41 protein-coding genes and 1 other RNA gene (1 of these 42 running past the window's edge) are annotated in these 57671 nt (G+C 72.5%); 22 read left to right on the top strand and 20 right to left on the bottom strand.

What is annotated here, in order from left to right; genetic code table 11:
* From ACWCV9_RS34480 to ACWCV9_RS34470, 3 genes are all read left to right on the top strand, one after another.
* On the top strand, positions 1-2446 hold the end of the coding sequence (locus tag ACWCV9_RS34480; RefSeq protein WP_450792543.1) for an NAD-glutamate dehydrogenase. Its footprint begins 2513 nt before the window's first position; the window shows 2446 of its 4959 coding nt (coding positions 2514-4959); the start codon falls outside the window, past its left edge; its stop codon occupies positions 2444-2446.
* Positions 2447-2613: 167 nt separating this feature from the next.
* Positions 2614-3090 carry a GtrA family protein gene (locus ACWCV9_RS34475; protein WP_385847336.1) on the top strand — a complete coding sequence of 159 codons (477 nt, stop codon included), beginning with the start codon at positions 2614-2616 and terminating at the stop codon, positions 3088-3090.
* 97 nt (positions 3091-3187) lie between these two features.
* Positions 3188-4591, top strand: a complete 1404-nt coding sequence (locus tag ACWCV9_RS34470) for a hypothetical protein (RefSeq protein WP_450792577.1) — start codon at positions 3188-3190, stop codon at positions 4589-4591.
* A gap of 107 nt (positions 4592-4698) precedes the next feature.
* On the opposite strand, the gene ACWCV9_RS34465 is transcribed toward ACWCV9_RS34470, so the two are convergent.
* From ACWCV9_RS34465 to ACWCV9_RS34450, 4 genes are all read right to left on the bottom strand, one after another.
* Positions 4699-6360, bottom strand: coding sequence for a glycosyltransferase family 2 protein (locus ACWCV9_RS34465; protein ID WP_450792541.1), 1662 nt, complete (start codon positions 6358-6360; stop codon positions 4699-4701).
* Positions 6357-8552 carry a CDP-glycerol glycerophosphotransferase family protein gene (locus ACWCV9_RS34460; protein ID WP_450792575.1) on the bottom strand — a complete coding sequence of 732 codons (2196 nt, stop codon included), beginning with the start codon at positions 8550-8552 and terminating at the stop codon, positions 6357-6359. Before ACWCV9_RS34460 ends, ACWCV9_RS34465 begins: the two co-directional genes overlap by 4 nt.
* A 220-nt stretch (positions 8553-8772) precedes the next feature.
* Entirely contained in the window at positions 8773-9570 is a 798-nt protein-coding gene (locus ACWCV9_RS34455) for an ABC transporter ATP-binding protein (RefSeq protein WP_450792539.1), read from the bottom strand.
* A complete protein-coding gene (locus tag ACWCV9_RS34450; RefSeq protein WP_450792537.1) occupies positions 9563-10477 on the bottom strand; it encodes an ABC transporter permease in 915 nt (304 codons plus the stop codon). The genes ACWCV9_RS34455 and ACWCV9_RS34450 overlap by 8 nt, the downstream gene beginning before the upstream one ends.
* Before the next feature lie 202 nt (positions 10478-10679).
* Between ACWCV9_RS34450 and ACWCV9_RS34445 the strand changes: the two genes are divergently transcribed.
* On the top strand, positions 10680-11318 hold the full coding sequence (locus ACWCV9_RS34445; protein ID WP_385847340.1) for a TetR/AcrR family transcriptional regulator: 639 nt from the start codon (positions 10680-10682) through the stop codon (positions 11316-11318).
* 104 nt (positions 11319-11422) lie between these two features.
* Here ACWCV9_RS34445 and galE read toward each other — a convergent pair whose 3' ends face one another.
* The 3 genes from galE to ACWCV9_RS34430 are packed head-to-tail and all read right to left on the bottom strand — an operon-like array spanning position 11423 to position 15396.
* Positions 11423-12403, bottom strand: a complete 981-nt coding sequence (gene galE, locus ACWCV9_RS34440; protein WP_450792535.1) for a UDP-glucose 4-epimerase GalE — start codon at positions 12401-12403, stop codon at positions 11423-11425.
* A 55-nt stretch (positions 12404-12458) separates the two neighbouring features.
* The gene (locus ACWCV9_RS34435; protein ID WP_450792574.1) at positions 12459-14081 is read right to left on the bottom strand and encodes a glycosyltransferase family 2 protein; all 1623 of its coding nucleotides are present in this window, start codon (positions 14079-14081) and stop codon (positions 12459-12461) included.
* A 43-nt stretch (positions 14082-14124) separates the two neighbouring features.
* The gene (locus tag ACWCV9_RS34430) at positions 14125-15396 is read right to left on the bottom strand and encodes a glycosyltransferase 87 family protein (RefSeq protein ID WP_450792533.1); all 1272 of its coding nucleotides are present in this window, start codon (positions 15394-15396) and stop codon (positions 14125-14127) included.
* Positions 15397-15567: 171 nt separating this feature from the next.
* Here ACWCV9_RS34430 and ACWCV9_RS34425 point away from each other — a divergent pair, with 171 nt between their 5' ends.
* Positions 15568-17100: a glycosyltransferase family 39 protein gene (locus ACWCV9_RS34425; protein ID WP_450792531.1), complete on the top strand. Its 1533-nt coding sequence runs from the start codon at positions 15568-15570 to the stop codon at positions 17098-17100.
* 26 nt (positions 17101-17126) lie between these two features.
* Here the strand turns inward: ACWCV9_RS34425 and ACWCV9_RS34420 are convergent, their stop codons facing one another.
* The gene (locus tag ACWCV9_RS34420) at positions 17127-17597 is read right to left on the bottom strand and encodes a MarR family winged helix-turn-helix transcriptional regulator (protein ID WP_450792529.1); all 471 of its coding nucleotides are present in this window, start codon (positions 17595-17597) and stop codon (positions 17127-17129) included.
* 110 nt (positions 17598-17707) lie between these two features.
* Between ACWCV9_RS34420 and ACWCV9_RS34415 the strand changes: the two genes are divergently transcribed.
* Positions 17708-18121, top strand: coding sequence for an organic hydroperoxide resistance protein (locus tag ACWCV9_RS34415; protein WP_450792527.1), 414 nt, complete (start codon positions 17708-17710; stop codon positions 18119-18121).
* Positions 18122-18209: 88 nt separating this feature from the next.
* On the opposite strand, the gene ACWCV9_RS34410 is transcribed toward ACWCV9_RS34415, so the two are convergent.
* From ACWCV9_RS34410 to ACWCV9_RS34380, 7 genes are all read right to left on the bottom strand, one after another.
* Complete coding sequence (locus ACWCV9_RS34410; protein WP_450792525.1) at positions 18210-20417, bottom strand: bifunctional glycosyltransferase/CDP-glycerol:glycerophosphate glycerophosphotransferase; 2208 nt, start codon at positions 20415-20417, stop codon at positions 18210-18212.
* Between the two features lie 6 nt (positions 20418-20423).
* Positions 20424-22622, bottom strand: a complete 2199-nt coding sequence (locus ACWCV9_RS34405; RefSeq protein WP_450792523.1) for a bifunctional glycosyltransferase/CDP-glycerol:glycerophosphate glycerophosphotransferase — start codon at positions 22620-22622, stop codon at positions 20424-20426.
* Between the two features lie 125 nt (positions 22623-22747).
* Complete coding sequence (locus ACWCV9_RS34400) at positions 22748-24925, bottom strand: bifunctional glycosyltransferase/CDP-glycerol:glycerophosphate glycerophosphotransferase (protein WP_450792521.1); 2178 nt, start codon at positions 24923-24925, stop codon at positions 22748-22750.
* 129 nt (positions 24926-25054) lie between these two features.
* Entirely contained in the window at positions 25055-25897 is an 843-nt protein-coding gene (locus tag ACWCV9_RS34395) for a carbohydrate ABC transporter permease (RefSeq protein WP_450792519.1), read from the bottom strand.
* Entirely contained in the window at positions 25894-27174 is a 1281-nt protein-coding gene (locus ACWCV9_RS34390; protein ID WP_450792517.1) for a carbohydrate ABC transporter permease, read from the bottom strand. The genes ACWCV9_RS34395 and ACWCV9_RS34390 overlap by 4 nt, the downstream gene beginning before the upstream one ends.
* Before the next feature lie 70 nt (positions 27175-27244).
* The gene (locus tag ACWCV9_RS34385; protein ID WP_450792515.1) at positions 27245-28630 is read right to left on the bottom strand and encodes an ABC transporter substrate-binding protein; all 1386 of its coding nucleotides are present in this window, start codon (positions 28628-28630) and stop codon (positions 27245-27247) included.
* 180 nt (positions 28631-28810) lie between these two features.
* Positions 28811-32854, bottom strand: coding sequence for an FtsK/SpoIIIE domain-containing protein (locus ACWCV9_RS34380; protein ID WP_450792513.1), 4044 nt, complete (start codon positions 32852-32854; stop codon positions 28811-28813).
* A 379-nt stretch (positions 32855-33233) separates the two neighbouring features.
* Between ACWCV9_RS34380 and ACWCV9_RS34375 the strand changes: the two genes are divergently transcribed.
* The 4 genes from ACWCV9_RS34375 to ACWCV9_RS34360 all read left to right on the top strand — a co-directional run bounded on the left by ACWCV9_RS34375 (position 33234) and on the right by ACWCV9_RS34360 (position 38814).
* Positions 33234-34934, top strand: coding sequence for a protein kinase domain-containing protein (locus tag ACWCV9_RS34375; RefSeq protein ID WP_450792511.1), 1701 nt, complete (start codon positions 33234-33236; stop codon positions 34932-34934).
* A 124-nt stretch (positions 34935-35058) separates the two neighbouring features.
* A complete protein-coding gene (locus tag ACWCV9_RS34370) occupies positions 35059-36285 on the top strand; it encodes a serine/threonine-protein kinase (RefSeq protein WP_450792509.1) in 1227 nt (408 codons plus the stop codon).
* 100 nt (positions 36286-36385) lie between these two features.
* Entirely contained in the window at positions 36386-37492 is a 1107-nt protein-coding gene (prfB, locus tag ACWCV9_RS34365) for a peptide chain release factor 2 (RefSeq protein ID WP_450792507.1), read from the top strand.
* A 305-nt stretch (positions 37493-37797) separates the two neighbouring features.
* The gene (locus tag ACWCV9_RS34360; RefSeq protein ID WP_450792506.1) at positions 37798-38814 is read left to right on the top strand and encodes an LPXTG cell wall anchor domain-containing protein; all 1017 of its coding nucleotides are present in this window, start codon (positions 37798-37800) and stop codon (positions 38812-38814) included.
* A 94-nt stretch (positions 38815-38908) separates the two neighbouring features.
* Here the strand turns inward: ACWCV9_RS34360 and ACWCV9_RS34355 are convergent, their stop codons facing one another.
* Complete coding sequence (locus ACWCV9_RS34355; RefSeq protein ID WP_100826534.1) at positions 38909-39100, bottom strand: hypothetical protein; 192 nt, start codon at positions 39098-39100, stop codon at positions 38909-38911.
* A gap of 217 nt (positions 39101-39317) precedes the next feature.
* Here ACWCV9_RS34355 and ftsE point away from each other — a divergent pair, with 217 nt between their 5' ends.
* The 5 genes from ftsE (at position 39318) to ssrA (ending at position 43245) form a co-directional block, all read left to right on the top strand.
* Entirely contained in the window at positions 39318-40007 is a 690-nt protein-coding gene (ftsE, locus tag ACWCV9_RS34350; RefSeq protein ID WP_031159396.1) for a cell division ATP-binding protein FtsE, read from the top strand.
* A gap of 43 nt (positions 40008-40050) precedes the next feature.
* The gene (gene ftsX, locus ACWCV9_RS34345; protein ID WP_385847359.1) at positions 40051-40968 is read left to right on the top strand and encodes a permease-like cell division protein FtsX; all 918 of its coding nucleotides are present in this window, start codon (positions 40051-40053) and stop codon (positions 40966-40968) included.
* 78 nt (positions 40969-41046) lie between these two features.
* Positions 41047-42216: a S41 family peptidase gene (locus tag ACWCV9_RS34340; protein ID WP_450792505.1), complete on the top strand. Its 1170-nt coding sequence runs from the start codon at positions 41047-41049 to the stop codon at positions 42214-42216.
* Between the two features lie 66 nt (positions 42217-42282).
* Positions 42283-42762 (top strand): SsrA-binding protein SmpB, encoded by a 480-nt coding sequence (gene smpB / locus ACWCV9_RS34335; protein ID WP_450792503.1) that lies wholly within the window; start codon positions 42283-42285, stop codon positions 42760-42762.
* Positions 42763-42876: 114 nt separating this feature from the next.
* Positions 42877-43245, top strand: a transfer-messenger RNA (tmRNA) gene (ssrA, locus tag ACWCV9_RS34330).
* A 90-nt stretch (positions 43246-43335) separates the two neighbouring features.
* Here the strand turns inward: ssrA and ACWCV9_RS34325 are convergent.
* The 3 genes from ACWCV9_RS34325 to ACWCV9_RS34315 all read right to left on the bottom strand — a co-directional run bounded on the left by ACWCV9_RS34325 (position 43336) and on the right by ACWCV9_RS34315 (position 48002).
* On the bottom strand, positions 43336-44343 hold the full coding sequence (locus tag ACWCV9_RS34325; protein WP_450792501.1) for a LacI family DNA-binding transcriptional regulator: 1008 nt from the start codon (positions 44341-44343) through the stop codon (positions 43336-43338).
* A complete protein-coding gene (gene yicI / locus ACWCV9_RS34320; RefSeq protein ID WP_450792500.1) occupies positions 44343-46592 on the bottom strand; it encodes an alpha-xylosidase in 2250 nt (749 codons plus the stop codon). The genes ACWCV9_RS34325 and yicI overlap by 1 nt, the downstream gene beginning before the upstream one ends.
* A gap of 228 nt (positions 46593-46820) precedes the next feature.
* The gene (locus ACWCV9_RS34315; RefSeq protein ID WP_450792498.1) at positions 46821-48002 is read right to left on the bottom strand and encodes an MFS transporter; all 1182 of its coding nucleotides are present in this window, start codon (positions 48000-48002) and stop codon (positions 46821-46823) included.
* A gap of 100 nt (positions 48003-48102) precedes the next feature.
* On the opposite strand from ACWCV9_RS34315, the gene ACWCV9_RS34310 reads away from it, so the two are divergent.
* From ACWCV9_RS34310 to ACWCV9_RS34300, 3 genes are all read left to right on the top strand, one after another.
* Positions 48103-49110, top strand: a complete 1008-nt coding sequence (locus ACWCV9_RS34310; protein ID WP_450792496.1) for a LysR family transcriptional regulator — start codon at positions 48103-48105, stop codon at positions 49108-49110.
* A 109-nt stretch (positions 49111-49219) separates the two neighbouring features.
* Entirely contained in the window at positions 49220-50605 is a 1386-nt protein-coding gene (locus ACWCV9_RS34305) for a nitrate/nitrite transporter (protein WP_450792494.1), read from the top strand.
* A 91-nt stretch (positions 50606-50696) separates the two neighbouring features.
* Entirely contained in the window at positions 50697-51884 is a 1188-nt protein-coding gene (locus tag ACWCV9_RS34300; RefSeq protein ID WP_450792492.1) for a uroporphyrinogen-III synthase, read from the top strand.
* Positions 51885-51920: 36 nt separating this feature from the next.
* Here ACWCV9_RS34300 and ACWCV9_RS34295 read toward each other — a convergent pair whose 3' ends face one another.
* Entirely contained in the window at positions 51921-52412 is a 492-nt protein-coding gene (locus tag ACWCV9_RS34295) for a peptidylprolyl isomerase (protein ID WP_450792491.1), read from the bottom strand.
* A 129-nt stretch (positions 52413-52541) separates the two neighbouring features.
* On the opposite strand from ACWCV9_RS34295, the gene ACWCV9_RS34290 reads away from it, so the two are divergent.
* From ACWCV9_RS34290 to ACWCV9_RS34275, 4 genes are all read left to right on the top strand, one after another.
* Positions 52542-53117 carry a CGNR zinc finger domain-containing protein gene (locus tag ACWCV9_RS34290; protein ID WP_450792490.1) on the top strand — a complete coding sequence of 192 codons (576 nt, stop codon included), beginning with the start codon at positions 52542-52544 and terminating at the stop codon, positions 53115-53117.
* A 195-nt stretch (positions 53118-53312) separates the two neighbouring features.
* A complete protein-coding gene (locus ACWCV9_RS34285) occupies positions 53313-53906 on the top strand; it encodes a sigma-70 family RNA polymerase sigma factor (protein ID WP_385847370.1) in 594 nt (197 codons plus the stop codon).
* 65 nt (positions 53907-53971) lie between these two features.
* Positions 53972-54739 carry an anti-sigma factor family protein gene (locus tag ACWCV9_RS34280; protein ID WP_450792488.1) on the top strand — a complete coding sequence of 256 codons (768 nt, stop codon included), beginning with the start codon at positions 53972-53974 and terminating at the stop codon, positions 54737-54739.
* A gap of 114 nt (positions 54740-54853) precedes the next feature.
* Positions 54854-57181 (top strand): HelD family protein, encoded by a 2328-nt coding sequence (locus ACWCV9_RS34275; RefSeq protein WP_450792487.1) that lies wholly within the window; start codon positions 54854-54856, stop codon positions 57179-57181.
* Positions 57182-57671 lie beyond the last annotated feature (490 nt).

The raw sequence follows: 57671 nt of genomic DNA, 5'->3' as shown, positions 1-57671 counted from the left end.
CGAGGGTGTGCACCTGCGCTTCGGCAAGGTCGCGCGCGGTGGCCTGCGCTGGTCCGACCGGCGCGAGGACTTCCGCACCGAGATCCTCGGCCTGGTCAAGGCGCAGATGGTGAAGAACACCGTCATCGTGCCGGTGGGCGCCAAGGGCGGCTTCGTCGCCAAGCAGCTGCCGGACCCGGGCGTGGACCGGGACGCGTGGCTGGCCGAGGGCATCGCCAGCTACAAGACGTTCATCTCGGCGCTGCTCGACATCACCGACAACATGGTGGCCGGCGAGGTCGTGCCCCCGCAGGACGTCGTCCGGCACGACGGCGACGACACCTACCTGGTCGTCGCGGCCGACAAGGGCACCGCGACCTTCTCGGACATCGCCAACGGCGTCGCCGAGAAGTACAACTTCTGGCTCGGTGACGCCTTCGCCTCCGGCGGCAGCGCGGGCTACGACCACAAGGGCATGGGCATCACCGCGCGCGGCGCCTGGGAGTCCGTCAAGCGGCACTTCCGCGAGCTGGGCGTGGACACGCAGAGCGAGGACTTCACGGTCGTCGGCATCGGTGACATGTCCGGTGACGTGTTCGGCAACGGCATGCTGCTCTCCGAGCACATCCGCCTGGTCGCCGCCTTCGACCACCGGCACATCTTCATCGACCCGAACCCGGACGCGGCCACCTCCTACGCCGAGCGCCGCCGCCTGTTCGAGCTGCCCCGCTCCAGCTGGGCCGACTACAACACCGAGCTGCTGTCGGCGGGCGGCGGGATCTTCCCGCGCAGCGCCAAGTCGATCCAGCTCAACGCCCACATCCGCGAGGCCCTCGGGATCGCCGACAAGGTCACCAAGATGACCCCGGCCGACCTGATGAAGGCCATCCTCCAGGCCCCGGTGGACCTGCTGTGGAACGGCGGCATCGGCACGTACGTGAAGTCGTCCGCCGAGACCCACGCCGACGTCGGCGACAAGGCCAACGACGCCATCCGCGTCGACGGCAAGGACCTGCGCGTCAAGGTCGTCGGCGAGGGCGGCAACCTGGGCCTGACCCAGCTCGGCCGGATCGAGTTCGCCATGAGCGGCGGCAAGATCAACACCGACGCCATCGACAACAGCGCCGGCGTGGACACCTCCGACCACGAGGTGAACATCAAGATCCTGCTGAACGGCCTGGTCGCGGACGGCGACATGACCGTCAAGCAGCGCAACAAGCTGCTCGCCGAGATGACCGACGAGGTCGGCGCGCTGGTCCTGCGCAACAACTACGCGCAGAACACCGCGCTCGCCAACGCGCTCTTCCAGGCCAAGGACATGCTCCACGCCCAGCAGCGCTTCCTGCGCCACCTGGTGCGCGAGGGCCATCTGGACCGGGCGCTGGAGTTCCTGCCGGCCGACCGGCAGATCCGCGAGCGGCTCGCCCAGGGGCACGGCCTGACCGGGCCGGAGACGGCCGTCGTCCTGGCGTACACGAAGATCACGGTCGCCGAGGAGCTGCTGCACACCTCGCTGCCGGACGACCCCTACCTGCGCAGCCTGCTGCACGCGTACTTCCCGACGGCGCTGCGCGAGCGCTTCGCCGAGGCGGTCGACAACCACCCGCTGCGCCGTGAGATCACCACGACCGTGCTGGTCAACGACACGGTCAACACGGGCGGTACGACGTATCTGCACCGGATGCGCGAGGAGACCGGAGCCTCGCTGGAGGAGATCGTCCGCGCCCAGACCGCGGCCCGTGCGATCTTCTCCTCGGCGCCGGTGTGGGACGCGGTCGAGGCGCTGGACAACCGGGTCGACGCGGCCGTGCAGACCCGCATCCGGCTGCACTCGCGCCGCCTGGTCGAGCGCGGCACGCGCTGGCTGCTCAACAACCGGCCGCAGCCGCTCCAGCTCGCCGAGACCGTCGAGTTCTTCGCGGAGCGGGTCGAGCGGGTCTGGCAGGAGCTGCCGAAGCTGCTGCGCGGCGCGGACCTGGAGTGGTACCAGCACGTGTACGACGAGCTGTCCTCGGCCGGGGTCCCGGACGAGCTGGCCACCCGCGTGGCCGGGTTCTCCTCCGCCTTCCCGACGCTCGACATCGTGTCCGTCGCCGACCGCATGGGCAAGGAGCCGCTGGACGTCGCCGAGGTGTACTACGACCTCGCCGACCGGCTCAGCATCACCCAGCTGATGGACCGCATCATCGAGCTGCCGCGCAACGACCGCTGGCAGTCCATGGCCCGCGCCTCCATCCGCGAGGACCTGTACGCGGCGCACGCGGCGCTCACTGCGGACGTCCTCGCGGTGGGCAACGGCACCTCGACGCCGGAGCAGCGGTTCAAGGCGTGGGAGCAGAAGAACGCGCCCATCCTGAGCCGGGCGCGCACCACCCTGGAGGAGATCCGCGGCTCGGACTCCTTCGACCTCGCCAACCTGTCGGTGGCGATGCGTACGATGCGGACGCTGCTGCGCACGCACTCGTAGTCGTACGAGATCTCGTCGTCGACCTCGTCGTCGTACGAGACGGAGAACGCCCCGGGCTGACGGGACATCGGCCCGGGGCGTTCCGTTTCTTGCGAAGCCTTAGCCAAAAATGATCGGTGAATTTACCGTTTCCTGCTCATCGGTGCCTTTCGGATAGGGTCTGCCGTGTGACTGTGAACCTCACCGAGATCCGCCCGGTCGCGCCCCCCGCGCCGGCACCGGCCCGGCCCGTCACGCGTGTCGTGCTGGAGGTCGTGAAATTCGGGATCGTCGGCGGCAGCGGTGTCCTCGTCAATTTCCTGATCTTCAACCTGCTGCTGCACGGCCTGGGTTGGCAGGCGATGACCGCCACGGTCCTGGCCAGCGTTATCGCGATGGCGACGAATTACCTGGGCTTCCGCTATTTCACCTATCGCGACCGGTCCTCGCGCAGCCGCAGCCAGATCGTCTTGTTCTTCGTCTTCAGCGGGCTGGGCGTGCTGATGGAGATCGGCCTGTTCTGGGTCGGCTACCACGGCTTCGGTCTGCACAGCGTGGCCGGGTCGAACCTGGCGAAGGCGCTGTCGATCGTGCTCGCCTCCGCATTCCGTTTCGTCGTCTATCGCACGTGGGTGTTCCAGCAGGATGCGCGCCGCGCCGTCTGAGCTCGAAGAACAGGTGAGCCGCCGCGTGCCGTCCGACGGCACCGCGCGGGCGGGCCGCGTGCTGCCGCAGACGGCCGCGGCGCTCGTGCTGCTGCTGATGCTGCTGGTGATCGTCCGCCTGCCGTGGATGGGCGACCTCGGCATGCACGCGGCCACCATCCAGCGCCTCCGGCACGACCTGCTGCATCCCGGCAACCCGCTGGTCGACGCGGACACGCCGAGCCCGTACTACTCGCCGTGGATGCTGGTGCTGGGCGCGGTCGCCAAGGTGTCCGGGCTGTCGGTGTTCGTGGTGCTCCGGCTCGGCGCGCTCACCGGGCTCGGGCTGCTGGTCACGGGCGTGTGGCGGTACGTCCGCACGTACACCCCCCATCGCGCGGCCCCGGCCCTGGCCCTGCTCAGCCTGGTCTTCCTCTGGGGCCCGGCCGTTCTCAACTGGAGCGGCTTCGTCGGGCTGAACTCGCTCGCGCTGACCGTGTCGTACCCGAGTGTCCTCGCGCTCGGCCTCGCCTTCCACTTCTGGGCATGGCTGACCCGCGCGGTGCGGGCGGAGCCGGTGTGGGGCTGGGGCAGGTGGTCGGGGCTCGGTCTGTTCTGGGCGCTGATCCTGCTCTGCCACCAGTTCACCGGGGTGGTGGCGACGATCGGCGCGCTGGCCACGGTGATCGCCGCGCGCCCGGGCCGCGAGGTCTGGCTGCGCCTCGGCGCCGGGCTGGCCCTCGGGGTGCTGCTGCTGTGGCTCTGGCCGTACTACGACTTCTTCGCGCTGTTCTCCGCGGGAGCGGACCTGGAGGCCATCCACAAGCCGCTGTACACGCACCTGGCCGAGCGGTTCGGGCTGGTGCTGCTGGGGGTGGCGGCGCTGGCCCTGCGCCTGCGCCGGGACCGCTGGGACCCGCTGGTGCTGTTCTTCGCCCTCGGCGCGCTGGTGTTCGCGGCGGGCGGGCTGACCGGGCACTACTCCTGGGGCCGTGCACTGCCCGCCGCGCTGATCCCGGCGCAGCTCGCGGCCGCGCTGGAGGTCGTGTCGTGCTGCCGGCGGGCGGTGCGGGCCTGGTGGGCGTGCGCGCTGGGTGCGGCGCTGCTGGTGGGAGCGTGGGGGCAGGCGGGGACGCTCGGCTATGTGACGGGCAGGAGTGCGCTGCCCGCGGTGGTCGCGGAGAAGTACCGGACGCCGTGGGCGGGGTACCGGTGGATCACGCCGTGGGTGCGGTACGGGGATGTGGTGATGGCTCGGACGATGCCGGCCCGGCAGATCCCCGCGTACGGTCCGTACACCGTGGCGCCGGGGTATCCGGATGTGTTTCTGCCGGATGCGGGGCGCAGGGAGGCCGCGGTGCGGCGGTACTTCGACGCGGGGACCTCCGGTGAGGTGCGGAGGGGGATTCTGCGGGAGTACGGGGTGCGGTGGGTTGTGGGGCCGCGGGGGATCGCGGGTGCGGGGCTGGAGCGGGTTGCTGGGGGGCCGGGGGGTCAGGTGTTGTATCGGGTGGTGGGGTGAGGCCCGGGTGAGCTGGGGGGTGAGCGCCCCGAAGGGGCGCGGGGAACTGCGCGACCAGCCACCCCGCACCCGCAACCGAACCTGAAAACGCCCCCTACTCGGAACCACTACCTCAGGACGCTGGCCAGCAGGCGGGCCGCCTTGCGGACCTTGGGGCGGGCCAGGGTGTGGAAGGCGGGGCGGATGACCTGGGCCGTGATGCCCGTGGGGCGCCAGCGGAGCTGGAGGCGGCCGGGGTTGCGCCCCTCCGGTTCGACGGTGACCTCGTGCGGGGTCGCGCCGGAGCGGTAGTCGACGCGGGCCGTGCGGACCGGGAAGTCCAGGGGGGCCAGCAGCACGCCCGAGTGGGAGAGGCCCTGCTGGGACAGCCGGACCACCGGGTGCCGTACGCCGTCGAAGCCCTGGAGAGGGAGCGGCGCGGCGGCCAGGTCGAGGTGGACCGTGCCCTCGAAGATGCCCGGGCGGACCGGGTCCAGGCGGAACGGGACCGTCATCCGGCGCCCGGGGGCGAGGACGAGGCCGGCCCGCTGGGGGCCCACGGGAAGCCGCAGACCCGGGTCGTACGTACGGATCCGCAGGTTCAGTGAGGCCCCGGAACCGGCCGTCAGCTCGGTGATCTCGTGCCGGAACTGCGCGGTGGTGAAGGGCCGGGTGTCCAGCTCCAGGTCGGACAGGTCCAGTTCGCGGCGGGACTGCTCGGAGGCGGGGACGCTGTCGCCCCAGTAGGGGGTGCCGGCCGCGTCGGTGGTGATCCGGCGCGGAGCGACTCCGTGGCCGAGGCCGCGCGCCGCCGCTTGCGCGTCGCCGAGACGGCCGTCGCGGACCAGCTGGAGGATCACCCGCTCGGGGCGGGGAAGGCGGGCGTACGCGCCGGGGGAGAGGGTCTCCAGATAGGGGTTCATGATGTCGGCGAACGCCCGCAGCCACTCCTCGTCGCGGTAGGGCAGGTCGCCGGCGTACATGCGGAAGTCGTGCTTGAGGAACTTGTAGTCCTTGTCCTCGCGCAGCCCCGCGTGCCCGCTCTCCACGAGGAAGTCGTCGATCAGCCGCTGGACATGGACCCGGTCGCGGACGTTGCTGACCTTGTGCCGCTGGTTGGAGATGGACGCCGAGGCCGCCGCCGCGTACGGGTCGATGTACCAGACGTACACCGGGTCCGGGATGATCGTGAACGCCTTGGCCAGGCAGTACGCCTGGGCCGAGAACAGCTGGTCCTCGTAGTGGATGCCCTCGGGGAAGCGGAGTTCGTGCCGGTCCAGGAAGGAACGGGCGTACATCTTGCTGGTGGAGAGGTGCTCGAACAGCAGTCGCGGGTCCGCCTCGATGCCCTCCAGCGTGCGGTGCTCGGCGACCAGGTGCGGCATCCAGGTGGAGCGGCGGCCGTTGTCCACCCGTACCCGCCGTACCGCGCCCATGGTGAAGTCGACCTCGCGCTCGCGGTGCGCGGCGAGCAGCAACTCGACCGCGCGCGGCGTCAGTTCGTCGTCGCTGTCGAGGAACATCAGATACGGCGCGCGGGCGATCTCGACGGCCCGGTTGCGCGGCGCGCTGCATCCGCCGCTGTTCTCCGGCAGCCGCAGATAGCGGATGCGCTCGTCCTGGGCCGCCAGCCGCCGGGCCACCTCGGGGGTGTCGTCGGTCGAGTGGTCGTCGCTGATGATGATCTCGATGTTGGCGTGCGTCTGCGCGCGCAGCGAGGCGACCGCGCGGGGGAGGCGGGCCGCGTCGTTGAAGACGATGACCGTGACCGTGACGTCGGGGGTGGTCATGCGGTGGCCTCCTCGGGGGTCGGGGCGGGGGTGCGTTCTTCGAGGGGGAGCACCGGCGGCAGTGCCTCTTCCGGCTCGCCGAGGAACACCCGGCGGACGACCCGCTCGGCGGCGCGGCCGTCGTCGTACTCGCAGAACCGGCGGCGGAACGCGGCCCGCGCCTTGGCCGCGCTCTCGTCGCGCCAGGCGCCGGAGAGGAAGATCTCGGTGAGTTCCTCCTGGGTGGTGGCGACCTGGCCGGGGTGGTCCGTCATCAGGTCGAAGTAGACGCCCCGGGTGGTGCGGTAGGTCTCCCAGTCGTCGGCGTAGACGACGATCGGCCGGTCCAGGTTGGCGTAGTCGAACATGATCGAGGAGTAGTCCGTGACCAGGGCGTCGGCGGCCAGGCACAGCTCCTCGACGGGGTCGTAGGAGGAGACGTCGATGAGCCGGCCGGTGCGGCGCAGACCGGTGAGCGGGGAGGCGGCGCCGCCGTAGAAGTAGTGGGCGCGGACCAGCAGGACGGTGTTCTCGCCGAGCCGGTCGGCGAGGGCGGCCAGGTCCAGGCGCGGGGTGAAGCCGGCCTCGTAGTCGCGGTGGGTGGGGGCGTACAGGACGGCCGTCTTGCCGGGCGGGATGCCGAGGCGTTCACGGGCCGCGCGGACCGCGCCGGCGTCGGCCGTGTAGAAGACGTCGTTGCGCGGATAGCCGTGGTCGAGGGAGGTGAAGCGGGCCGGGTAGGCGCGTTCCCACATCCGGGTGGAGTGGCTGTTGGCGCTGACGCTGTAGTCCCACTTGTCGATGCGGGCCAGCAGGGCGTTGAAGTCCAGGCCCTTGGCGGCGGCCGGGTGCTCCATCTGGTCCAGGCCCATCCGCTTGAGCGGGGTGCCGTGGTGGGTCTGGAGGTGGATCGCGTCGGGGCGTTTGACCACCGCGTTGGGGAAGTTGACGTTGTTGACGAGGTACTTGGCGGTGGCCAGGGTCTCCCAGTAGCGGCGGGTGCCGGGCACGATGTGGTCGGTGCCGGGCGGCAGCAGGGCCTCGTTGTCCTTGGACACGACCCACACCGGGTGGATGTGCGGGGCGAGTTCGCGCAGCTTGGCGGCGATGGCGGCCGGGTTGCAGGCCACCCCGCGCTCCCAGTAGGCCGCGAACACGGCCAGGTTCGGGTCGACCGGACGGCTCAGAGCGCGCCGGTACTGGAGGTCGCGGACCTTGGTGCCCAGCTCGCGCTTACGGGTCCGTACGGCCTTCTTGGCGGTGCGGCGGGCCCGGTTGGCGGCCTGGAAGGCGCGGTACTTGGTGTAGGCGCCCTCCTCCAGCAGCGCGTGCCGTACGCCTTCCAGGCCCGCGGGGCGCTCGTGGCGCTCGGGGCGCCAGCGGACGGCGGCGAGGGAGGCGCGGCGGAAGAACTCGCGGGCCACCGGGTCGGGCAGGTTCTCGCCGGCGAAAGTGCGCACCAGGTCGCGCACCATCAGGTCGTAGAGCGTGGTGCGGGCGGCGCGCCGGTCCTGGGTGAGCGGGAGCAGCGACTCGTAGCGGTCGATGAGCGCGAGGCGGTCCTCGGGGGCGAGCGGCGGCAGGCTCTCGGGGCGCAGTTCGCGGTTCTCGTACGCCGCCTGGTTCAGGCAGGCGATCCGGCGGGCCCGCAGCAGGGTCTCGTACGCCGCGTGCGCCTCGTCGTCGGTGCTGAGCCGCTGCTCGTGCGCCCGCCAGAAGTCGGCGCGCACGGCGCGGTTGCCGAGCAGCGGGGTGAGGCGCAGCAGGTCGGCGGCCTCGTCCAGGGGGAGCGGCTCGCGGCCGACGGCGGCGAGGAAGCGGCCGTCGCGGGAGGGCCGGGCGGCGGACTGCCAGGTGGTGGTGACGTGGTCGAAGAGGAGGACGTCGACGGTGTCGTCCAGTTCGGCGACGCGCTCGGCGACCATTCGGGTGGCGCCGGCCGGCAGCCCGTCCTTGGCGTGCACGAAGTGCAGCCAGCGGCCGGAGGCGCGGGCGGCACCGGCCGCGCGGGCCGCCGCGTCGCCGGTGCCCTCCGGGAGGGGTACGGCGATGGTCTCGGGGGCGTGCGCCTCGGCCGTCTCGCGCGCCCAGGCGCCGACGGCGGCGACGATCACCTCGACGTCGGGCAGGGGCCGTGCCTCGAGTGAACCGAGCAGCTCGGTCAGATGCCCCTGTGCGTTCGGTCCGTGGACGATGACGCTGAGGTGGGGCATCGTGAAGGACTCCTTGGGCTTGTCGTCTCCGGGCGTCTCAGTGCGCACCTTTCATAACATACTGTCACTAGGAGGATGAAAGGGATAACGGCGCTCTGGGTAAGAGAGTGGGGCGGGGCCCGGAAGGGAAGACGTGTTTCCCGGGCCCTGGGTTGCCCTCCGGGCGGCATTCATACGCCGTTCATACGCTCCGCGCCCCCGGATGCCGCCTTTTTCACCCTCACGCGGCCTTCTTGTCGCCGGTGAAGGCCTCGTACTCCTTCATGACGTCCTCGGTCGGCCCGTCCATGCGCAGCTCGCCGCGCTCCAGCCACAGCACCCGCTCGCACGTGTCGCGGATGGACTTGTTGTTGTGGCTGACAAGGAAGACCGTGCCCGCCTTCTCGCGCAGCTCGCGGATGCGTTCCTCCGAACGCATCTGGAACTTGCGGTCGCCGGTGGCCAGGGCCTCGTCGATGAGGAGCACGTCGTGGTCCTTGGCGGCGGCGATGGAGAAGCGCAGCCGGGCGGCCATGCCGGAGGAGTAGGTGCGCATCGGAAGGGTGATGAAGTCGCCCTTCTCGTTGATGCCGGAGAACTCGACGATGTCGTCGTAGCGCTCCCTGACCTGCTCCCGGGACATGCCCATGGCGAGGCCGCCCAGGTGGACGTTGCGCTCGCCGGTGAGGTCGTTCATCAGGGCGGCGTTGACGCCGAGGAGGGAGGGCTGGCCGTTGGTGTAGATATGGCCGTTCTCCACGGGGAGCAGCCCGGCGACCGCCTTGAGCAGCGTCGACTTGCCGGAGCCGTTGGTGCCGATGAGCCCGATCGCCTCGCCCTTGTAGGCGACGAACGAGACGTTCTTCACCGCGTGCACCCGGCGTACGCCGGCCGCCTTCTCGGCCTGCTTGCGGCGCAGGATGCGGTTGAGGGCGGCGGTGGCGGAGCCGCGGCCGGAGCCGGTGCCGTTGACCCGGTAGACGATGTCGACGCCGTCGGCGACGACGGTGGGGACCCTTGCTTCGGTGTGCTCAGCCACGGCCGTACTTCTCCTCAGCCTTCCAGAAGTAGATGAATCCGCCGACGCCGGCGAGCAGGGCCCAGCCGGTCGCCGTCGCCCACACGTGCGGCGGCAGCTGCTTGGCGTGGAAGCTCTTGATCAGCGCGTAGCGCATGAGGTCGATGTAGACCGCGGCCGGGTTGTTCTCCAGCAGGATCGTGACGATGTGCGGCAGGTGGTCCTTCTTGGTGAGCTTGCTGATGCTCCACATCACGCCGGAGACGTACATCCAGGTGCGCAGCACGAACGGCATCAGCTGGGCGATGTCCGGGGTCTTGGCGCCCATCCGCGCCATGATCATCGCCATGCCCGCGTTGAACAGGAACTGGAGGAACAGTGCGGGGATCACCAGCAGCCAGCCGGGGGTGACCGGCAGGCCGAAGCCGAGCAGGATGACCACCAGCGCGGCCATCGAGAACAGCAGCTGCTGGAGCTGCTGGATGCAGAAGGAGATCGGCAGGGCGGCGCGCGGGAAGTGCAGGGCGCGCACCAGGCCGAGGTTGCCGGAGATCGCGCGGGTGCCGACCTGGATCGAACTCTGCGTGAACGTCCACACGAACACGCCGGTGACCAGGAACGGGACGTAGTCCGGGACGCCCTTCTTGGTGCCGAGCAGCACGCCGAAGATGAAGTAGTAGACCGCCGCGTTCAGCAGCGGGGTCATGACCTGCCAGACCTGGCCGAGCTTGGCCTCGCTGTACTGGGCGGTGAGCTTGGCGGTGGCGAACGCGGTGATGAAGTGGCGCCGGGCCCACAGCTGGCCGATGTACTCGCGCAGGGTGGGGCGGGCGCCGCTGACCGTCAGGCCGTGGCGGGCGGCCAGCGCCGCCAGATCGTCGTCTTCCGGGGCCTGGGTGGGGGGCGGTGTGTGGAGGACCTGGCTCACATCCGCTGCTTTCGCTCGGGGGAGGGGGGAGCTGCGTCCGACTCTGGCGGGGCCGCAGCCGGCCGGTCCGGCGTCCGGCGTTTCCTTACGCTTCTCTTCACGTTCTCTTACGTCGGGACGGGACCGTATCGTCGTAACGCGAGAGTAGAACCATTTGACGTCGGAACGCAACCGTTTCGTCGTCACGCCCTATGCTGTTCGTATGACGACGAACGCCGGCGAGTCCGCCACCCCGCCGACACCCCGTCCGCGCCGCCGGGCCCCGGCCGGTGCGGCGGTGCTCCGCGAGGACGTGACCGAGGCCATCCGGGGGGCGGTCTTCGAGGAGCTGGCCGCGGTCGGGTACGCGCGCATGAGCATCGAGGGGATCGCGCGGCGGGCGGGCGTCGGCAAGACGGCGGTGTACCGGCGCTGGCGGTCGAAGCTGCACCTGGTGCTGGACGTGGTCTCGGCCATGGCGGTGCTCGGCCTGCCGGTCCCCGACACCGGCTCGCTGGAGGCCGACCTGCGGCTGCTCTACGAGGTCACGTCCCGTGCGCTGCGCCATCCGGTCGCCTCCCAGATCATCCCCGACCTCCAGGCCGAGGCGGCCCGCAACCCCGACATCGCGGAGGCCTTCCAGAGGGCGCTGCGGGACGGCCAGGAGGGGGTGGCCAGCAAGATCGTGGCGGCGGCGCAGGCGCGGGGCGAGCTGCGGGCGGACCTCGACGCGGACCTCACCCTGGACCTGATCTCCGGCCCGCTGTACTGGCGCGCGGTGGTCATCCGCTCCCCGAAGCCGCCGAAGGGGTACCTGGCCCAGCTGGCCCGGGCCACGGCGGGAGCGCTCAAGGCCTTGTGACCCGCCGGCCCCCGGGCGCGGACCGAGCAGGCGGCCCTCGGTGAGACGGGCCGGCTCGGCCGCGGTGTGTCCCAGGGGTGGTGACGACGGCGTAGGGCCTTCCGTCAGCCTCGGGAGGCCTCGGGGTGGAGGCGGAGCCAGCCCTGCCAGGCGGAGGTGATCATGTCCTGGATGTCGTGCCTGGCCTTCCAGGACAGTTCCGTGCTGATGCGGTCGGCCGAGGCGACCACCCGGGCGGGGTCGCCGGGGCGGCGCGGGGTGACGGTGGGGGCGCGGTCGTAGCCGGTGACCGCGTTGATGAGGTCGATCATCTCGCGCACGGAGACCCCTTCGCCCCGGCCGATGTTGAGGGTGAGGTCGGTGCCGGGGGCGGCGGCGAGGGCGCGGGCGGCGGCCACATGCGCCTCGGCCAGGTCGACGACGTGGATGTAGTCGCGGATGCAGGTGCCGTCGGGGGTGGGGTAGTCGTCGCCGAAGATCCGCGGCGCGGCGCCCTCCGTCAGCTTCTCGAAGACCATCGGGACGAGGTTGAAGACCCCCGTGTCGGCCAGCTCCGGAGCCGCCGCGCCGGCCACGTTGAAGTAGCGGAGGCAGGCGGTGGCGAGGCCGGTGGCCTTCCCCGCGGCGCGGACCAGCCACTCACCGGCGAGCTTCGTCTCGCCGTAGGGGGACATCGGCCGACAGGGGGTCTCCTCGGTCACCAGGTCCACGTCCGGCATGCCGTAGACCGCCGCGGAGGAGGAGAAGAGGAAGGACGGGACGCCCGCGTCCGTGACCGCCTGGAGCAGGACCCGCAGGCCCTCCACGTTCTCGTGGTAGTAGTGCAGCGGGCGCTCCACCGACTCGCCCACCTGCTTCTTCGCCGCCAGGTGTACGACACCGGTGATCCGGTGCTCGGCGAGCGTGCGGGCGACCAGGGCGCCGTCCAGGGTGGAGCCGTGCACCAGCGGCACCTCCGCCGGTACCCGCTCGGCGATGCCCGTGGAGAGGTCGTCGTAGACGACCGCGCGCTCGCCCGCTTCCGTCATGGCGCGGACGACATGGGCCCCGATGTATCCGGCGCCGCCGGTGATCAGCCAGGTCATGTGCGGCGTCTCCTCGTCAGTCGGCCCGGCCCCCTCCGCGGGGCACGGGCATCACTCAGTGAAACAGTCGGCGCAGGCGGCCGCGCAGTATCCGCAGTGCTCCGCCCGCGCCGGTCGCCACGCGCACGGCCAGCGCGCCGGAGTGCGTGGCGTACGGCTGTACCAGTAGCACGCCGTGCCGGACGCTCGGCACGGCGCGTCGGCGCAGCCGGCCCGCGCCCGTCAGGGCGTGCGCCGTCACCTCGCGCCGGGTGCCGTCCGCGAAGTGCAGGGTGAGGTGCAGGTCCCAGGTGCCCGCGCCGAGCCCCGACAGGTCGACGGACGCCTCGGCCGACCAGCCGACCGTGCCCGCGGGCCGGAAGTCGAGCCGGGCGCGGCCGCGGACGCGGTCGTCGTCCCGGGAGCGCCATTCCAGGTCCGCCCCGGCCGGGCCGCCGGCCTCGGCGATCCTGCCGTACATCTCGTCCAGCCGCAGACGCAGCCGCGCCGCACGCGCGCGCGGGCGCAGTTCGGCGCCGACCGAGAGGGGCAGGGAGTGCACCGGGCGGGTCAGGAAGGGGGCGAGGGTGACCTGGGGGAGGTCGGCGGACCAGACCGGCACGCCGTCGTCGGTACGGGCGTACGGCGGCAGCAGCCGCGCCGGGCGGCCGGCCAGCTCGCGCATCCGGGGCAGGTCACGCGGCTCGGGGGACTCCAGCACGACCCGGGCGAGCAGCGGGCCGGGCGCGGCCGGGTCCGTCTCCCAGTCGGCCGCGTCGTAGCGCGTGAGGTACTCACGGGTGTGCGTCCACCATGCGCGCCGGTAGTCCGCGTCGCGCAACCCCAGCTCGCGCAGGTACATCCGCAGCTCGTGGTCGAGGAACTTGGCCCGCGCGGCCCGCGCCAGTTCCTTCTGCCCGGCGCTCAGCAGAATGTCGTACGCCAGCGCGCACGCCTCGGTGCGCGCCTTCCAGTTGTCGACGTGCGCCCGGTCCAGCGAGATCGACAGCCGTTCGGCCGACCGGCGCACATGCCAGACGTACACCCGGTCCGGGATCAGCGCGAGACGCGGCCCGGCGGCCAGGACGCGCGCGGTGAAGACGATGTCCTCGTAGCGGAACCGGCCCTCCGGGAAGCGGATGCCGTGCTCGCGCAGGAAGTCGGTGCGGTACAGCTTGTTGACGCACAGCGTGTCGTGGACCAGCCGGGGGTGCTCGGCGGGGCGGGTGAGGGTGGTGCGCGCCGTGTAGAGGGACTCCTGCCAGGCCTGCTCACGCTCCGAAGGCAGCTCCCGGCGCACGCACAGTCCGCTCGCCACCTCGGCGTGCGCCTCCGTGGCCGCCGCCAGCAGCGCGTCCACCGCACCGGGCGGCAGCACGTCGTCGCTGTCCAGGAACATCACGTACGGCGCCGTCACCGCGTCGATGCCGGTGTTGCGCGGACTGCCGCAGCCGCCGCTGTTCACCTCCCGGCGCACCACCCGCAGCCGGGGCTCGTCGGCGGCCAGCCGCTCCAGCAGCTCCGCGGTGCCGTCGGTGGAGCAGTCGTCCACGGCGACCACCTCGGCGACGCTCGGCCCCTGGGCGAGCGCCGAGCGCACGGCCGTACCCATGTGGGCGACGTCGTTGTAGCCGATGACGACGACACCGACCTGCGGTGCGGCCGGTCGGTCTGTGGTGACTGGCGGATCTGGGTGCATGGAGTCCACGGGCCGGAGCTTAGGTTTTTTCGGTAATACCCCGTTAAGAGGGGCTCAGTGCCCGTTCCGGAAGACGATCGGAACCGGGTCCGGGTTCCCTCTTTTTACCGGCCTTTGCGGGAAGGGGGCGGGAATCGCGCCAGAGGCGGGCGACGGAGAGCAGCGCGGCGGCGGTCAGCACCCCGTTGCGCGCCAGCAGCAGCAGGCAGCCGGTCCAGGTCCCGGCGACCACGTCGTGGTAGCACATCGGGAACACCACCGTGCTCAGCGCGGACGCCGCCAGCACCAGCACGGCCACCGGGCGCTGGCCCGTGTGGCGCGAGGTCAGGCACACCGCGGCCAGCCCGAGCAGCCAGATCAGGTACTGCGGGCTGATGACCCGGCTGGTGACCGTGAACAGCAGCACTGCGCACAGCGCCGCGTCGTACGGCGTGGCCTCGCTCCAGCGCCGCGCCCGCAGCCGCCACAGCACCAGCAGCCCGAAGGCGACGGCCGTGAGGGCGAGCGAGGCGGTGGCGACGGCGCGTACATGCGGACCGACCAGTTCCACCGCGCCGTACTGGTAGTGGGCGCGGCCGGACCAGCCGGCGTGCCGGGCGAGGCCGAGCGCCGTCCCGCCCAGCGACTCGATCTGCACGCCGCGGCCGCTCTGCTGGCGCAGGAAGGACAGCGGGTGGGCGAAGCAGGCCGCCAGCAGGCCGAGGCCCGCGACCGCGGTGGCCGTCGCCCAGCCCCACGCCGTGCGGGTCGCCCGGCCGCGGGGCGTGCCCAGCAGCACCAGCGCCGGCCACACCTTCACCAGCGCACCCAGCGCCGCCCACACCCCGCAGCGGCGCGGGGAGCGGGCCAGGACCAGCAGGGAGAGCACGGCCAGGGCGGTGGCCACCACGTCGTACCGGGCGAGCGGCAGATGCAGCAGCAGCGGCAGACCGCCGGTCCACAGCGCCGCGCCGAGCAGACTCCGCCCGGTCCGGCCGCCCGCGCGGACCAGCACCGCCGCGATCAGCGCGTCCACGGCCAGGGTCAGCGCCACGAACGCCTGGAAGTACGTCAGTCCCGGCAGCGCGCCGGGCGCCAGCAGCACCGGGCCCGCGCCGGGCGGGTACTGCCACAGCGTGTCGTGCGCCGGGAAGGTGCCGTGCGCGAGGACGCCGTCCCAGTGCGCGTAGAGCTGCCACACCTCGCGGGCCACCGCGCCGCCGCCGAGCACCGCCGGGCTCTCGTGCGCGAGCAGCCAGAGCATCAGGGCGCGGGTGGCGAGCCACAGGGCGATGAGGGCGAGGACCGGGCCGGAAGTGACACGGAGACGGTTCATCGCATGGGAGCCTAAGCCTCGCGGATGGTGTTATCCCTCGCGATACGCCGTCAATGACTCGAAAAGTGTCTCATCGTAAGAGATCGGGCAGTGGTGAACATCGGGCTCAACGACGTGCTTCCTGTGCAACCGCGGTCGGCCGGTACCAGCCACCCGACCGGTGCGAGCCGCATGACCGGTGCGTCCGGTACAACGACGGAACGGCCGCCTCGGCTACCGGCGCGCGGCCGCCGGGCCGTCGCCGTGGGCGTGCCCGTCCTGGTGATGCTCGCGCTCGGGCTGTGGGGCCTGGACCGGGGCGGGATGTGGCGCGACGAGGCCGTCACCTTCCAGGTCGGGCGCCGTACGGTGCCGCAGATCTGGCGGTTGCTGCACGGCGTCGACGCGGTGCACGGCCTGTACTACCTGCTCATGCACGCCGTCCTCACCGTCCACCCCGGCGAGGTCGTGCTGCGGCTGCCGTCGGTGTGCGCGGCGGCGGCGACGGCCGGGCTGGTGGCCGCCCTCGGCGCCCGGCTCGCCCGGCCGCGCGTGGGGCTGTGGGCGGGGCTGCTGTACGCCGTCACGCCGATGGCCGGGCACTACGCGCAGGAGGGCCGCTCGTACGCCCTGGTCGCGGCCGGTGCCACGGGGGCGACGCTGCTGTTCGTCCGCGCGGTGCGCGGCGGCTCCACGGGCTCCTGGTGGGCGTACGGCGCGCTGCTCGGACTGACCTGCTGGCTGCACGAGTTCGCGGTGCTGCTGCTGCCCGCCCACGCGGTGTCGCTGGCGCTCGGGCGGGCGGGGGCGCGGGTGTGGCGGAGGTGGGGGTGCGCCGCGGGCGCGGTGGTCCTCCTGCTGCTGCCGATGGTGCTGGTGTCGCACGGGCAGGCGGCGCAGGTGGCATGGCTGCGCAGGCCTACGGCGGCGACGGCGGAGGGGCTGCTGCGGGCGTTTCTCGGGCCGACGGGGGCGGTGTGCGCGGTGTGTCTCGCGCTGGCCCTGGTGGGGGCGGGCGGGGTCCTCGGCCGGGCCCGCGGAGTCACCCTTGCGGGTGTGGCTCTGCCGTTGACGGTGATGCCGCCGTTCACTCTTATGGCGGTATCTCAGTTCTCGCCGCTGTATGTCGACCGGTACGTGCTGTACGCCCTCGGCGGGGCGCCGTTGCTGGTGGCCGCGGGGGCGGACCGGGTGGCGCACGCGGCCGGCCGCCTTCGCCCTGCCGGCCCCCTCGTCACCGCCCTCGGGGTCTTCGCCATCACCCTCGCCCTCCTCCACCAGCTCCCCCTCCTCCGCGCGGACCGGGACCCCGAGACGCGGCCCGACGACCTCGGCGCCGTCGCCCGGGTGGCCGGGCGGGAGCTCAGGGCGGGAGACCCCGTGCTGTTCCTCCCGGCGTCCACACGGAACACGGCCCTCACCTATCCGGGTGCCTTCCGGGGCACACGGGACGTGGCACTCCTCCGGAGCGCGGCCCGCTCCGGGACGCTGTACGGCCGTGAGGTCCGCCCCGGTGAGCTACGGCGCCGACTCGCCCGGCTGGACCGGGTCTGGGTCGTGGCCGACCAGGAACTGCTGGCGGGCGACTGGACCCCGACCAGCGGTACGGAACGCACCAAACTCGCCATCCTGGACGCCGAGTTCACCGCCCGCCAGAACACCACCCACAACGGAGCGGTAGTCCGCCTCTACACCCGCCGACCCCACCCGCCCCGGCCGCACTGACGTACCGCCGCCGCGTCTGCGCCCCGCTAACCGGCCGCCGCCGCCCGTGCCTCCGACTCCGCCGCCGCGTCCAGGGCCGTGGTGAGTTGGTCGAGGCGGGTGCGGAGGGTGGAGATTTCGGAGGGGTCGAAGCCGGTTGCCGTGACGATGCGGCGCGGTACCTCCGCGGCGCGCTCGCGCAGGGCCGTGCCCTCGGGGGTGAGCCGCACCCATACCGACCGCTCGTCCTCGGTGCTGCGCTCACGTCGCACCAGCCCCGCCCCCTCCAGTCGCTTGACCAGCGGGGACAGCGTGCCGGAGTCGAGTCGCAGCTGTTCGCCGAGCTTCTTGACGGGCAGGTCGCCCTGCTCCCACAGCACGAGCATCACCAGGTACTGCGGGTAGGTCAGGCCGAGGTCCTTGAGGAGCACGCGGTAGACGCCGTTGAAGGCGCGGGACGCCGCGTGCAGCGAGAAGCAGATCTGGCGGTCCAGGTGGAGCCACTCGGTGTCGGTCATGCCTCCAGGGTAGCTCTAGCGGTCCATTTAGTTGTGCACAACTTAGTTGTGTGCTCTACTTAGGGCAGAGGCGCACACCGCGTCGCACATCGAGAGAGGGATGGTCTTCCATGGACGCGCTCTACACCGCCGTCGCCACCGCCACCCACGGCCGCGAGGGCCGCGCCGTCTCCTCCGACGGCACGATCGACCTGGCCCTGGCCATGCCGGTGGAGCTGGGCGGCAACGGGCAGGGCACCAACCCCGAGCAGCTCTTCGCCGCCGGGTACGCCGCCTGCTTCGGCAGCGCCCTCGGTCTCGTCGGCCGCCAGGCGAAGGTGGACGTCAGCGACGCCGCGGTGACCGCCGAGGTGGGCATAGGCAAGCAGGGCGAGGGCTTCGGCCTGAAGGTCACCCTCCGCGTGGAGCTGCCCGACACCGTGGACGAGGCCACCGGCCGCAGGCTGGTCGAGACCGCCCACCAGGTCTGCCCCTACTCCAACGCCACCCGCGGCAACATCGACGTCGACCTCGTCATCGAGTAATCGAGTAATCGAGTAATCGGCACGGACCACCACCGAGACCACCGACGGGGGTGCCGGCCCTGAGCGGCGGCCGGCACCCCCGTCGGTGCTATGCCGACGTCAGCGCGGACCGGGCCATCGCCTGCCCCGGGATCCGCACCGGCTCCGCGTCCGGCATCGGCTCGCCCAGCAGCAGGGTGCGCACGACCCGTTCGGCGGCCCGCCCGTCGTCGTACTCGCAGTAGCGCGCCCGGAACTCCGCCCGCAGCCGCGCCGACTCCTCGTCCCGCCAGGAGCCCGAGGCGAACAGCCACGCCAGCTCCCGGTAGGAGCGGGAGACATGGCCCGGGGGCTCGGCGGTGATGTCGAGATAGGTGCCCCGGCTCGCCGAGTACGCGGCCCAGTCGTCGGCGTGCACCACGATCGGCCGGTCCAGGTTGGCGTAGTCGAACATGATCGACGAGTAGTCGGTGACCAGCACGTCCGCCGCGAGCAGCACCTCCTCCACCCGCGGCTCGTCGGTCGCGTCGACCACCACACCGCGCCGGGCCAGCTCCGTCAGGCCCAGCCCGCGCGCCGGACCGGTCGCCAGCGAGGGATGCAGCCGGACGACCAGCGTGTGCCCCTCGCCCAGGTCGGCCGCGAACCGGGCCAGGTCGATCCGGTCCACATGCCCGCCGCGCCGGTAGTCCCGGCGGGTCGGCGCGTACAGCACCACCGTGTCCGACTCCGGGATGCCGTGCCGCCGCCGGAAGCCGCTGTCACCGCCCGCCACCAGCACGTCGTTGCGCGGGCTGCCGGTGCGCGCCGAGGCGAAGTGGCACGGGTAGGCCCGCTCCCACACCAGCTCGGAGTGGCGGTTGGCGACCAGGCTGTGGTCCCAGCGGTCGGCCCGGCGCAGCATCTGCGGCACGTCGAAGCCGAGCCGGGCGCCGGGCTTGTCCAGCAGATCTGCGCCCATGTACTTCAGCGGGGTGCCCTGGTGGGTGTGGATGTGCACGCTGCCGGGGCGCTTGGCCAGGCTGCCGGGCCAGTTGACGTCGTTGACGAAGAACTTCGCGCGCGCGGTGACCTCCAGATAGCGCCGGGAACCGACGACCACCCGCTCGACGTCCGCCGGCAGCCCCGCCGCGGTCTCCGCGTCCCTGACCACCCACACCCCGCGCAGCCGCGGGGCGATCTCCCGGGCCTTGGCGTAGACGGCGGCCGGGTCGCCGAGCATGCCCCGGTGCGAGGACGCCGAATAGACCACCAGGTTCGGGTCCAGCGGACGGCGGGCGTGCAGCCACGCCCAGCCGCCGCGCGCCCGCCCGGCCACCGCCCGGCGGGCCGATTCCGCCCGCCGGGCCGCCTCCCGCCCGGCCCGCGCCGCCTGCCGCCTGATCCGGTACGCCGGCCAGGAGCCGTCCAGGACCGCGACCTCCCCGCCCGGCAGGGCGCCCTCCGGCCGGTGCCGCCGGAACAGCTCCCGCGTCCGCCGGAAGAACTCGGCCCTGTCGCCGGGCGGCAGCCGGTCCGGCTTGGCGAGGATGTCCAGGCAGTGCTCGCCCATCTTGCGGTGCAGATACGGCCGCCACACCGCCAGCTGCGGGCGCTGGTCGACGAAGGCGAAGACCCGCTCGTACTGGTCGTGGATGTCGAAGTGCTTGCGGCTGGTGGTGGACAGGATGTTGCCCTGCCGGCGCTGCCGGTAGTACAGGCAGATCCGGTCCAGCGCGGCGATCCGCCCGGCGCTGAGCATCACCGGGAAGGTCCAGGGGGTGTCCTCGTAGTAGCCGGGCGGGAACTCGAACCCCTCCGACGCGACGAACTCCCGCCGGTAGACCTTGTTCCACACCACCATCAGCAGATCCAGGATCCGCGGGTGCTCGGCGGCCGTGAAGGTGCCGGGACCGGCCTCCGTCAGGACCTCGGCGAGTACGTTGCGGCGTGTCCCGCCCCACCAGTAGGTGCGGGCGTAGTCGAAGACCAGCACGTCCGGGTCGCCGGTCTCCGCCAGCCGGTCCGCCATCGCCCGCAGCGCGCCCGGGGTGAGGGTGTCGTCGCTGTCGAGGAAGAACAGGTAGTCCCCGGTGGCGTGCGGCATCCCGGCGTTGCGGGCGCGGCCGAGGCCCACGTTCTCCGGCAGGTGCAGCACCCGCACCCGCGGATCGCGCTCGGCGTACTCGTCCAGGATCGCGCCGCAGCCGTCCGGGGAGCAGTCGTCCACGGCGATCAGCTCGAAGTCGCCGAAGGACTGCGTCAGCACCGAGTCCAGACACTCGCGCAGAAAGCCCTGCACCTTGAAACAGGGCACGATGAGACTGAAGCGGGGCACGGCGGATCAGCTCCTTGCGAGGGCGGCGGCGGGGGCGGGGATGCGTTCCGCGAGCGGGACCACGGCCGGGATCGCCTCGGGCGGCTCGCCGAGCAGCACCCGCCGCACCACCCGCTCGGCGGCGCGGCCGTCGTCGAACTCGCAGAACCGCTGCCGGAACGCGGCCCGCAGCGCCCTGGCCTCCGGGCCCGCGTAGGAGCCGTCGCGGAAGATCGCCGCCAGCTCCTCGGGGGTGTGCGCGACCGGGCCCGGCGGCTCGGCCATCAGGTCGAAGTAGACGCCCCGGGTCTCCCGGTAGACGTCCCAGTCGTCGGCGTACACGACGATCGGCCGGTCCAGGTTGGCGTAGTCGAACATGATCGACGAGTAGTCGGTGACCAGCGCGTCCGCGGCCAGGCAGACGTCCTCGGCGGAGCGGTGCGCGGTGACGTCGATGATCCGGCCGGAACTCTGCGCGGGGCCCCGGTCGTAGAAGTAGTGGGCGCGCAGCAGCACGACGACGTCCTCGCCGGCCGCCGCGCAGAAGGCCTCCAGGTCCAGGCCCGGTGAAAAGCCGGAGTGGTGGTCGCGGTGGGTCGGCGCGTACAGCACGGCCGTGCTGCCTTCCGGCACGCCCAGCTCCCGGCGGATACGGGCCACGTCCTCGGCGGTCGCCGTGTAGTAGACGTCGTTGCGCGGATAGCCGTACTCCAGCGCCTCCCAGGAGCCCGGGAAGGCCCGCTCCCACATCTGGGTGGAGTGCCGGTTGGAGGACAGGTTGAAGTCCCAGCGGTCCACCCGGCCCAGCAGCCGGGTGAAGCTGCCGGACTGCGCGGCCACCACCGGGTACGTCGACTGGTCCACGCCCATCGTCTTCAGCGGGGTGCCGTGCTGGGTCTGGAGGTGCACACTGCCCGGCCGCTTGACGATCCCCTCGGCGAAGTTGGCGTTGTTGACCAGGTAGGTGGCGCGGGCCAGCACCTCCCAGTAGCGGCGCGAGCCGATCACCGCGTACTCGACGTCCTTCGGCATCGCGTGCGCCTGGTCCGCCTCGACCAGGAACACCGAGCGGATGTGCGGGGCGAGTTCCCGGGCCTTGGCGTGGATCGCCGCCGGGTTGCAGGCGTAGCCGCGGCCCCAGTAGGCGCAGAACACCGCGAGGCCGGGATCGAGGGGGCGGTGCAGATCGCGGGCGTAGCGCAGCCGGGTGCGCAGCATGGGCGGGCGCGGCAGCCGCTCGGCCGCCCTCGACGCCGTCCGGTTGACTCCGCGCAGCGCCCGGAACGCGCTGTACGCGCCCGTCGCCAGCAGCCGGTGCTGCACCCCCAGGCTGCCGCCCGGCGCCCGGTATCCGGCCGGCCGGTGGCGCCGGTAGAGATGGCCCGCGCGGCGGAAGAACGCCCGCCGCCCGGCGGGCAGCCGCTCCGGCCGGGACGCCGTCTTCAGCACATATGAGAAGAGCTGCTCGAACAGCGGGCCGGTGCGCTCGACGGGCAGGGCGCGCTCGGCCGCCCGGGTGAGCACCAGGTCCACCTGGTCCAGCAGGGACTGCTGGTGGTCCCCGGGCAGATGCAGCCGGCTGCCCTGGCGGCGCAGCCGGTGCCGTACGACGACCCGGCGCAGCACCGCGATCCGCTCGGCGGCGAGCGTGGTCAGTCCGCCCCAGCCGAGGTCGGTGAAGTGGCTGTCGGGGAAGGCGAGTTCGTGCTCGGTGAGGAAGCCGCGGCGGTAGGCGGCGCTCCAGGCCGGCAGCTGGACGCCGGTCAGCGCGGGCAGCTCGGCCGGGGCGAAGGCGCCGCCCGGGGCCTTGGCGAGCAGCGGGGCCGCCGGGTTCGTCGGCTCGCCCTCCCACCAGGGGGCGCGCTCGTGCTCGGCGTACAGCACATCCACCCCGGCGGTCTCGGTCAGCCGGGCGTCCAGCGCGCCGAGCGCACCCGGCAGCAGCAGGTCGTCGCCGTCGAGGAACAGCACATAGGCGCCGTTCGCCGCGGTGAGGCCGGTGTTGCGGGCCCCGCTCAGACCGGCGGACGGCGGTGAGTGGACCGGGGTCACCCGGGAGTCCCGCTCGGCGTACCCGGCGGCGACCTCGGCCGCGGGGGAGTCGGGAGCGTCGCAGACCGGGATCAGCTGGAGGTCGCCGAAGGACTGGCCGAGGACCGAGTCCAGCGCCTGGGACAGTCTGCCGGCGACCCCGTGGGACGGGACGATAATGCTGAAGCGGGGCATTCTGTTCTTTCTGTTGTCATGCGGACGCGGCCGGGCCGTCCCGCCGGGCGCCAGGTGGACGGCCGGCTCGGGGTGGGCCGCGTCGAGCCGAGGGGCATGGGAACTCCCGGTAGGACCAACGGTGTTCAGTGGCTCTCGGTGACGGTACGAACACCGGAAGGTTGCGGGACGGTGGCCAGCGGGGAACGCGCGCACGCCGCCGGAACCGGCGTGCGGTCCGCGGGCGGCCGCACCGGCGGCAGCTCCGTCTCGCCCAGCACCACATGCCGCACCACCCGCTCGGCGGCACGACCGTCGTCGTACGGGCAGAACCGCTCCCGGAACACCGAGCGCAGCTGCGCCGAGCGCGAGCCGCACCAGTGCCCGGTGGCGAAGATGTCGATCAGCTCGTCCTCGCTGCGCGCGACCGCGCCCGGCGGCAGCAGCCGCAGGTCGAAGTAGACGCCGCGGGCCGCCGCGAACGCCTCCCAGTCCGCGGTGTGCACGACGATCGGCCGGTCCAGGCCCGCGTAGTCGAACATCAGGGAGGAGTAGTCGGTGAGCAGCGCGTCCGAGGCGAGGCACAGCTCCGGCAGGCTCGAACGGTCCCGGACGTCGATCACCCGGCTGCCCTCCGGCGGGCACTCGGGCGGGGTCCGGGCCAGGATCACGAAGCGCGGACCGAGCCGGCGCGCGATCCGCTCCAGGTCCAGCAGCGGGCGCTGCACGCGCAGATGGTCGCGGTGCGCCGGCACGTACAGGATCGCCACCGAGCCCTCCGGGACGCCCAGCGACTCGCGCAGCCGGCGCACGTCCGCCGACGTCGCCCGCTGGAAGACGTCGGAGCGCGGCGAGCCGTACTCCAGCGTGGTGTACCGGCCGGGGAAGACCCGCTCGCCGATCAGCGTGGAGTGCCGGTTGCCGGACAGCACGTGGTCCCAGTGGTCGACCTCCCGCAGCAGCTCCGCGAAGTCGGTGTCCCGGGCCGCCGCCGGGCGGTCCTGGAGGTCCAGGCCGAGCCGCCCCAGCGGGGTGCCGTGCGGGGTCCGTACGACGACCTGCCCGCGCCGCTTGCGCAGGTCCCGCTCCAGGACCCCGCCGGCCACCAGGTACTTGGAGCGGGCCAGCGCCGTCCAGTAGGCGGCGGTGCCGCGGTGCGCGGGAAGCCATGCGGTGCGGATGTGCGGGGCGTGCGTGTGGAAGGCCTCCTCCAGCGCGCCGGGGTCGCCCTGTCCGGAGGGGTCGGCGAAGACCGCCCGGTCGGCGCGGAGCGGCAGCCGCAGCTGGACCCGGTAGTGCAGCCGCAGCACACCGGCGCGCACGGCGCGGGCGAGCTTCACCGCCGCCTTCCCCCCGCGCCGGAGCACGGCCGAGGCCAGCCGCAGCGCCCGGAACGTGCGGTGCAGCCCGAAGCGGACCAGGGTGTGCCGCAGCCGGAGCCGGGCGCCGGGGGCGTGGTGACGGCGGCAGCGGTCCCGGGCCCGGCGCAGGAACTCGGCGTGGCTGCCCCGCGGCAGCCGGCCCCGCCGGCTGAACACCACCGCGAAGTGGTCGACCATCCGGCGGAACAACTCCGGGCGCCAGCAGGCCAGTTCGGGATGGCCGGCGACATAAGCGAACACCCGGTCGTACTGCTCGAACAGATCGAAGTGCCGGTCGCTGGTGGTGGACAGGATGTTGCCCTGCCGGCGCTGCCGGTAGTGCACGCACACCCGGTCCAGGGTGGCGATCGACCCGGCCGTCATCAGCACCGGGAAGGTCCACGGGGTGTCCTCGTAGTAGCCCGGCGGGAACGCGAAGCCGTGCCGCTCGACGAAGTCCCGCCGGCAGGCCTTGTTCCAGGCCACCATCAGCACCCGCAGCAGCCCCGGCCGGTCCTCCAGCCGGAACGGCGCCGGGCCCTGCTCGGTGAGCTGCCCGGACAGCTGGTTGCGCACCTCGCGGCCGTCCCAGTACGTGCGCGCGTAGTCGAAGACCAGCACCTCCGGGTCGCCGGTCTCCTTGATCCGGTCCGCGACCGCCCGCAGCGCGCCCGGGGCCAGCGTGTCGTCACTGTCCAGGAAGAGCAGGTAGTCGCCGCTCGCCTCGGCCATCCCCGCGTTCCGCGCCCCGCCGAGCCCCTGGTTCTCGGCCAGATGCACGGGCTTCACCCGCGCGTCCCGGGCCGCGTACTCGTCGATGATCGCGCCACAGGCGTCCGGCGAGCAGTCGTCCACCGCGATCAGCTCCAGATCGGGATACGACTGCGACAGCACCGAGTCCAGACACTCGGCCAGATACGCCTGGACCTGGTACGCGGGCACAATGACACTGAACCTGGGCAAGGGACATCCATGGGTCGTCGGTCGGCGCGGGGTTCTGACCGGCAACGGCCGATGGAGTGAATCGGTTACGGCCCGTAGGGCATACGGGCTACGGGCCGTACCGCGCACGAGCTACCCACGCCGCCCCGCCTACTTGACGGCGCCCGCCATCACCCCCGACACGAACTGCCGCTGGAACGCGAAGAACACGGCCAGCGGGATCACCATGGAGATGAACGCGCCGGGTGCCAGCACGTCGATGTTGTTGCCGAACTGCCGTACCTGCGTCTGGAGGGCCACCGTGATCGGCTGGGTGCCCGACTTGGTGAACACCAGCGCCACCAGCATGTCGTTCCACACCCACAGGAACTGGAAGATGGCGAGGCTCGCGATCGCCGGCCCGCCGAGCGGCATCACCACCCGGGCGAACAGCCGCAGTTCACCGGCGCCGTCGAGACGGGCCGCCTCCAGCAGCTCGCGCGGGATCTCCGCGAAGAAGTTCCGCAGCAGGAACACCGCGAACGGCAGACCGAAGCCGGTGTGGAACAGCACCACGCCGAGGATCGTGCCGAACAGGCCGATCTTCCCGAAGAGTTCGGCGATCGGGATCAGCGCCACCTGCACCGGCACCACCAGCAGGCTCACCACACCGAGGAACCACCAGTCGCGGCCCGGGAACTCCATCCACGCGAACGCATACCCGGCCAGCGACCCGATCACCACGACCAGCAGCGTCGCCGGGACCGTGATCAGCACCGTGTTCAGCAGGGAGTGCGTGATGTCGCCGTTCTCCAGCAGCTTCCGGTAGCTGTCGAAGGTCAGCTGGGACGGCTTGGAGAACACCGTCCACCAGCCGCTCGCGCTCATGTCCTCCGGTGCGCGCAGCGAGGAGATCAGCAGACCGATGGTCGGCACCAGCCAGAACAGGCCCACCAGGATCAGGAACACCCGGACCAGCCCGCCGCCCAGCCGCTCGACGATCTTCGCGCTCACCGCCGCACCTCCCGCCTCAGCCGCCGGACGTTGAACAGCATCACCGGGATCACCAGCAGCAGCAGGAACACCGCGATCGCGCTGGCGATGCCCGGCTGGCTCTCCGCGAAGCCCTTGCGGTACAGCTCCAGGGCGAGCACGTTCGCGTCGTCCTGGGAGGAGCCCGGCGCGATGATGTAGACGAGGTCGAACACCTTCAGCACGTTGATCATCAGGGTGACCAGGACAACCGCGAGCACCGGCGCCAGCAGCGGCACGGTGATCTTGCGGAACACCTGCCACTCGGAGGCACCGTCCACCCGGGCGGCCTCCAGCAGCTCCCGGGGCACCCCCGCGAGCCCGGCCGCGATCAGCACCATCGCGAACCCCGCCCACATCCACACGTACGCCCCGATGATCGCCGGGGTGACCAGCGTCGGGCCGAGCCACTCCACGCCGTTGTACGGCTCCCGGAAGTTGCTCGCGGGAAGCCTCAAGCGGGCCCCGTCGGCGGCCGCGGGCAGCATGAAGGTGCCGTCCCCGGCTGCGGTGGCGGAGGCGACGACCCGGCCGTCCTTCACCGCCTCGATCCGCATCCCGGCATAGCCCACCTCGGACGGGTCCGGCACCCCGAGCCGTCCGACGCCCTTGCCCCGGGTGAAGTCCTGCCAGGTGGTGCCGGTGACCTTGCCGGGTTCCGGGCGCGCGGCCACGGCCCGCCGCACCCCGTCGGGCAGCTGGTCCGGCGCCACCCCCACGAGCGGCAGCGCCACCACCTGCCCGGTGTGCACGGGCGCCTCGGTGACGAAGCCGCCCTGGTCCGGCCGGAGCGGCGAGTCACGCCCCGGGTGCGCCCTCGGGAACGCCGACGACTGTGCGAAGGTGTCGTGCACACCCACCCACACCGCGTTCGCCACGCCCTTGCTCGGGTCCTGGTCGTACACCAGCCGGAAGATGATCCCGGCCGCCAGCATCGAGATCGCCATCGGCATGAAGACGACCAGCTTGAACGCCGTGCCCCAGCGCACCCGCTCGGTCAGCACCGCGAAGACCAGACCGAGCGCGGTGGAGACGGTCGGCGCGAACACCACCCAGATGACGTTGTTCTTCAGCGCCGTACGGATCCCGTCGTCCGTGAAGAGCGCCTTGTAGTTGTCGGCGCCGGTGAAACCGTCGCCGTTCGCGTTGTAGAAGCTGCGGACGAGTGAGTACCCGATCGGGTAGACCACGAGCGCGCCGAGCAGCACCAGGGCGGGCAGCAGGAACAGCGCCGCCACCGCCTTGCGGGTGCCCGTCACGCTTCGGCGACTGCGGGGGGCGGCGGGACCCGGTGGAGCCCCGGCCGCCGCTGCCGACGCCATCGCCGGATCAGCTCCCGTTCCCGTACGCGGCCGCCGCGTCCTTCTCCAGCTTCGCCTGCGCCCCCGCGACATCGCCGGGGTTCTTCAGGAAGTCCTGGAGGTCCTTCCACTCGCCCTTGCCGGGGGTGCCGCCGAACGCCTGCGGGGCCTGGTCGGACATGTCGAAGCGGAAGTCGTCACCGGACGCGATCAGCGCCTTGGCGATCTTCTGCTGCACCTCGTTCGGGTAGGCCGAGACCGGCACGTTCTTGTTCGGCGAGAGATAGCCGCCGAGCTTCGCCTGGATCGTCGCCGCGTCCGGGGAGGCCAGGAAGGTCACCAGGGCCTGCGCCGCCTTGGAGTCCTTGAGGATCACCGCCGCGTCGCCACCGGAGACCACCGGCGCGGTGGAGCCGACGGCCGGGAACGGGAACACCTTCGCGTCCGTGCCCACCTTCGCCTTGGTCTCCCCGATGTTGACCTGCACGAAGTCGCCCTCGTAGACCATCGCCGCCTTCGGCTGGTCGCCGCCGGTGAAGGTCTGGGTGACCGAGGCCGGGAACTCCGTCTGGAGCGCGCCGTCCTGACCGCCCGCCAGATACTCCTTCTTCCCCCAGATCTGCGCGAGCGTCGTCAGCGCCTGCTTCACCGAAGGATCGGTCCACTTGATCTTGTGCTGGGCGAGCTGGTCGTACTTCTTCGGCCCGGCCTGCGACAGATACACGTTCTCGAACCAGTCGGTCAGCGGCCAGCCGTCCGCGCCCGCCACCGAGAACGGCGTCACCCCGGAGTCGTCCACCGCCTGCGCGGTGGTCAGCAGGTCCTTCCAGGTCTTCGGCTCCTTGGCGTTCGCGTTCTCGAAGACCTTGGCGTTGTACCAGATCAGCGACTTGTTGGCGGCCTTGTAGTAGACGCCGTACTGCTTGCCGTCGACCTTGCCGATGTCCTGCCAGCCCTGCGAGTAGTTCTGCTGAAGCTCCTTCACGGCCTCGGGTCCGAGCGGCTTGGCCCAGCCCTTCTGCGCGGCCTGCCTGATGGCGCCGGGCTGCGGCAGCAGCGCCACGTCCGGCGGCTGACCGCCCGCGATCTTGGAGCCGAGGAAGTTGATGATCGGGTCCTGGGCGGGCACGAAGGTGACCTTCGCGCCGGTGCGCCTCTCGAACTCGGCCAGCACCTGCTTGAAGTTCTTCTGCTCCTGGCCGGTCCAGACGGCGGCGATCTCCAGCGTCGCGCCGTCCAGCTTCGGCAGGCTGACGGTGGGGGCGGTGCCGCTGCCCGTGCTCTCGCCCCCGCCGCCCTTCTTGTCCTTGCCGCCGCCGGAGCAGGCGGTGAGCGCGAGGGCTCCCGCGAGCAGGGCGGCGAGTGTGGTGACGGCCCTGTGTGTCCGGATGGTGCTGCTGCTCGTGCTGCGCATCACTTCCCCGTTCGTCGTTCTCCGTTGAACGTCGTCGAGCGTTGTCGAGCGTCGGGAGTGTCCCGTCGGTCCGGTGTACGCCGGGCCGCTCGCGGGCGGCAAGAGCGCCTGCGGCGTGCCGGGCCGCATCGTGACCGGCTCGTGACCAGCGTTCCCCAGGAGACTCGTGACCAGCCTTCCCTAGGAGAGGAGGGACGGCACCTCCGCCGCCGAGACCTGGCGGGCGGCGCGCTCCACCGCGCTCGCCAGCAGGGCGAGGTCGGTGGGGCCGTTGCCCAGCTCCCGCACCGGCCGGCGGGCCGGCGGGTCGCCCATGCGCTCCCAGTCCAGCGGGACGACCGTGGGCCGCTGGGTCGCGGTCCGCGGGATACGGCCCGTGACCCGGCCGCCCTGGAACCCGGTCGGCTGCCCGTCCCGGTACGTCAGCCGTCCGCGGCCCGGCGCCGGTTCGTCGGGGCCCGACCCGGGCGCGTCCAGCGCGATCCGCAGCGTGGCCCGGCGCGCCGGTTCCGTCTCCGCCGTACGACCGCCGGTCCCGGCCGCCGCCACCAGGTGCATGCCGAGCCGCTCGCCCTCCCGGGCCACCGCCTCCAGCGCCCGCAGCACCGAACCGGCGGCGGGCCGGCCCGGCGAGCCGAGCGCGGGCGAGACCAGCGCGTCCAGGTCGTCCACGACGACCACCAGCCGGGGCAGCGGGGGTGCCGCCACGGCCCGCTGCCGCGCCGCCGTGCCCGGCCGCAGCCGCAGCGTGGAGCTGGGCGGCGTCTCTATGTCCCCGGTGCCCGCCGTGCGCTGCGGGACGATCCGGCCCGAGACCGCCTGCCCCGCATGCCACTGGGCGAAGTCCGTCCGGCCCAGCAGCTCCGCCCGCCGCTTCAGCTCGGCGGCCAGCGACTGCGCGAACTCCCGCATGCGGACGGGGTCGTTGGCGATGAGATGGGTGGTGACATGCGGTATGTCGGTGCACACGCGCAGGCCCTCCCCGCGGCCGGCGCCGGTGCCGACGCCGTCCCGGCCGTCGACGAGGACCACGCTCAGCCGGTCCGGCCGCTCGGCGGCGGCGAGCGAGGCGACCACGGTCCGCAGCAGCTCGGTACGGCCGCTGCCGGGTGGCCCCTCGATCAGCAGATGCGGTCCGTCGGCCACCAGGTCCGCGGTGAGCGGCCCGCGCGGACCGGCGCCGAGCACCGCCCGGGCGCGTCCGCCCAGCGACTCCGGGTCGTCCGCCGCGTCCGCCCAGCGGGCCATCAGCGACGCCGGGGTGGCCCGGGCCAGCCCCAGCTCGTCCAGCAGCCGCGCCGACCGGGGCAGCGGCGCCGCCACGCGCGCGTGCCGCTCACCGGCCGGACCGTCCGCCCGCAGCGGGGCCAGCGCCCGCGCGAACCGCTCCGCCCAGGCGGCCGACACGGCGTCCACGGCGGCGACCGTGCCGGGGCCGACCGGGCCGGTGGGCGCCACCCGCAGCACATGCACCGCGGTGGCGACGTCCCCGCCGAGGAGGGCGACGGCACCGCAGTGCCGGAACGTCGGCGCCGCCGCACACGCGGCCTCGTACGTCCGGGTGACCGGGGAGGCGGGGGAGGCGGGCTCGGTCTCGGCGAGACACACCACATGGATCCCGGCCCGCGGCCCGGCGACGGCCAGCCGCGCGACGGCCTCCTGAAGGGCGGCACCGCCGGGATCCCCGTCCACGACGACGACGGTGTAGGGACCGGGAAAGCCGCCGACCCCGGCCCCGGTGCCCTCCCTGGCCCAGGAGGGACGCCGGGAGGCGCCTGCCTGGGCGGGGATGGTGGGGTTGGGACTGTGCGACGAGGTGCCGGGCGCGGTGGCGACACCGGTGTGGGGGTGGGCCGTGGTCCTGCCGGTGGCGGCGTGCTCCTCGACCCGGCGCAGCAGCTCCTCGGTGCGGGCGGCCGCCTGTTCCCGGTCGTAGGCCAGCAGCAGCCGGCAGTCCTGGCCGTGGCCCGGCCGGACATGCGGGAGCCAGCCCAGCCAGGACCACTCGGCGGTGCGTTCCTGCACCGGGCGCGTGCGGTCCGCGCTGATCAGCACGATCTCCAGCAGGTCGGGGGAGTGCAGCCCGGCGAGCTGGGCCAGTACCGCGCGGGCGAGCCCGGAAAGACGGGGCCGGGGCCCGGCGAGGCCCAGCGCGCCGGCCTCCCGCAGCGCGGCGGTCACCGGTACGGAGGGCAGCAGGCCCGAGCCGTCGGGCGCGCTCCGGTCGGCGGTGCCGAGCCGCACGGTCAGCGCCTCGGGGTGGCCGGGCCCCCGCTCCCACAGCCGGGGCCCGGGGCCGAGCGCCGTCAGCAGCAGTGCGGCCGGGTCGGGCCAGGTCTCCGGGTACTGCGGGGCACCGGCCGCGGGGGCGTCGCCCGCGGTGGCGCCGGATACGCCGTCGCCCACCTGCTCGCGCGCCGGCTCACCGCGCCCCCCGGCCAACCGCCGCGCCCACGCCCCGAGCCCGCGCCGCCGGGCGGCCGGGCCGAGTTCGGTACGTGCGGCGCCGGCGCGGACGCCGCCGGCTCCGCCCCCGGCCACGCCGAAGCGCCCGGCGTGGGTCGAGTTGGAGCTGGAGCTGGTGCTGGGGGTGGAGTTGGGGTTGAGGCTGGCATTGGGTCCGTATCCCGTGCCGGAGCCGGATCCTGCGCCGGAGCCGGAGTCGTATCCCGTGCCGGTGTCGATGCCGGTGCGGTGCTCGATTCCGGGTGCGCCGCCCTGCCCGGGTACGACCGGCGCGGCCCGCCGGTGCTCCTGAGCCCCCGCACCGGCCCCGGAGGCCCCCCAGCCGCCGGAGTCATACCCGTGCTGCGCCCCACCGACGGCCTCCGCGGCCGCGTCGAAGCCACCGGCACCCGCCCCTCGGGGATGCTGCCCGCCCGCCGAGGACGGGCCCGCCCCACCAGGGCGACCCGCAGTCGGCGCCGAGTCATCCGCCCCCCGGGAATACCCTGCACCCGCCGTGGACGAGTCGGCCCAGCCGGTTCCCCGCGCACCCGCCGACGCCGAGTCCGCCCCGCCAGGGCGACCCGCGCCGGCCGACGCCGAGCCCGCTCCGCCAGAACTCCCCACTCCCGCCGACGTGGGGTCTGCCCCACCAGGGCGACCCGCACTCGCCGCCGAGGCATCCGCCCCCCGGGAATACCCTGCACCCGCTGAGGAGGAGTCGGCCCAGCCGGTTCCGCGCGCACCCGCCGACGTCGAGCCCGCCCCGGCAGGGCCACCCGCAGTCGCCGACGCCGAGCCCGTCCCACCAGGGCGACCCGCACTCGCCGCCGAGCCATCCGCCCCCCGGGAATACCCCGCACCCGCCGACGCCGAGTCGGCCCAGCCGGTTCCTCCCGCCCCGGCCGACGCCGAGCCAACCCCGCCAGGGCGACCCGCACCCGCCGACGTCGAGCCCGCCCCACCAGAGCCACTCGCACCCGACGATGCCGAGCCAACCCCGCCAGAACCCCCCGCACCCGCCGACGGCGAGTCCGACCCGCCAGGGCCACCCGCAGTCGGCGACGAAAGCTGTACGGGTGGTGCGGGTGGGAAAACGGACCCCGCCCCCACGACCCGCACGCACCCCTCCCCGTCGGCCACCGTCCGCATCCGCGCCCCCGGCCCCCCGCACGGAGCAACCCGCAGCGCCGACTCCCCGATCCTCAGCAGACCCCCCGGAGGGAACCGCACCGCACGCTCCGTCACCCGCGCCGCGTCCAGCGTCGTACCGTTCGTGGAGCCCAGGTCGGCGACCGAGACGCGGCCGTCGGCGGCGACGGTGACGGCGCAGTGCAGCCGGGAGACATCGGGGTCGTCCAGCGGGACGTCCGCCTCGGCCGAGCGGCCGACGGTGATCCGGCCGCCGTGCAGCAGATGCACCCCGCCCGCGTCCGGACCCGCGACCACATGCAGCTGGGTCGGTGCCTCGTCCAGCTCGGGATGCGGCTCGGGGGCCGCGGGGGCGCCCAGCGACAGCACCGCGCCGTCGATCAGCGGCGGTTCGCCGAGGACGCTGCGGCGCGGGTCGAGCCGCTCGGTGCCGGCGTACAGCACCACGCTCGCGCCGCCGGCCTCCCGCCCGCTGCCGCCGTCCCCGGCGACCGCGCCGGCCAGTGCCGAGGCGACCGCGGCCAGCTCCGTGCCCACGGGCGCCGTGACCAGCACGTCGCGGCTCGCGGCGCGACCCCGCTGCGGGGCGGGGCCCAGCGGGTCTACGACGGTCAGCCGGATCTGCATCGGCGTCAGCGGTCCCTTCTGCGCGGGTCTGCGCGGGCGCGGACTTCCCCCCACCCCACACGAGCACGTCGGCCAGTACTGGAAGGCATCCTTGCACCTGCCACCGACAACGCGCCCGGTTCCCGGTGACAAGTGATCTTGATTGGTCGGCTCTGCCCCCAAAAGTGCCTGACCATGGACGCGCGGGCGATCAGTTGAGATCGGTCACGTCCGCCTCCGGCAACCACCGGACCGGCACGGGCGTCTTCCCGTCGAACACTTCGAACGCGCCCGGGAACGCATACGTAGTGGCTCGAAGAGCGGCACTACAGTGGGTCGGAACACCGGACGCAGACCGGGATGCAGTCAACCAGGCAGCAAGCAGCAGGGAGCGCGTGACGTGCGGCCAGTCGGCAGCAAGTACCTGCTTGAGGAGCCGCTCGGACGCGGCGCCACAGGCACCGTCTGGCGTGCCCGCCAGCGAGAGACCGCGGGCGCCGAGGCGGCCGTGGCCGGTCAGCCCGGCGAGACGGTCGCGATCAAGGTCCTCAAGGAGGAGCTGGCGAGCGACCCGGACATCGTGATGCGCTTCCTGCGGGAACGCTCGGTCCTGCTGCGGCTCACCCACCCGAACATCGTGCGGGTCCGCGACCTGGTCGTGGAGGGTGATCTGCTGGCGCTGGTCATGGACCTCGTCGACGGCCCCGACCTGCACCGCTATCTGCGCGAGAACGGCCCGCTGACCCCGGTCGCCGCGGCCCTGCTCACCGCCCAGATCGCCGACGCGCTCGCCGCCAGCCACGCCGATGGCGTGGTCCACCGCGACCTGAAGCCCGCCAACGTGCTGCTCCGGGAGCACGACGGCCGGATGCACCCGATGCTGACCGACTTCGGCATCGCCCGCCTCGCCGACTCCCCGGGCCTGACCCGCACCCACGAGTTCGTCGGCACGCCCGCGTATGTCGCGCCGGAGTCCGCCGAGGGCCGCCCGCAGACCTCCGCCGTCGACATCTACGGCGCCGGCATCCTGCTGTACGAGCTGGTCACGGGCCGTCCGCCGTTCGCCGGCTCCACCGCCCTGGAGGTGCTGCACCAGCACCTGAGCGCGGAGCCCCGCCGCCCCTCCACCGTCCCGGACCCGCTGTGGACGGTCATAGAGCGCTGTCTGCGCAAGAACCCGGACGAACGGCCGAGCGCCGAGAACCTCGCGCGCGGGCTGCGCGTGGTCGCCGAGGGCATCGGTGTGCACGCGAACGCCGTGCAGATCACCGCCGCCGAGGGCGTGGGCGCGCTGCTCGCCCCGGACCCGGCCCCGGCCGCCGTACCGGACGGGGTGCCCGGTGCCGCCGACCCGACCCAGGTGCTGCCGACCAACGCCCCGCAGGCGTCGTACGACCCGAACGCGGCGACCAGCTTCCTGCCGCACACCGGCGGTCCGGCCGGCGCCGCCGACCCCACCGCCGTTCTGCCGAACACCGGCGCGGCGGACCCGACGGCGGTGCTGCCCCCGATGCCGCAGGGGCAGCCGGGGCAGCCCGACGGCCCGCAGCCCGAGCAGCCGCATCCCTGGCAGACCCAGCTGCGCGCGGCCCGCGACCGCAACGAGCAGACGCAGATCCAGTACCTGGAGCCGGAGGAGGACCCACTGCGCCGCCGGCCGCAGCGGCAGGTCGCCCGGCCCCAGCAGCAGCCCCGCCCGGCCCCCCAGCCGCGCCCGCAGCAGCCGCAGCAGCGCGGCCGTCAGCAGGGCTACCAGCAGGGGTACGGCTATGCGCCGCAGCCCCAGCAGCCGCAGCAGGGGTACCAGCCGCAGCCGTACGCGCCGCCCCAGCAGCCGCAAGCGCGGCCCGCGCGGGAGCCGAGGCCGCCGCGGCAGCGCAGCGCCAACCCGATGAAGATCCCCGGGCTCGGCTGCCTGAAGGGCTGCCTCTTCACGATCGTCATCCTGGTCGTGGCGAGCTGGCTCATCTGGGAGCTGACCCCGCTGCACACCTGGGTCGGCCAGGGCCGCGGCTACTGGCACGAGCTGACCCACTGGATCGGCCGGATCAGCAGCTGGGTCAAGGACCTGGGCAGCGCCTCGGGCGGCAGCGGCAACTGAGCACCGCGCCCGGCCGCGGGTTTGCGGATTTGTCGACATCTGGCGGGTGATTTCCGTCTCCGCGGTGAAGGTTGGCTCCCCGGACGCGTAGTTTTAGCGACAACACGCGTCGGTAGGAGCAGTCTTGGCACGGAAGATCGGCAGCCGGTACACCGCCAACCAGATCCTGGGGCGGGGCAGCGCCGGCACGGTGTGGCTGGGCGAGGGGCCCGAGGGGCCCGTCGCCATCAAGCTGCTGCGCGAGGACCTCGCCTCCGACCAGGAGCTGGTGAGCCGCTTCGTCCAGGAGCGCACCGCGCTGCTCGGTCTGGAGCACCCGCACATCGTCTCCGTGCGCGACCTGGTGGTCGACGGCAACGACCTCGCACTCGTCATGGACCTGGTCCGCGGCACCGATCTGCGCACCCGGCTGGAGCGCGAGCGGCGGCTCGCCCCCGAGGCGGCCGTGGCGATCGTCGCCGACGTCGCCGACGCGCTGGCCGTCGCCCACAAGGCCGGGATCGTGCACCGGGACGTGAAGCCCGAGAACGTCCTGCTGGACATGCAGGGCCCGCTGGGGCCCGGCGGCGCCCACCCCGCCCTGCTCACGGACTTCGGCGTCGCCAAGCTGATCGACTCGCCGAAGCGGACCAGGGCCACGAAGATCATCGGCACCCCGGACTATCTCGCCCCGGAGATCGTGGAGGGCCTGCCCCCGCGCGCGTCCGTCGACATCTACGCCCTCGCCACCGTCCTGTACGAGCTGCTGGCCGGCTTCACGCCCTTCGGCGGCGGCCACCCCGGCGCGGTGCTGCGCCGGCACGTCACCGAGACCGTCGTACCGCTGCCCGGGATCCCCGAGGAGCTGTGGCAGCTGCTCGTGCAGTGCCTGGCCAAGGCGCCCGCCTCCCGGCTGCGCGCCTCCGAGCTGGCGGCGCGGCTGCGGGAGCAGCTGCCCACCCTGGCCGGGCTGCCGCCGCTGGACGTGGACGAGCCGGAGCCGTCCGAGGACGCCGCCGAGGAGCAGCCGCCCGCCGCGCCGCCGGGCGGTGAGCCGGTACGGCGCCGGGGCGCGGTCTCCCTGGTGCCCGGGGCCAGGCCGGACTCCAACCGGGACACCCACACGTCGATGCGGGTGCCGGGGCCGGACGAGCTGGCCGGCGGCGCCCACGGCACGGCCCGCGCGCCCCGCGCGTCCGGCGCACCCCGCCCGGGCTCGGCCAAGCACCGGGCCACGGTGCGCCGCCGCCGCATCACCGTGAGCGTGGCCGGCGTCGCCGTGGCGGCCGTGGTCGGCGTGGGCGCCTGGTGGGCCTCCTCCGGCGACAGCGACCACCCGGCCCCCTCCCCGCACAGCACCTCGGCCCCGTAGGCCCCGCGCGCTCCCGGGGAACGCGTGTCCGGGCGGCGGAGCCCGGGGTGAGGGGGGACACTCTGCCCTTTGCGCCCGGCGGAGCCGTTACGCTGGTTGCGTGGCAGTCGTCGATGTATCCGAAGAGCTGAAGTCCCTCTCCTCGACCATGGAGTCGATCGAGGCCGTCCTGGACCTCGACAAGATGAGGGCAGACATCGCCGTGCTCGAGGAGCAGGCGGCCGCGCCGTCCCTGTGGGACAACCCGGACGAGGCGCAGAAGATCACCAGCAAGCTCTCCCACCTCCAGGCCGAGGTCAGGAAGGCGGAGGCGCTGCGCGGGCGGATCGACGATCTCGCCGTGCTCTTCGAGATGGCCGAGGAGGAGGACGACCCGGACACCCGCGCCGAGGCCGAGTCCGAGCTGGCCTCCGTGAAGAAGGCGCTGGACGAGATGGAGGTCCGTACCCTCCTGTCCGGCGAGTACGACTCCCGCGAGGCGCTCGTCAACATCCGCGCCGAGGCCGGTGGCGTCGACGCCGCCGACTTCGCCGAGAAGCTCCAGCGCATGTACCTGCGCTGGGCCGAGCAGCGCGGCTACAAGACCGAGCTGATCGAGACGTCGTACGCCGAAGAGGCCGGCATCAAGTCGACCACCTTCTCCGTCCAGGCGCCCTACGCCTACGGCACCCTCTCCGTCGAGCAGGGCACCCACCGCCTCGTGCGCATCTCGCCGTACGACAACCAGGGCCGCCGGCAGACCTCCTTCGCCGGTGTCGAGGTGCTCCCGGTCGTCGAGCAGTCCGACCACGTCGAGATCGACGAGAGCGAGCTGCGGATCGACGTGTACCGCTCCTCCGGCCCCGGCGGCCAGGGCGTCAACACGACCGACTCGGCCGTCCGCATCACCCACCTGCCCACCGGCATCGTGGTCTCCTGCCAGAACGAGCGCTCGCAGATCCAGAACAAGGCGACCGCGATGAACGTCCTCCAGGCCAAGCTGCTGGAGCGCCGCCGGCAGGAGGAGCAGGCCAAGATGGACGCCCTCAAGGGCGACGGCGGCAACTCCTGGGGCAACCAGATGCGTTCGTACGTGCTGCACCCCTACCAGATGGTCAAGGACCTGCGCACCGACTACGAGGTCGGCAACCCGGAGGCCGTCTTCAACGGCGAGATCGACGGGTTCCTGGAGGCCGGTATTCGCTGGCGCAAGCAGCAGGAGAAGTAACTTTGTCGACATGACAACTGCCGCCTGTTCGGGCGGCAGTTGTCATTTGTCTGGGTTTTACATCACACTCACAGGCTTCAACTCCCCCCAAGAGCCCTCCCATCGGGCATTCCGCCCGCAATGCCCTTGACGTTGCTTTGAAAAATGGGAAGGGTGAGGCTGGCATGCGTGTCTTCCGGGGCGCATGTGAACCGGGGGATACGAACCGCTCGACCCAGTCTCGAGCTTCGTCAGCTGCCTCCGTCGATCACGGCAAGCCCCGCACGCCGCCTCATTGACGAACAGCTACTGGGGGTAGCAACCACATGACGAACAAGACGCGGGTCCGGGTCGCGCGGATAGCCGCGGGCGCGGTGATCGCGGCCGGCGCCTCGCTGATGGTCGCCGGAGTGGCCTCGGCCGACGGCAACGGCAACGACAACGGCGGCACCGACGGCGGCTGCCCGATCGCGGTCTGCACCGACGGCGGCACCACGAACGGCGGCACCGACGGCGGTTCGACCGACGGCGGTTCCACCGATGGCGGTTCGACCGACGGTGGCTCCACCGATGGTGGTTCCACGGACGGCGGGTCGACCAACGGGGGCAGCACGGACGGTGGCAGCACCGACGGCGGCTCCACCGACGGCGGTTCGGACTCCACCATCGGCGGTCTGATCACCGGTGGCACCGACGGCGGCTCCTCCGACGGCGGCAGCAGCGACGGCGGCTCCTCCAACGGCGGTTCGGACTCCACCATCGGCGGTCTGATCACCGGTGGCACCGACGGCGGCTCCTCCGACGGCGGCAACGGCAACAGCGGTGGCAACGGCAACGGCGGCTCCGGCGGCGACGGCGGTTCCAGCGCCTCCGGCGGCTCCTCCGACGGCGGCAACGGCAACAGCGGTGGCAACGGCAACAGCGGCGGCTCCGGCAACAGCGGTGGCTCCGGCAACAGCGGCGGCTCCGGCAACAGCGGCGGCTCCGGCAACAGCGGCGGCTCCACCACCTCCGGCGGCGACAGCGGCAGCGGCGGCACCAGCACCTCCGGCGGCGGCAGCACGGACGGCTCCGTCGGTGGCGGCTCCAGCACCGGCGGCAACAACGACAGCCCCCAGGGCGGCAGCGGCGGCAACAACAACGTGCCGCAGCAGGAGGGCTCCTCGGCCCTCACCGACACCGGCTCGGACTCGGGCAACAAGGGCAAGGGCAAGCAGCTCGCCGAGACCGGTGCGGGCGAGACCACGTTCCTGCTGGTCGGCGCCGCGACGATGATCGCCGGCGGTATCGGCTTCCGGGTGCTCCCGCGCCTCGCGGGCGGCCGGGGCGGCGCGGCCGCCTGACCGTGGCCACCCGGTCACGCAGCGCGTACGACGCCTGAGAAGAAGGGCCCGGAGCTCGGCGCTCCGGGCCCTTCCCGTGTCTGCGGGAGATGTTCTACGCGGTCTGGTGCGCCAGCAGCGCCACCGCGGCGATCAGCACCGCGAGCAGCGCGATCAGCGCCATCGGGTTCAGACCCGCGAGAAAACCCTCCTGCTGGAGCCGCTCGCGGTTGGCACGGCACACCGGGCACCGGCCCTCGCTCACGGGCGCCGCGCAGTTCGCGCACACCAACCGGTCGTACGTCATGCGCTCGCCCTCCTTGCACCGGCCATCACACGTACAACGCTCACGGGGACGAGAACGTTCCCCCTACCACTGTGCCAGGTTCCCGCCGAGCGTGCGCCCGCCCGCCCCCCGGTACAAAAACGCACAAGTCTTGTCCAACCTCAACCCGCGACTGCACTTGCACACCCGGTTCGCGTATGGTCACGCTCATCTACCCCCGGCGACCCGTGGTGCATCCGTGATCCGATTCGACAACGTCTCCAAGGTCTACCCCAAGCAGACCCGCCCCGCACTCAGGGATGTCTCCCTGGAGGTGGAGAAGGGTGAATTCGTCTTCCTCGTGGGGTCCTCCGGCTCCGGAAAGTCCACCTTCCTGCGGCTCGTCCTCCGCGAGGAGCGGTGCAGCCACGGCCAGGTGCACGTGCTGGGCAAGGACCTCGCGCGCCTCTCCAACTGGAAGGTGCCGCAGATGCGCCGCCAGCTGGGGACCGTGTTCCAGGACTTCCGGCTGCTGCCGAACAAGACGGTCGCGGAGAACGTGGCCTTCGCGCAGGAGGTGATCGGCAAGTCGCGCGGCGAGATCCGCAAGTCCGTGCCGCAGGTGCTCGACCTCGTCGGCCTCGGCGGCAAGGAGGACCGGATGCCCGGCGAGCTGTCCGGTGGTGAGCAGCAGCGCGTCGCGATCGCGCGGGCCTTCGTCAACCGGCCCAAGCTGCTGATCGCCGACGAGCCCACCGGCAACCTCGACCCGCAGACCTCCGTCGGCATCATGAAGCTGCTCGACCGGATCAACCGGACGGGCACCACCGTCATCATGGCGACGCACGACCAGAACATCGTGGACCAGATGCGCAAGCGCGTCATCGAGCTGGAAAAGGGCCGCCTCGTCCGCGACCAGGCCCGCGGCGTCTACGGCTACCAGCACTGACCGCACGCAGCACCCTGTTCCCGAAAGGCCTGAAGAAGCAGCCATGCGCGCCCAGTTCGTCCTGTCGGAGATCGGAGTCGGTCTCCGCCGCAATCTGACGATGACGTTCGCCGTCATCGTCTCCGTCGCCCTGTCCCTGGCCCTGTTCGGCGGGTCACTGCTGATGAGCGACCAGGTCAGCACCATGAAGGGGTACTGGTACGACAAGGTCAACGTCTCGATCTTCCTGTGCAACAAGCACGACGCCGAGACGGACGTCAACTGCGCCAAGGGCGCGGTCACCGAGGACCAGAAGAAGCAGATCCTCGCCGACCTGCACAAGATGACCATCGTCGAGAAGGTCGCGTACGAGTCGCAGGACGAGGCGTACAAGCACTACAAGGAGCAGTTCGGCAACTCCCCGCTGGCCGGCTCGCTGACGCCGGACCAGATGCAGGAGTCGTACCGGATCAAGCTCAAGGACCCGCAGAAGTACGCGGTGATCGCGACCGCGTTCAACGGGCGCCCCGGTGTGCAGTCCGTGCAGGACCAGAAGGGCATCCTGGACAACCTCTTCCAGCTGCTGAACCTGATGAACCGGGGCGCGCTCGGCGTGATGGCGATGATGCTGCTGGTCGCGCTGTTGCTGATCGTCAACACCGTGCGGGTCTCGGCGTTCAGCCGACGGCGCGAGACCGGGATCATGCGCCTGGTCGGTGCCTCGGGCTTCTACATCCAGGCGCCGTTCATCGCGGAGGCGGCCGTCGCCGGTCTCATCGGCGGCAGCCTCGCCTGTGTGTTCCTGGTCGTCGGCCGGTACTTCACCATCGACCACGGCATGGCCCTGTCCCACAAGCTCACGCTCATCAACTTCGTCGGCTGGGACGCGGTGTTGACCAAGCTGCCGCTGATCCTCGCCACCAGCGTCCTGATGCCGTCCCTGGCGGCGTTCTTCGCGCTGCGCAAGTATCTGAAGGTGTGACGCACACCCCTCGGAACTCCCCGGGGCCGTACGGGTATCGGCCCGTGCGGCCCCGCGTGTTGTCCTAGACTCACCGCCATGTCAGGCCGCGACCTGTTCTGCCCGCCCCGCCGCACCCGCCGCGGGGCCGCCCTGACCTTGGTCTTCGCCGGCGTCCTGGTCGCCGGCGCCGCGACCGGCTCCTTCCCGGAGTCCGACCGGCCCACCGCCCGGCGCACCACCGCCCACGCCGTGGGGGCGGCGGGGGGCGAGGACGTACGCAAGGCGGCCGCCGCGGCGAAGGCGGCGGGCACCTCCCCGATGGAGGCCGCCGAGCGGGCCGTCAGCCGCAGCGGGGACCGCTGGGGCGCCGTCTACTCGCAGGACGAGTACCAGGAGTTCCAGGAGGCCCTCGACGGCCGCTACACCGGCGTCGGCCTGTGGGCGCGGCGTGAGCGGGACGGCCGGATCGAGGTGACCCGGGTGCAGCCCGGCTCGCCCGCGGCCGCCGCCGGGATCCGCAGGGGCGACCGGCTGCGCAGCGTCGACGGCAGCACGGTCGACGGTCGGCCGGTCACCGAGGTGGTCTCCTTACTGCGCGGCGACACCGACGACGCCCCCGCCGGTACGACCGTCACCCTGGGCCTGCAACGCGGCACGCGCGCGTGGACCGAGACGCTGCACCGGGCCAGGCTCTCCACCGACTCGGTGACCGTGCGCCGGCTGCCCGGCGGGGTCACCGTCATCCGGATCGCCGCGTTCACCAAGGGCGTCGGCAGCGCCGTCCGGGCCGCCGTCCGGTCCGCCCCGGCCGGCGCCGGGATCATCCTCGACCTGCGCGGCAACTCCGGCGGCCTGGTCACCGAGGCGGTGGAGACCGCCTCCGCGTTCCTCGACGGCGGCCTGGTCGCCACCTACGACGTCGACGGCGCCCAGCGCGCCCTGCACGCCGATTCCGGCGGCGACACCGCCCGGCCGCTGGTCACCCTGGTCGACGGCGGCACCATGAGCGCGGCCGAGATGCTCACCGGCGCCCTCCAGGACCGGGGCCGCGCGGTGGTGATCGGCTCCCGCACCTTCGGCAAGGGCTCCGTCCAGATGCCGACCCGGCTGCCCGACGGCGCGGTGGCCGAGCTGACCGTCGGCCACTACCGCACCCCGTCCGGGCGCGCGGTGGACGGCCGGGGCATCACCCCCGACCTGGAGGCGGCCGACGGGGCCGTGCGGCGCGCCGAGACGGTCCTCACCGGGCTCGGCGACCCGTCGTAGCGGCGACGTGCCGTGCGTAATCGGCTGTACTCGCACCCCCTCCCTGGTGCCAAAATGGTCGGCACTATGGCTAAGGAAAAAGGGCGCAAGCTGATCGCGCAGAACAAGAAGGCGCGGCACGACTACCACATCCTCGACACCTACGAGGCCGGTCTGGTCCTCACGGGCACCGAGGTGAAGTCGCTGCGCCAGGGGCGGGCCTCGCTGGTCGACGGCTTCGTGCAGCTGGACGGTCACGAGGCGTGGCTGCACAACGTGCACGTGCCGGAGTACAGCCAGGGCACCTGGACCAACCACAGTGCCCGGCGCAAGCGCAAGCTGCTGCTGCACCGCGTGGAGATCGACAAGCTGGAGGCGAAGTCGCAGGAGACGGGCCACACGATCGTGCCCCTCGCCATGTACTTCAAGGACGGCCGGGCCAAGGTCGAGATCGCGCTGGCCAGGGGCAAGAAGGAGTACGACAAGCGGCAGACGCTGCGTGAGAAGCAGGACCGGCGCGAGGCCGAGCGCGCGATGTCGGCGGTGCGGCGCAAGCAGCGGGCCTAGCGGCGCGACCCGGCGCGACCGGGGGGAATACGCTGGCACGGGTCCGCGTTGTTCCCGTACGATGGTTACAGCACCGGACGCCAGCGCCCGGTGTGCACCTTGAGAAATCAACATGGGGATGATCGGTTTCGACAGCGGCTGTCGAAGCAGGGGAAGCGTGTCGAGGAAGCGGCCATGATCTCGTAAACCACAGGCCGAAAAAAATAATCGCCAACACCAAGCGCGATTCCTTCGCCCTCGCTGCCTAAGTAGCGACTTGCGAAGTGTCAGCCCGGGGCTGTTCCCGACCCGGATCCTGGCATCAGCTAGGGAACTAAACCTTGATCCCGGTCACGGGGTGAAGAGGGAAACCAAACAGTGACTGAGCCCGTCGGCGACTTGTTCGCGTGATCGCCGGGGCCGAGAAAAGCACAGCGAACTGCACACGGAGAAGCCCTGGTTCCGCACCGTTGGACGCGGGTTCGATTCCCGCCATCTCCACCAACCCCTCCCGAGGGGTACCCCATGTGGGCAAGGCCCCGTCGCTCGACAGCGACGGGGCCTTCGTCTTGTCCCCGCCACGGCATGTGCCGCTCACACCGGCCGCGGCGCCGTGCTCGCCCGGTCCGTGAGCCGGGGTACCAGCAGCGTCTCCGCCGGTACGGCGGCGCCCGCCGGCTCGGCGATCAGCAACTCCACCGCCCGCTCGCCCAGTTCGGCCGCGGGCAGGCCGACCGAGGTGACCGGGATATGCGGGGCCGTGGCGGTGTCGGCGGGGCCGATCGCGATGACCGACAGGTCGGCCGGGACCCGCAGGCCGAGCCGTTCGAAGGCGTCGATCAGGAGCCCCAGCACCGCCTCGTTGTGGACCACGACGGCGGTCAGCGCGGGCTGTTCGCGCAGCAGCCGCTCCGCCACCGCGCGGGCCGCCTCCGGGCTCGCCGCGCACGGGCGGACCAGCGAGGCGAGCCCATGGCGGTCGGCGGCGGCGGTGAAGCCGCGCACCACCCGCTGGGCGAACGCGGCCCGCCGTACGCACACCTCCGGCGGCGGGCCGACCAGGGCCACCACCCGGTGCCCCAGCGCCGCCAGCCGCTCCACGCACAGCTCCCCGGCCGCCGCGAAGTCCAGGTCGACGCAGGGAAGCCCGGCCGGCTCGGCGGGCACCCCGAGCAGCACCGTGGGCAGGTCCAGGGCGCGCAGCCGCGGCAACCGGGGGCCGCTCAGCTGCACGTCCATCACGATCAGGGCGTCCACCAGCGCGTTCTTCGCGAACCGGAGCAGCCCGGCCTCGCCCTGGTCCCGGGTGAGGAGCAGCACGTCGTGGCCGTACCGGCGGGCGGTGGTGACGACGGACCCCGCGCAGCCCATCGCCGCCGGGACAGGGACGCCGGGGCGTAACGGCACCATCAGGGCCAGCACCTTCGAGCGGTGGTCGGCCGGGGCGCGGGCGCCGCCGTGCGGGCGGTAGCCCAGCGCGCGCACCGCCTGCTGCACGCGCTGCCGGGTCTCGGCGGAGATCGGCCGCTTGCCGCTGAGCGCGTAGGAGACGGTGCTCGGCGAGACCCCGGCGTACCGGGCCACATCGATGATGCTGACCATCAGCCCAGCTCCAGCGTGAGGAACCCGGTCCCGGCGGGGGCCTCGGCGCACCGGTCCCCGGCCGCCAGCGCCCACGGCCGCACCGGATCGCCGCACGCCGCCCGCAGGGTGTCGCCCTCGCGTACGACGGTGAAGGTCACGTCCCCGACCGGCACCGTCACCCGGGCGCCCCGGGCGAGCCCGTACGCCCGCAGGGTGACCCCGTCGGCATGGTCGTAGTCGGGCCGGTCGGCCACCGCGCCCACCGGGAGCACCGCGCCCGGCCGGACCAGCAGCGGTGCGCTCAGGAAGCCGTGCCGCTCGCGCACCCAGCGCGGACCGGTGACCGTACGGCCGTCCGCGAAGTGGGTCCAGGTGCCGTCGGGCACGTAGTAGGAGACGTCTCCCTCGTCGCTGAAGACCGGGGCGACCAGCAGGTCGGGCCCGAGCATGTACTGGCGCTCCAGATGCGCGCAGCCGGGGTCGTCCGGGAACTCCAGCACCATGGCGCGCATCATCGGCAGCCCCTCGGTGTGGGCGGTGCGGGCGGCCTCGTACAGATAGGGCATCAGCCGCAGCTTGAGCCGGGTGAAGTGGCGCAGCACCGCCACGGACTCCTCGTCGAACAGCCAGGGCACCCGGTAGGAGGAGGAGCCGTGCAGCCGGCTGTGCGAGGAGAGCAGGCCGAAGGCGAGCCACCGTTTGAACAGCTCCGGGCTCGGGGTGCCCTCGAAGCCGCCGATGTCGTGCGACCAGAAGCCGAACCCGGACAGCCCGAGGGAGAGTCCGCCGCGCAGCGACTCGGCCATCGACTCGTAGGTCGACTCGCAGTCCCCGCCCCAGTGCACCGGGAAGCGCTGGCCGCCGGCGGTCGCCGAGCGGGCGAAGACCACCGCCTCCCGCTCCCCGCGGTGTTTGTGCAGCACCTCGAAGACCGTGCGGTTGTACAGCTGGGGGTAGTAGTTGTGCATCCGCTCCGGGTCCGAGCCGTCCGCCCAGGCCACGTCCAGCGGCACCCGCTCGCCGAAGTCGGTCTTGAAGCAGTCGACGCCCTGGTCGAGCAGTGCCTCCAGCTTGGCCGCGTACCAGTCGCGGGCGGCCGGGGAGGTGAAGTCGACCAGTGCCATGCCGGGCTGCCACAGGTCCCACTGCCACACGCTGCCGTCGGGCCGGCGCAGCAGATGCCCGAGCGCCCTGCCCTCGGCGAACAGCGGGGAGCGCTGGGCGATGTACGGGTTGATCCACACGGACACCCGCAGGCCCCGCTCGTGCAGCCGCTCCAGCATGCCCTCCGGGTCCGGGAAGACCCGGTCGTCCCAGGTGAAGTCGCACCACTGGTGCTCGCGCATCCAGAAGCAGTCGAAGTGGAAGACGGACAGCGGCAGTTCGCGTTCCCGCATGCCCTCGATGAAGGAGGTGACCGTCTCCTCGTCGTAGGCGGTGGTGAAGGACGTGGACAGCCACACGCCGAAGGACCAGGCGGGCGGCAGCGCCGGGCGGCCGGTGAGGGCGGTGTACCGGCGCAGGATCTCCCGGGGGCTCGGGCCGTCGATGACGTAGTACGTGAGCTGCTGGGTCTCCGCGCTGAACTGGACCTGGGAGACCGTCTCCGAGCCGACCTCGAAGGAGACCCTGCCGGGGTGGTCCACGAACACGCCGTAGCCCGCGTCGGTGAGGTAGAACGGCACGTTCTTGTAGGCCTGTTCGGTGGCCGTGCCGCCGTCGGCGTTCCAGATGTCGACGGTCTGCCCGTTCTTCACCAGCGGCCCGAACCGCTCGCCCAGCCCGTACACCGAGGTGCCCACCCCGAGCCCCAGCTGCTCGCGCAGGTAGTGGGCGCCGGTCGCGTCCCGCATGACGCCCATGCCCTTGGGCCCGCTGGCGGTGAGGGTGCGGCCGCGGGCCCGGAACTCCATCCGCCACGGCCCGGTCCGGGCGAAGCGCACGGACAGCTCGCCGGAGGTGAGGGCGGCGTGCTCGTCGTCGTACGACAGCTGGGGCGTGTGCTTCTCGGTGTGCACCTCGAACGCGGGGCCGCGCTGCTGCTCGCCCGCGAAGTGGGTGAGGGTGATGCCGATGACGCCGGGCAGGGGGGCGTGCGCGGTGATCGTCAGGACCGGCCCCTTCAGCAGGTCGCCGCGGTGCCGTACGGGCCGGGCCGGCGCGTGCACCGTCAGCGTGCCGTCCCGCGCGGTGACGTCGAGCACCTGCGCCGGATGGGCGGCGGTGACGCCCTCGCGCAGCAGCCAGTAGCCGTCGGTGAACTTCACGCGCGCACCCCTTACGTGGGCCGGACTCGTTCCATGCAGTTCGTGCCGGTCGGTGCCTGTCAGTGCTGGTCGATGTCTGTCGATGCCGTTCGATCCGGCGGTGTGTCGGGGCACCGTGCGCGTCGAAGCGCTTCGACAAAGGACGGTAAGAGGGTGGTGGCGGAAGCGTCAACCGGTCTGTGAGGAATGGCGGAAGCGGTTCGACGCAGGGGTCCCGCGTGCGCCGCTCTACGCCTTCACCGCAGCCCCGACCAGCAGTGCCGTGGCCGCCGCCGCGACCGGGACGAGGAAGCCGGTGCCCGGCGAGGTGTGCTGGGCCGCCCAGCCACCCAGCGCCGAGCCGCAGGCGATGCCGGTGAGCAGGCCGGTCACCATCAGGCTCATGCCCTCGTTGAGCCGGCCGGCCGGGGTGCGCGTCTGCACCAGGGTCATCGTCGTCACCATGGTCGGCGCGGTCGCCATGCCCGCCACCAGCAGCGCCAGCGCGAGCACCGGCAGGGCGCCGGTGAGGCCGGCGGCCGCCCAGGGCAGCGTCATCAGCAGGGCCATCGCCGCCAGGCAGTGCCCCAGCCGCAGCCCGGCCGGTTTCAGCGCCCCGTACAGCAGGCCCGCCGCACAGGAGCCCGCCGCCTGGAGGGCGAGGACGACCCCGGCCGCCGCGCGGTGCCCCTGTGCGTCGGCGTACGCGATGGTGACGACCTCCATCGAACCGAACACCGCCCCGGTGGCCGTGCAGCAGGCCAGCAGCGGCCGGATGCCGGGGGCGCGCAGCGGTGACGGCGTCTTCGCGCGCGCCCGGGGCGGCGGTTCGGTCGCCCGCTGCGCGGTGAACAGCAGCATCCCGGCGAGCAGCAGCACCGCGCCGGTGAGGGTGCCCGCCTCCGGGAAGAACGTGCCGGTCAGAAAGGACGCGAGCACCGGGCCGAGCATGAAGCACAGCTCGTCGGCGGCCTGTTCGAAGGAGTTGGCGGTGTGCAGGGCGTCCGGCTCCCGCTCCAGCAGATGGGCCCAGCGGGCGCGGGACAGGCCGCCGATGTTGGGGGTGGTGGCGGTGAGGGTGTATGCGGCGAACAGGGTCCAGTCGGGGGCGCCGTACCGGACGCACAGCAGCAGGGCGAGGCTGCCGAGCACGGCGACGGCGGTGGCCGGTACGGCGACCCGGGCCTGCCCGTGACGGTCGACGAGCCGGGCGATCCAGGGCCCGGCCAGCGCGGTCGCCGCGAGGCCGGTCGCGGTGACGGCACCGGCGAGGGCGTACGAGCCGCGCGACCCGGCGATCATCACCACCGCGCTGACGCCGAACATGCCCATGGGCAGGCGGGCGAGGAGGTTGCCGGCGGTGAAGGCGCGGGTGCCGGGGCGGGAGAAGAGCCGACGGTAGCCGTGGGCGTGGGATATGAGCGGGGGCATGCGTCCACCCTGGCCGGGAATGGATCAAGGGGTCCAACACCTGCTCGGCGCCGATTCACGCACTGGTGTTGTCAATCACCGTGCTTGTACGTTCTCCGTCATGCCCGACCACATCGATCCCCGACGCCTGCGCGCCTTCGTCACGGTCGCCGAGGAGCTGCACTTCACCCGGGCGGCGGCCCGGCTGTACGTCGCCCAGCAGGCGCTCAGCCGGGATGTACGGCGGCTGGAACGGGAGCTGGGGGCCGAGCTGTTCGTGCGCACCACCCGGCAGGTGACGCTCACGGCGGACGGCGAGCGCCTGCTGCCCCTCGCGCGCGGGGTGCTCGCCGCGCAGGAGGAGCTGCTCGCCGCGTTCCGCCGGCCCCGCCCGCTGCTGGTCGACCTCAACTCGCCGGGCCTGGCCACCGGCCGCCGGGTGCTGCACCGGGCCCGTGAACTCGCCCCGGACTGCGAGCTGATGGCCCGCTACGAGAGCGGACTGACCGGCGCCGCGACCGAACTCCTCGCCGGCCGTCTGGACGTCTCCTTCGGCCGTTTCGCCGGCCTGGACCCGGCACTGCGGTCGGGGCTGGAGCAACAGCCGGTGCGCTACGAGCCGATGGCCGTGATCCTGCCCGAGAGCCATCCCCTCGCCGGGTCGCCGGGGGAGCCGCTGCCGGTGGCGGCGCTGGCCGGGGAGACGGTGTACGCCGGTGCGGGCAACCCGCGCACCCCGGAGTGGACCGATCTGGCCCGCCGGCTCTTCGCCGGGCACGGCATCCGGCTCGCGCCGCCGCAGCCGCTGGCCGTCGGGGAGGAGGAGTTCGAGCGGCTCACGGCCAAGACCGGGCATCCGGTGCTGGCGGTGGTCGACTTTCCGCCACTTCCCCGCACGGTCCGCAGACCGCTCGTCGACCCCGTCCCGCTGTCCCCGGTGTCGCTGGTGTGGCGCAGGGGACTGGTTCACCCCGGGCTGGACGCGCTGCGCGGCGCGGCGGCGGAGATCGCCCGGGCCAAGGGGTGGCTGCGCCGGCCGGCGGACGGCTGGACCCCGGAGGCGGACCGCGCGGTGATGGCCGGCGCCCCCACCGGAGGCGCCCTCACCGGACGTGTCCTCGACGAGTGAGAGCAACGTTCCCTTCCGGTCACCCACAGCCACAGCGCGGAAACGAGCCCTCCCTACCGTCGGCTCAGTCACTATGTGGCAGCAGCCGGAGCAGCACCGTGGAGGCGTGATGACAGACCCATCTCCTACCCGACGCAGCGGCCGCTGGATCGAGCGGTGGGATCCGGAGGACGAGGCATTCTGGAGGGCGACCGGCGCGCGGATCGCGAACCGGAACCTCTGGTTCTCCGTCCTCTCCGAGCACATCGGCTTCTCGGTCTGGACCCTGTGGTCCGTCCTCGTCCTCTTCATGGGCCCCGAGTACGGCCTGACCCCGGCCGACAAGTTCCTGCTGACCTCGATGGTCACGCTCGTCGGCGCGGTCGTCCGGGTGCCCTACACCTTCGCCGTCGCCGTCTTCGGCGGCCGGAACTGGACGATCATCTCGGCCGGCCTGCTGCTCGTACCGACCGTCGCCGCCTTCGCCGTCATGACGCCGGGCACGTCCTTCGGCACGTTCCTGCTGGTCGGCCTGCTGGCCGGGATCGGCGGCGGCAACTTCGCCTCCTCCATGACCAACATCAACGCCTTCTTCCCGCTGCGCAGGAAGGGATGGGCGCTCGGTCTGAACGCGGGCGGCGGCAACGTCGGCGTGGCCGCGATCCAGCTGGTGGCGCTGGCCGTGATCGGGGCGGGCGGCGGTCCGCGCGTGCTGCTCGGCATCTACATCCCGCTGATCGTCGTGGCCGCCTGCTGCGCCGCGCTGTTCATGGACAACCTGGCGACGGTGAAGAACGACACCGGCGCGGCCAAGGACGCGGCGAGGGACGCCCACACCTGGATCATGTCCCTGCTCTACATCGGCACCTTCGGCTCCTTCATCGGCTACAGCTTCGCCTTCGGCCAGGTCCTGACGAACCAGTTCGGCCGCACCCCGCTCCAGGCGACCTATCTGACCTTCATGGGCCCGCTGCTCGGCTCGCTGGTCCGGCCCCTCGGCGGCCGGCTCGCGGACCGGTTCGGCGGCGCGAGGATCACGCTCTGGAACTATGTCGCCATGGCCGCCGCCACCGCCGTCCTGGTCCTCGCGAGCGTGCAGAAGTCGCTGCCGCTGTTCGTCGTCGCGTTCGTCGTGCTCTTCGTGCTCACCGGGACCGGCAACGGCTCGACGTTCAAGATGATCCCGGGCATCTTCCAGAACAAGGCCCTGGCCAAGGGGCTGACCGGGGAGGAGGCCGTGGCGTACGGCCGCCGGCTGTCCGGCGCCTCGATGGGGCTGATCGGCGCGGTCGGCGCGCTCGGCGGCGTCGGCATCAACCTCGCCTTCCGCCAGTCCTTCCTGACCTACGGCTCCGGCACCGGCGCGTTCGTCGCCTTCCTCGCCTACTACGGCGTCTGCTTCGCCGTGACCTGGGCCGTATACCTTCGCCGGCCGGTCGGCCGTACGGCGTCCGCGGCGGCCGCCCCGGAGGCATCCTCGGAGACGAAGGCGCAGCTCAGCTACGCCGACGTGTGACGTAACACCGGTGACATCGAGCCGAACCGAGCCTGTCACGCGCCGTTGACAGGCTCGATTTCGGCCGTGCCGGTCAGCTAGGAGAGGCCCCATGTACGACGAAGAGCAGCACCCCGCGGCTCCCGGAGCGCCCGGAGTCCCCGGCGCCTCGGAGCACGGGCCGCTCGCGGGATTCACCGTGGGCGTCACCGCCGCGCGCCGGGCCGACGAGCTGGGTGCCCTGCTCCAGCGGCGCGGCGCGGCCGTCCTGCACGCGCCCGCCCTGCGCATCGTGCCGCTCGCCGACGACGGTGAACTCCTCGCCGCCACCCAGGAGATCATCGGTAACGCGCCTGACGTGGCGGTGGCCACGACCGCGATCGGCTTCCGCGGCTGGATCGAGGCGGCGGACGGCTGGGGGCTCGGCGAGCAGCTCCTGGGCCGGCTGCGCGGCGTCGAGCTGCTGGCCCGCGGCCCCAAGGTCAAGGGCGCCATACGGGCCGTCGGCCTCACCGAGGAGTGGTCCCCGTCCTCGGAGTCGCTGGCGGAGGTCCTGGACCGCCTGCTGGAGGAGGGCGTGGACGGCCGCCGTATCGCCGTACAGCTGCACGGGGAGCCGCTGCCCGGCTTCGTGGAGTCCCTGCGGGCCGGCGGGGCCGAGGTGGTCCCGGTCCCGGTGTACCGCTGGATGCCGCCGGAGGACCTGGCCCCCCTGGACCGCCTGCTGGACGCGGCGGTCTCCCGCGCGGTGGACGCGCTCACCTTCACGAGCGCCCCCGCGGCAGCCTCCCTGCTCTCCCGGGCGGAGAAGCGGGGGCTGCTGGAGGAGCTGCTGGCCGCCCTCGGCCACGATGTCCTGCCGGCCTGCGTGGGTCCGGTCACGGCCGTTCCGCTCCAGGCGGCGGGCGTGGACACGGTCCAGCCGGAACGCTTCCGCCTCGGCCCCCTGGTGCAGCTGTTGTGCCAGGAACTCCCGTCCCGGGCCAGGGCGCTGCCGGTCGCCGGGCACCGGGTGGAGATCCGCGGCCACGCGGTCCTGGTGGACGGGGCGTTGAAGCCGGTGCCCCCGGCGGGGATGTCCCTGCTGCGGGCGCTGTCCCGGCGGCCGGGCTGGGTGGTGGCCCGGGCGGAGCTGCTGCGTGCCCTGCCCGGCGCGGGCCGCGACGAACACGCCGTGGAGACGGCGATGGCCCGCCTCCGTACGGCCCTGGGCGCGCCGAAGCTGATCCAGACCGTGGTGAAGCGGGGCTACCGGCTCGCCCTGGACCCGGCGACGGACGCGAAGTACGCGGACGTGTGAGCCGGGCCCGGGGCGATCACCGGCACCGGGCGCGGATCAGACCGTGCCCGACTTGGCGATGGTGACCTTCTTGCTCAGCCGGCCGCTCTGCGAGCCCAGCGACTCGATCTGCGTCACCAGGTCCATGCCCTCGACGACCTCGCCGAAGACGACGTGCTTGCCGTCCAGCCACGGGGTGACGACGGTGGTGATGAAGAACTGCGAGCCGTTGGTGTTCTTGCCCGCGTTGGCCATGGACAGCAGGCCGGGCCGGGTGTGCTTGTGGGTGAAGTTCTCGTCCGCGAACTTCTCGCCGTAGATGCTCTTGCCGCCGGTGCCGTCACCGCGCGTGAAGTCACCGCCCTGGAGCATGAACTGGGGGATGACGCGGTGGAAGGAGGAGCCCTCGTAGCCGAAGCCGTGCTCGCCCGTGGCCAGCTCGCGGAAGTTCCGGGCCGTCTTCGGGACGTCCTCGTCGTACAGCTTGAAGACGATCCGGCCGGCGGGCTGGTCGTCGATGGTGATGTCGAAGAATACGTTCTCTGCCATACGGGGATCTTGACATACGGCTCACCCGAGGGCTGAGAGGCCCGGGAAGCGCCGAGGGGTTCCGGCCGTCGCTTCGTAGCGGCACTGTGGGGAGGAGCGGCACGCTTCGGCCGAGGTGGTGACAGGCACATGGCAGTGCGGTTCGATGCCGGGCGGATCTGTCTCGATCTGCTCGCCACCGATCATCCCGTCGAGCGGCTCGACGGTGTCGGCGCGCTGCGCGCATGGATCGCCGGGGCCGGGCTGGTGCCGGCCGGGACCTCGCTGGAGCACGCGGGACCGGGCTGGGTCGGCGAGTTCCGGGCGTTGCGGGAGCAGGTGGGGCGGCTGGTGCGGCCGGTGCCGGAGGAGGAGGCGTCGTACGAAAGCGCCCTCGGGTACGTCAACGCGGCCGCCCGTGCCGCGACCCCCGTGCCGTGCGCGGTGCGCCGGTGCGACGGTTCGCTCGGCCGGGAGCTGGCCGCCCCGCCCGGCTGCGCCGCCCTGCTCGCCCTCCTCGCCCGGGACGCCGTCGAGCTGCTCACCGACCCCGTCGCACGGGCGGCCGTACGGCAGTGTGCGGGGGACGCGTGTCCGCTGGTCTATCTGGACACCTCGCGCGGGCGTCGGCGGCGCTGGTGCTCCAGTGAGGTGTGCGGGAACCGGGAGCGGGTCGCCCGGCACCGGCGCAGGGCCGCCGGCACCTCCGGCCCGGCGGTCGCGTGATCTTCGCGACATCCGCCGGAGGGCCTCCCTCCGGTCGCGTGTCGGAAAAGTGAAGGCGGCGTGGTGGGAATGTGGTGGCATGTCCCGGTCGGCGCGCCGTTTTCGAGGAAACACCCGCCTCCCTTTGAACATCGCGCCACCCCCGTCCGTACGGGTGGGCGAGCGAATGACTGGGGGAACCCCCGGACACCGGAGGTGGGCGTGCGCAAGGATGCGGCCGTGGCCAATGAACGTGGATCGAGGGCCCGACATCGCATGTCCTCACAGCCCTCACAGCCCTCGGAACCTGACGAGGAGCTGATGCGCGCGCTGTACCGGGAGCACGCCGGCCCCTTGCTCGCGTATGTCCTGCGGCTGGTCGCCGGTGACCGGCAGCGGGCCGAGGACGTCGTACAGGAAACGCTCATCCGTGCCTGGAAGAACGCCGGTCAGCTCAATCGGGCGACCGGTTCGGTACGCCCCTGGCTGGTGACGGTCGCGCGTCGCATCGTCATCGACGGCCACCGCAGCCGGCAGGCCCGGCCGCAGGAGGTCGATCCGTCGCCGCTGGAGGTCATCCCCGCGGAGGACGAGATCGACAAGGCGCTGTGGCTGATGACGCTGTCGGACGCACTCGACGACCTGACCCCTGCCCACCGGGAGGTTCTCGTCGAGACGTACTTCAAAGGGCGTACGGTCAATGAGGCGGCCGAGACGCTGGGTATCCCCAGCGGCACGGTGCGCTCCCGGGTGTTCTACGCCCTGCGGTCGATGAAGCTGGCACTGGAAGAGCGGGGGGTGACGGCGTGATGAGCAGCAGCGGATACGGGGGAATGCAGGGATTCGGTGCAGGTGGTCCGGGTATGCCTGGGCCTATGAACCCCAGTTCGGGATCTTCGGTGCCGAACGAGCACGAGACCGTCGGCGCCTACGCCCTCGGGATTCTCGACGACGCCGAGGCAACCGCTTTCGAGGCGCATCTCGCCGGCTGCGAGTGGTGCGCCCAGCAGCTGGACGAGCTGGCCGGCATGGAGCCGATGCTGGCCGCGCTGGCCGACCTGCCCGGCTCCGGCAGCACCCCGGCGATCGGCGAGTCGCTGTCCGCCAGGCCCAGTCCACGGCTGGTGGAGCGGCTGGTCGACGAGGTCGCCGAGCACCGTGCGCGAAAGCGGCGGCGCAGCTTCTACATGGTCGCGGCCGCGGCGGCGCTGATCATCGCCGGACCGCTGGCCGCGGTCGCCGTGAACAGCGGCTCCGACGGGGGCGGACAGGTCGCGGCCTCCTCGCCGCAGACCACCTTCGAGGCCATGCCCGAGAAGAAGTCGGCCACCGACCCGTCGTCCGGCATCAGCGCGACCGTCGGGATGCAGGGCAAGGACTGGGGCACCCAGGCGGTCCTGGAGCTGAAGAACGCCAAGGGCCCGCTCAAGTGCAGCCTGGTGCTCGTCGCCAAGAACGGCCAGCGCGTCACCATGTCCTCCTGGTCCGTCCCGGACTGGGGGTACGGCATCCCCGACGCCAAGGCGGAGCAGGCGAGGAAGCCGCTGTACATCGGCGGGGCCGCGGCCTTCAAGCCCAACGAGATCGACCACTTCGAGGTGGTGACCTTCCAGGGGAAGAAGCTGGTGCAGGTCGGCGCCTAGCGCATTCGCGGCAGGCAGTTCCCCGGGGCGGCCCGGGGAACTGCGCTCCCGTAGCCTTCACAGTCCCTCTTCGCGTACGGTTGACGGCTGCCCAGCACGTCAGAAGGGGGCCCGGTGGCCGCTCAGGTTCAGCAGTCCGCGGTCGGCTCGGTACACGACGCACACGACTCCGTCCGTGACCGAGAGATCAGCGTCGAACAGGAACACCTGGACCGGGTGTACCGGCGGCTCGAGGAGAAGATCCACGAGGCCGAGTTCCTGATGAACGACGCGGCCAAGCGCGGCCAGGTCGGCACCCCGGGCGCGCTCGCCGAGCGGGACGCACAGGTCTTCCGGGCCGGCATCCATCTGAACCGGCTCAACAACGAGTTCGAGGACTTCCTGTTCGGCCGGATCGACCTGCTGCTCGGCAAGGACGGGAAGAAGGGTCCCGACGGGGCCTACACGGCGGTCGAGCCCGCCGAGGGGGCCGTCCGCGAGGACAACACCGCGGACATCGCCGAGACCCTGCACATCGGCCGGATCGGCGTCCTCGACGAGGACTACTCGCCGCTGGTCATCGACTGGCGCGCGCCCGCCGCCGCGCCGTTCTACCGGTCCACGCCCGTGGCGCCGGGACGGGTCGTACGGCGCCGGGTCATCCGGTCCAAGGGGCGCCGGGTGCTCGGCGTCGAGGACGACCTGATGCGCCCCGAGCTGACCGCCTACCTCGACGGCAGCACGCTGCCCGTCATCGGCGACGGCGCCCTGATGGCCGCCCTCGGGCAGGCCCGCAGCCACACCATGCGGGACATCGTCTCCTCCATCCAGGCCGAGCAGGACCTCGTCATCCGCGCGCCCGCCGCGTCCATCACCCAGGTCGAGGGCGGGCCGGGCACCGGCAAGACGGCCGTCGCCCTGCACCGGGCCGCCTATCTGCTCTACCAGGACAGACGGCGGTACGCCGGCGGCATCCTGATCGTCTCCCCGACCCCGCTGCTCGTCGCCTACACCGAGGGCGTGCTGCCCTCGCTCGGCGAGGAGGGCCAGGTCGCCATCCGCGCCATCGGCTCGCTGGTCGACGGGGCCGAGGCGACGCTGTACGACTCCCCGTCCGTGGCCCGCGCCAAGGGCTCGTACCGGATGCTGAAGGTGCTGCGCAAGGCCGCCCGGGGCGCCCTGGAGCTGGGGCCGGCGAGCGGGGAGCCGGCCGCCGGGCCGCCCACCCGGCTGCGGGTCGTCGCCTTCGGACGCCGCCTCGAACTGGAGGCGGCGGAGCTGGAACGTATCCGCCGTACGGCCCTCGGCGGCACCGCGCCGGTCAACCTGCTCCGGCCGCGCGCCCGCAAGCTGCTGCTGGACGCCCTGTGGGCCGCGTCGGGCGCCGCCACCCGGCACACCGACCCGGAGCTGGCCGCCGAGCTGCGCTCCTCCTTCGACGAGGACGTCACCACCGAGGACTCCTTCCTCGCCTTCCTCGACGCCTGGTGGCCCGAGCTGACCCCGAAGGCGGTGCTCGCCGCCATGGCCGACGAGAAGCGGCTCGGCCGCTGGGCCCGGCGGATCCTGAACCCGGGGGAGGTGCGCAAGGTCGCCCGCTCGCTGAAGCGGGACGGCTACTCCGTGCACGACATCGCCATGCTGGACGAGCTCCAGGCGATCCTCGGCGCCCCGGCCCGCCCGAGGAAGCGGCGCGAGCTGGACCCGCTGGACCAGCTCACCGGCCTGGAGGAGCTGATGCCGGTGCGCGAGGAGTCGCAGCGGGAGCGGGCCGAGCGGCTGGCGCAGGAGCGCACCGAGTACGCGCACGTCATCGTGGACGAGGCGCAGGACCTGACCCCGATGCAGTGGCGCATGGTCGGCCGCCGCGGCCGGCACGCCACCTGGACCGTGGTCGGCGACCCCGCCCAGTCCTCCTGGTCCGACCCGGACGAGGCGGCCGAGGCGCGCGACGAGGCCCTCGGCAGCCGGCCCCGGCGCCGCTTCCAGCTCACCGTGAACTACCGCAACCCGGCCGAGATCGCCGAGCTGGCCGCCAAGGTGCTCGCGCTCGCCATGCCGGGCTCCGAGTCGCCCAGCGCCGTACGGTCCACCGGCGTGCAGCCGCGGTTCGCGGTCGTGGGGGAGTCCCTCGCCCGGACCGTGCGGGCCGAGGCGGAGCGGCTGCTGGAGCTGGTGGACGGCACGGTCGGCGTCGTCGTCGCGATGAACCGGCGCGAGGAGGCCCGGCGCTGGCTGGCCGGGCTCGGCGACCGGGTGGTGGCGCTCGGCAGCCTGGAGGCCAAGGGGCTGGAGTACGACGCGACGGTCGTCGTGTCGCCCGCGGAGATCGCCGACGAGTCGCCGGCCGGGCTGCGCGTGCTGTACGTGGCGCTGACCCGGGCGACCCAGCAGCTGACGGTCGTCTCCGGCGAGCGGGACGAGCCGGACGCGGACGGGGTGCCCGACCTGCTGCGGGACTGAACTCCGCGGAGGGGAATGGGCTTCCGGCATCCGTTTGTTAGCCTGGATGCGGCACCGGCTCGATCCAAGCCCCCGGGCCCAACCTTCGTCCCTGCGAGGGACCACTTGCCGCGAGGCGAGCATGGCGGGTCGGTGCCACCTACGTGGAGAGAGGCCCACGTTCTCAACCTTCGGTTGTGACGTGGGTCTCTTTCTTTGTCTGATCGTCTCTCGTATGGTGGAAGTGGTTTTCCGAAACCACCGGGAAACCGCAAGGGAATCGCGCACCCGCCGAGCGGCAGCCGTGAACACAACGTCCGCAATCCTGGACGGCTACCGCGTACTGAGCGGTAGGTGCGACGATCGGACGGCACGATCTCGCGACACGGTGAAAGCAGAGGAAGTCGGCCATGGCAACGGCGCCCAGCGTCTCCTACTCGATGACCATCCGGCTGGAGGTGCCCGCGAGCGGAACGGCCGTCTCGCAGCTCACCACCGCGGTGGAGTCCTC

The sequence above is a fragment of the Streptomyces sp. NPDC001606 genome (genome assembly GCF_053596835.1).
This window is presented reverse-complemented; position numbering and strand designations above follow the sequence as displayed.

Bases quoted from the DNA above. Each gene is read 5' to 3' on its own strand.
- ACWCV9_RS34305 (WP_450792494.1), top strand. From the start codon at position 49,220: ATGACAGACCCATCTCCTACCCGACGCAGCGGCCGCTGGATCGAGCGG.
- ACWCV9_RS34415 (WP_450792527.1), top strand. From the start codon at position 17,708: ATGGACGCGCTCTACACCGCCGTCGCCACCGCCACCCACGGCCGCGAG.
- ACWCV9_RS34300 (WP_450792492.1), top strand. From the start codon at position 50,697: ATGTACGACGAAGAGCAGCACCCCGCGGCTCCCGGAGCGCCCGGAGTC.
- ACWCV9_RS34425 (WP_450792531.1), top strand. From the start codon at position 15,568: ATGACCGGTGCGTCCGGTACAACGACGGAACGGCCGCCTCGGCTACCG.
- ACWCV9_RS34325 (WP_450792501.1), bottom strand. From the start codon at position 44,343: ATGGTCAGCATCATCGATGTGGCCCGGTACGCCGGGGTCTCGCCGAGC.
- ACWCV9_RS34280 (WP_450792488.1), top strand. From the start codon at position 53,972: ATGAACCCCAGTTCGGGATCTTCGGTGCCGAACGAGCACGAGACCGTC.
- ACWCV9_RS34465 (WP_450792541.1), bottom strand. From the start codon at position 6,360: ATGACCACCCCCGACGTCACGGTCACGGTCATCGTCTTCAACGACGCG.
- ACWCV9_RS34355 (WP_100826534.1), bottom strand. From the start codon at position 39,100: ATGACGTACGACCGGTTGGTGTGCGCGAACTGCGCGGCGCCCGTGAGC.
- ACWCV9_RS34360 (WP_450792506.1), top strand. From the start codon at position 37,798: ATGACGAACAAGACGCGGGTCCGGGTCGCGCGGATAGCCGCGGGCGCG.
- ACWCV9_RS34445 (WP_385847340.1), top strand. From the start codon at position 10,680: ATGACGACGAACGCCGGCGAGTCCGCCACCCCGCCGACACCCCGTCCG.
- galE (WP_450792535.1), bottom strand. From the start codon at position 12,403: ATGACCTGGCTGATCACCGGCGGCGCCGGATACATCGGGGCCCATGTC.
- ACWCV9_RS34340 (WP_450792505.1), top strand. From the start codon at position 41,047: ATGTCAGGCCGCGACCTGTTCTGCCCGCCCCGCCGCACCCGCCGCGGG.
- ACWCV9_RS34430 (WP_450792533.1), bottom strand. From the start codon at position 15,396: ATGAACCGTCTCCGTGTCACTTCCGGCCCGGTCCTCGCCCTCATCGCC.
- ACWCV9_RS34460 (WP_450792575.1), bottom strand. From the start codon at position 8,552: ATGCCCCACCTCAGCGTCATCGTCCACGGACCGAACGCACAGGGGCAT.
- ACWCV9_RS34405 (WP_450792523.1), bottom strand. From the start codon at position 22,622: ATGCCCCGCTTCAGCATTATCGTCCCGTCCCACGGGGTCGCCGGCAGA.
- ACWCV9_RS34380 (WP_450792513.1), bottom strand. From the start codon at position 32,854: ATGCAGATCCGGCTGACCGTCGTAGACCCGCTGGGCCCCGCCCCGCAG.
- ACWCV9_RS34385 (WP_450792515.1), bottom strand. From the start codon at position 28,630: ATGCGCAGCACGAGCAGCAGCACCATCCGGACACACAGGGCCGTCACC.
- smpB (WP_450792503.1), top strand. From the start codon at position 42,283: ATGGCTAAGGAAAAAGGGCGCAAGCTGATCGCGCAGAACAAGAAGGCG.
- ACWCV9_RS34470 (WP_450792577.1), top strand. From the start codon at position 3,188: ATGCTGCTGGTGATCGTCCGCCTGCCGTGGATGGGCGACCTCGGCATG.
- ACWCV9_RS34295 (WP_450792491.1), bottom strand. From the start codon at position 52,412: ATGGCAGAGAACGTATTCTTCGACATCACCATCGACGACCAGCCCGCC.
- ACWCV9_RS34435 (WP_450792574.1), bottom strand. From the start codon at position 14,081: ATGCACCCAGATCCGCCAGTCACCACAGACCGACCGGCCGCACCGCAG.
- ACWCV9_RS34290 (WP_450792490.1), top strand. From the start codon at position 52,542: ATGGCAGTGCGGTTCGATGCCGGGCGGATCTGTCTCGATCTGCTCGCC.
- ftsX (WP_385847359.1), top strand. From the start codon at position 40,051: ATGCGCGCCCAGTTCGTCCTGTCGGAGATCGGAGTCGGTCTCCGCCGC.
- ACWCV9_RS34420 (WP_450792529.1), bottom strand. From the start codon at position 17,597: ATGACCGACACCGAGTGGCTCCACCTGGACCGCCAGATCTGCTTCTCG.
- ACWCV9_RS34310 (WP_450792496.1), top strand. From the start codon at position 48,103: ATGCCCGACCACATCGATCCCCGACGCCTGCGCGCCTTCGTCACGGTC.
- ACWCV9_RS34315 (WP_450792498.1), bottom strand. From the start codon at position 48,002: ATGCCCCCGCTCATATCCCACGCCCACGGCTACCGTCGGCTCTTCTCC.